This is a genomic window from Pseudomonas sp. HP_01, from assembly GCF_055284355.1.
On sequence record NZ_JBTOPV010000005.1, the window covers coordinates 56,693 to 114,363 of the forward strand.

The window sequence follows — 57,671 nt, forward strand, 5'->3', positions numbered from 1 at the left end:
CCCGCAACGGACCTTTATGGCGCCGTTGCGTCGGGCGCGTGCTGTCGCCGAAACGCCCATAGGCCAGCTCCAGCTCGGCATGCCAGCTGGGGGTGAACAGCGCGGTGTGGGCAGGAAGATTCATAAGTCGATTATCGTGTTATCGAAGGTCCGTACCTTAGCTGATCGGCGCATTAAATGGTGACCAGACCCCGAACGCCTTCGGCCTCCATGTTTTCGCCGCGGCCCTGCTGGACGATCTCGCCGCGGGACATGACGATGTACTGATCCGCCAGCTCGGCGGCGAAGTCGTAGAACTGCTCGACCAGCAGGATCGCCATGTCGCCGCGCGCGGCGAGCTTTTTGATCACGGCGCCAATCTCCTTGATCACCGACGGCTGAATGCCTTCGGTGGGTTCGTCGAGAATCAGCAGGCGAGGGCGACTGGCCAGGGCGCGACCAATCGCCAGTTGCTGTTGCTGCCCGCCGGACAGGTCACCGCCGCGACGGTGCTTCATCTGCAGCAGCACCGGGAACAGCTCGTAAATGAACGGCGGGACTTCCTTGGCTTCCGAGCCCGGGAATCGCGACAGGCCCATCAACAGGTTTTCCTCAACGGTCAGTCGGCCGAAAATCTCCCGGCCCTGAGGCACGTAGGCGATGCCGGAATGCACGCGCTGGTGCGGCTTGAAACCGGTGATCGGCTTGCCTTCCCACTGCACCACGCCCTCTTTGGCGGGCAGCAGCCCCATCAGCACTTTCAACAGCGTGGTCTTGCCCACCCCGTTACGACCGAGCAGGCACGTGACCTCGCCGATGTTCACGTCAAACGACAGGCCGCGGAGGATGTGGCTGCCGCCGTAGAATTGATGCAGCTGAGTGACGGTTAACAATTTGATTTCCTCGGATTCATCAGCTGCAAGCTGCAAGAAAAAGCGGGTCATGCTTTTGGCTTCAGCTTGCCGCTTGCAGCTAAAAGCTTGCCGCTGGGCGGTTCACCGCCCCAGATACACCTCAATCACCCGTTCATCCGCCTGCACGTCCTCCAGCGATCCTTCCGCCAGCACGCTGCCCTGGTGCAGCACGGTAACGTGGTCGGCGATGGTGCCGACGAAGCCCATGTCGTGCTCGACCACCATCAGCGAGTGCTTGCCGGCCAGGCTCTTGAACAGCTCGGCGGTGAATTCGGTTTCGGCGTCGGTCATACCAGCGACGGGCTCGTCGAGCAGCAGAAGCTGCGGGTCCTGGACCAGCAACATGCCGATCTCCAGAAACTGCTTCTGGCCGTGGGACAACAGCCCGGCGGGACGTGACATCGACGCCGTCAGGCGAATGGTTTCCAGCACCTCATCGATGCGGTCGCGCTGCTCTCCGTTGAGCTTCGCCCTCAAGCTGGCCCACACCGATTTGTCGGTCTTCTGCGCCAGCTCCAGGTTTTCGAACACGCTCAACGCTTCGAACACCGTGGGCTTCTGAAACTTGCGGCCGATCCCGGCCTGGGCGATCTGCACTTCACTCATCCTGGTCAGATCGAGGGTTTCGCCGAACCAGGCCTTGCCGTGGCTGGGGCGGGTCTTGCCGGTGATGACGTCCATCAGCGTGGTCTTGCCCGCGCCGTTGGGGCCGATGATGCAGCGCAGCTCGCCGACGCGGATGTACAGATTCAGATCATTGAGAGCCTTGAAGCCGTCGAAGCTGACGCTGATGTCCTCCAGGGTCAGGATCGTGCCGTGCAGGGTGTTCAGCCCCTTGCCTGCGGCCTGCCCGAGACCGATGGCGTCGCGGCTGGTGCCGGCGTCACTGTTCGGGTCGAGCACCGGATCGAATGCGGGCGTCGGAGTGCTTTTCATGGCTCGCTCCTTTTCTTGATCAGGCCGATCACGCCTTTGGGCAGGTACAGCGTCACCACGATGAACAGCGCGCCGAGGAAGAACAGCCAGTATTCAGGAAAGGCCACGGTGAACCAGCTCTTCATGCCGTTGACCAGACCGGCGCCGAGCAGTGGGCCGATCAGCGTGCCGCGACCGCCCAGGGCGACCCAGACTGCCGCTTCAATGGAGTTGGTCGGCGACATTTCGCTCGGGTTGATGATGCCGACTTGTGGCACATACAACGCCCCGGCCAGGCCGCACAACACGGCGCTCAACACCCAGACAAACAGCTTGAAGCCGCGCGGGTCGTAGCCGCAGAACATCAGGCGGTTTTCCGCATCGCGCACGGCGGTCAACACACGACCGAACTTGCTGCGCGCCAGACGCCACCCGACAAACAGACTGCCCGCGAGCAACGCTACCGTCAGCAGAAACAGTACCGCGCGGGTGCCTTGGGAGGTGATGCTGAACCCCAGAATGCTGCGGAAGTTGGTGAAGCCGTTGTTGCCGCCAAAACCGGTTTCGTTGCGGAAGAACAGCAGCATGCCGGCGAAGGTCAGGGCCTGGGTCATGATCGAGAAGTACACGCCCTTGATCCGCGAGCGGAAGGCGAAGAAGCCGAACACCAGCGCCAGCAACCCCGGCGCCAGCACCACCAGGCACATGGCCCAGAGGAAATGCTGCGTGCCGACCCAGTACCACGGCAGTTCGGTCCACGACAAAAAGGTCATGAACGCCGGCAGGTCGTCGCCCGACGCTTCGCGCATCAGGTACATGCCCATTGCATAACCACCCAGGGCGAAGAACAACCCGTGGCCCAAGGACAGCAGACCGGCGTAGCCCCAGACCAGGTCCAGTGCCAGGGCGACGATCGCGTAACAGAGGATTTTGCCCACCAGCGTCAGCGTGTAGGCCGACACCTGCAGGCCGTTGCTTTCAGGCAGCAGGGACAGCAATGGCAGGGCGATCAGCAGGGCAAGAATTACCACGCCGACCGAGACTGTGACTGTGGTGCCAGCGCGTTGCGCGGCAGTGACCATCAATGGCTGATTCATCAGTCGATCACCCGTCCTTTGAGTGCGAAGAGGCCTTGCGGACGTTTCTGAATGAACAGAATGATCAGCGCCAGGATCAGGATCTTGCCCAGTACGGCGCCGATCTGCGGTTCGAGGATCTTGTTGGCGATGCCCAGCCCGAAGGCCGCCGTGACGCTGCCGGCCAGTTGACCGACGCCGCCGAGCACGACCACGAGGAAGGAATCGATGATGTAGCTCTGGCCCAGGTCAGGACCGACGTTGCCGATCTGGCTCAGCGCCACGCCGCCCAGCCCGGCGATCCCCGAGCCTAGCCCGAAGGCCATCATGTCGATGCGCCCGGTGGGCACGCCGCAACAGGCGGCCATGTTGCGGTTCTGAGTGACGGCGCGCACGTTCAGGCCTAGGCGTGTCTTGTTCAGCAGCAGCCAGGTCAGCACAACGACAAACAGCGCGAAGGCGATGATGACGATGCGGTTCCAGGGCAGCACGAGATTGGGCAGCACTTGAATGCCGCCCGACAACCATTCCGGGTTCGCCACTTCGACGTTCTGCGCGCCGAACACCACGCGAATCAGCTGAATCAGCATCAGGCTGATGCCCCAGGTCGCCAGCAGCGTTTCCAGCGGGCGACCGTACAAATGGCGAATGACCGTGCGCTCCAGCGCCATGCCGATGCAGGCGGTGACGAAAAACGCGATCGGCAGCGCCACCAGCGGATAAAACTCAAGGGCGCCGGGGGCGTAGCGCTGGAACATCATTTGGACGACGTAGGTGGCGTAGGCGCCGAGCATCAGCATCTCGCCGTGTGCCATGTTGATCACGCCGAGCAGGCCGAAGGTGATCGCCAGTCCCAGCGCCGCCAGCAGCAGAATCGATCCCAGCGACAGGCCGGCGAAGGCTTGTCCGAGGATCTCGCCGATCATCAGTTTGCGTTTGACCTGAGCCAGGCTGGTTTCCGCCGCCAGGCGCACCGTGGGGTCAGTTTCGACGCTGGGTTCGAGCAGGGTTTCCAGCCGGGTGCGGGCCAGCGGATCACCGGTCTCACCGAGCAGGCGCACAGCGGCGAGCCGCACGGTGGGGCTGACGTCGACCAGTTGCAGGTTGGCCAACGCCAGGTTCAGGGCCGAATGGACGCTGTCGTCCTGTTCGCTCGCCACTTGTTGCACCAGCAATGGCAACTGCGCCGGACGGGCGTTCTTCTGCAGGATTTGCGCGGCCGCCAGGCGAACCTTGGGGTCGGCAGCGAGCAGTTGATGGCTGGCCAGCGCGGTGTTGATCAGGCCGCGAAGGCGGTTGTTCAGGCTGATGGCTTGGGGCGCATCGGGGTTGGGCGCATCGGCCAGCGCGGGAGCGTCAGGGTCGACGGCGATGAAGCTGTCGCCGTTCTGGATGAACGCCCGGTTGCTGCTGTCAGCGGCGACGCGACCGTCCTGCAGGGCAACCAGCAGTTCGACGCGCGCCGGGTCAGGCTTGGCGGCCCAGGTTTCCAGCAGTTGGGCGCGCTCGGCGGATTGGGCCGCGACAAAGTCGCCGGCATCGCTGGCATGGGCGGCGAAAGGCAGCCACAGGCACAGCGCGAGAAGAAGGTGGAAATATCTGGGCATATCGAGTCCTGGAAGCACCCGCACGACCTAACGTCAGACGGGGAACCTGTAGGAGTGAGCTTGCTCGCGATCGCGGTATACCAGCCGACATCATCGTCACAGGCAGATCGCAATCGCGAGCGAGCTCACTCCTACAGGGATAGGTTCAGCCGGAACATTTCAGCCGACCGTTTACCCTTTGTCGCTTAGTTACTCTTGACGGCGTAGTCAGGCTTTTTGTCGTTGCCCGGAATGAACGGACTCCACGGCTGGGCGCGAATCGGCTCTTTGGTCTGCCAGACCACGTTGAACTGACCGTCGGCCTTGATCTCGCCGATCATCACCGGCTTGTGCAGGTGGTGGTTGGTTTTGTCCATGGTCAGGGTGAAGCCCGACGGCGCGGCGAAGGTCTGGCCGGCCATGGCTTCGCGGACTTTATCCACATCGGTGGATTTGGCTTTTTCGACCGCTTGCGCCCACATGTGGATACCCACGTAAGTGGCTTCCATCGGGTCGTTGGTCACGGCCTTGTCGGCGTTCGGCAGGTTGTGCGCCTTGGCGTAGGCCTTCCAGTCGGCGACGAACTTGGTGTTGACCGGGTTCTTCACCGATTCGAAGTAGTTCCAGGCCGCCAGGTTGCCTACCAGCGGTTTGGTGTCGACGCCGCGCAGTTCTTCTTCGCCGACCGAGAACGCCACTACCGGTACGTCGGTGGCTTTCAGGCCCTGATTGCCCAGCTCTTTATAGAACGGCACGTTGGAGTCGCCGTTGACGGTGGAGATCACAGCGGTCTTGCCGCCTGCGGAGAACTTCTTGATGTTCGACACGATGGTCTGGTAATCGCTGTGCCCGAACGGGGTGTAGACCTCTTCGATATCCTTGTCCGCCACACCTTTGGAGTGCAGGAACGAGCGCAGAATCTTGTTGGTGGTGCGCGGGTAGACGTAGTCGGTCCCCAGCAGGAAGAAGCGCTTGGCTCCGCCGCCGTCTTCGCTCATCAGGTATTCAACCGCAGGAATGGCCTGCTGGTTAGGCGCCGCGCCGGTGTAGAAGACGTTCGGCGACATCTCTTCGCCTTCGTACTGCACCGGGTAGAACAGCAGGCCGTTCAGCTCTTCAAATACCGGCAACACCGACTTGCGCGACACCGAGGTCCAGCAGCCGAACACCACGGCGACCTTGTCCTGGGTCAGCAGCTGACGTCCCTTTTCCGCAAACAACGGCCAGTTCGACGCCGGGTCGACCACCACCGGCTCAAGCATCTTGCCGTTGACGCCGCCTTTGGCGTTGATTTCATCAATGGTCATCAGCGCCATGTCCTTGAGCGAGGTCTCGGAGATGGCCATGGTGCCGGACAAAGAATGCAGAATGCCGACCTTGATGGTCTCGGCCGCCTGAGCGGTCCAGGTCAAACCCATCGCTGCGATCGATGCAGACAAAGTGAACGCTTTCAGCAAACTACGACGCTTCATTGGCTAGCTCCATTCCTTGATTTTTTTAGATGACGGCGGTTGGCGGTGCAGAGTTGAGTCTGCTTAGGCTTTAGCAAAGGCTGGGCCAAGGCTGCGCACGTCGCAAAATGGAATGAAAACGTCGCCTGTGCAGGGCGCTGCGCACCAATGTGGATCGGTGCGGGACCGGTGGTGCGTCAAGCGCGCGCAACTGGTGCGATACCGTCGGGTGCCGCGCGGTTGAGTGGCCTGACACACCTGAAAGTGCGGCTACCTCACGAAAATCTCACGCTCCCCCGTAAACAGATCAAAGGTCTCGTACACCATCGAATCCGGCGCGGTGAAATAAGCGAATGCCTGTCCGTTCACTTCTTGAAACGCACTGAGTTGCAGGCGAGTGCCAGGCGGGATGGCAACGTGGTCGGCAAGAAAGCCGGAGAACAGATTCTTCTTCGGAACCGACGGTGCGAAGATCAAAAAAACCGGATGCGTATTGCTCGCAGCCTTGTCAGTGACGAATCTGTCCAGGCTCCAGCGCACGGCATTCCCTCGGCTGATTGATGCCGACTGCACCCCCGCGTCGACGAACACCGCGCCGAGCTCGCGTCGCAAGTGCTGCAGGCTTTCGTCGGTCACATGCGCAGCGCGGAAGGCATCGCCTTTCCATGAACGCAGGCGGTAAAACTGGTTGAGAAATGCCTGTGTGCGGGACGTTCGCGCTCCGCTTCTCAGGAGTTGGTTGATCTCCGCCGAACCGCCTTCGATGTAGTCGAGCAGCTCGGGATACTGCTCTGCTCTTCCCCGTTCAGCCACGGTCAGGAACCGGGCTTCATCAAGGGAAGGTTGAGGGATGGGGTTACCTTCGGAGGGGGTAGGCCACTTCTTGAGTATCACACTCAGTTCATTCCGGGCTTGTCGATCGGCCTGCGGGCTGAGGCGCACGACCGGTTGCGAGACCTTGCGCCAGCCCCCGGTTCTTGCCCGTATGACATATTCTTCCTCATGGATCAGCAGCGCCGGATCCCGGGGATGGGGTCGATACAGACGACACCGCCCGAACAGATTGAAGCGTCGGCCGACGTAGCCTTTTTCAGACCCTAAGCTGATCTCAGTGAATTTGCTCCGCTCCAGCCGCGTGATCATGCCTGACTCGGCAAAGTGGGGCGCTCCGGAGGGTGACAGCAGATAGCCGATCTGCACCTGCCCATCGCGTCCGGTACGACGGACCAGATGCGGGCGTTTAAGCATCGCCAGTTGAGGTCCCTTCAATGCCGCAGCGCTTGCGCGACCGATACCGGCAGTAAACAAGTAACCCACTGCGCCCATGAGCTCTTGTGCAGCACCCTCCCAATCGTTTTCATCCACCTTTTGAAAGCCGCTCCAGGCGTGGCCCAGGCCCATTCCGAGCGCGAGGGGGATCATGACGGGGGCGGGCAACAGCAACAACCCGATGCTCATGGCCATGTCAAAGGTTTGTGTTCGGGCATCGGCGCTTTCGGGCTGGATTAACAGGGATCTTGCCTCCTCTCTCAATTGGCGGATCCGCACCGCGAAATGCTCATCGAACGGGTCGCTGTGCTGCTCCACGAACAGCACCGGATTCAACAAGTTTGACGGGATGGGAACCGGAGTCGGCAGCGAGGTCACCGCGTCTGGAAAGCGCCAGTGCTTGAACCACTCCTCATAATCGAGCATCACCCGAGCCACTCGCCGATCGGCCAATGGCAGCAACCTTGCGACGTAGGATTTGTACACGTCACGCTCCAGAAACGCTCGTGTGAGGTGGAACATGCCGTCGAGGGAGCGGAACACAACGTTATCCGGCGCGTTGAGTGTGCAAAGAACCACAGGCCCCTTTTCAAATGTGCCGACCGGGGCAATCAGCATGATGTCCGGAATCTTGACCCCGCCGATGTGCAGGAATCGCACCTCTATCGTCGCCCCGTCCACCTCACGACGCTGCTGCGGATCGGGACCGTCCAGGACCGCCTTGATCCAGCGCAGGCGGTTGTCGGGAAACCCCTTCAGTTGACTCTCCCTGTACGCCATGGCGAGCCGCGCCACCAGCAATTCCCGATGCTTACCCTTCAACTGATCAGCATAATCCGAATGATCAAGATGTTCGGCAAGATAGTCGTCCAGTCGCTTCGGGATATCGATTCGCGCCAACAGCGCCTTCACCACGTCTCCCGAGAGTCCCGGTATCGCTCGGCCGCGCTCGTCTGTAACAACCAGCGCGCTGGCTTCGTGGATATTCGTGCGCAGTGCGTTTTCGTGGGCCAGTGCGTGCAGCGAACAGGTCTGCGGCGGAGTTTCGGGCTCTGGCTCGGCGGTGGGCGAAAAGCGGGTCGAGAGATGCCGGTGGAACATCGCCATGACTTGGATTTTCTGGGGGGACAGCCGAATGTTTTTCTCTGCCAGTGCGGCGGTGACCGTCGCGTCGACGTACCCGCTGATGACCTGGGCGCTGTCACCTTGCGGGGTGTTGAAGCGCTCCAGGCTGAGGCGTCGGATGGTGCGGATAGCCTGCGCGTAAGCCGTTGCATCGCGGGTCCATTCGACCTGCTGTTCCTCACTCATTTCTTTCCACCAGTCGGGCATCTGTTCGCGGACCACATCGCAATCCAGCTGGCGCTCGATACGGTGGTTGTCGAACAACTGATTCGAGGCCATTAGTTCGAGAATGAGGCCTTGAAAAGACGGCTGATTCAGGCTCAGGGACTGAGCGATGTTTACCGCGTGGTCGAAGTCAGCCTTCTGTTTGATGATTTGCGATGTCAGCAGCAGGCTCATGAAATTGTTGCCCAGTTTCTGCAAGCCCCAGCGTATTGGGGGCTGCACGCGCGCAACGCCGGGGAGTGCCAGTGCGACCAGCTCATCGAGCTTGAGGTGGCCCAGCAATCGGCGTCGCTGAGCCTCGTCGGCAAGACGATGGGTGAGGGTTTCGGTGAGCTGATTCAGTGAATCGAATCGTTCCAGGCTGTCGGCAGGGGTATAGAGGATGACCTCTCCGACGGACTCGTCGTCGGTGGCCGGAACCTGATCACTGCGCTGCTCGGTGACCACAAATGCCCCTGTCAGCGCAAACAGCGCAGTGGCCCCGGTGCCCAGCCACAGACTGAACACATCGTGTTTCTGCAAGGGATCGGCCGAGGTGTCCACGCCGTAATCCAGTGTGTCGTTAAGCATGCTGTACAGATGAGGCAGGAACTCGCGCTTCTCGACACGCATCTGGCACTCCAGCCTGAGTAACTTGACCCGGTCTGCGAGGAAGTCCTCGCGCCGGGCTTTGCCAGACGGCTGAATCTCTGCCCAATAATCCGAGAGTATTTGCTTGTAGCGGTCGGCCAGCCTTTGCGCGATGGATGCGTACAGGGCGACCAGCGCCTCGCGGTCGAGGGCACCAATGGAGGCCATGTCAGCCGAAGGCGTTTCTGTGGCGTAAAGCCCGGCAGACGCGACGTCCTGCCACTGAAAGGACCCTGTGAAGTGTGCGGTCAGGCTGGCAAGCAGCGGGTAACTGCTTGGGGTTTCTGCTGCACCGGGTTCAATACTCCGCTCTCGGCAGACGAGCCATGTACTGGCGTAGTCAAACGCGAGCCCGCGATGGCTCAGGCGCAGGCACTCGGTGAGCGTCCGCTCAAGGGCCTGGGTGAAATCGGGCAGTTCGTAGAGCGTAAGCGCGGAGCTGTCGACGGTGGGGTCGGATGAAGCGGTGACGGTTGTGGAGTTCATGGCGCCTGTTCGTATGCATGAGGGATGACTCGCAGAACCGACGGGTTCGGCGACTCGTTTCATGGAGTCAGGCCTTGGGGCGTGCGTCTGTAGGCGGGACCAGGTCTGGATGTGAAGGGAAATCAACCAGACAGGTAGGATTTTTCGCGGAGGAAGAGGGGCACTTGATGAGCAGAAAATCAGGTGCGGAGCCTGAAACCCGAAATGAGGAGGAATTCATCACTAAACCACCCAAAAGAGGTTCCAGGCCCCGCGAGACGCAATCTATGCTGTTGCCGGCATTTTGGCAAAGCGCGAACGCACTATTCGATCGAGCAGCCACACCGCCAACATCGAAACGCCCACCAGCGGGAACGCCACGCCCAGCACGATCATCACCGCGGTAGCGGTTTTCCAGCGCGGCAGGTCATGCCGCAAAGGCGGAACACCGAAGCCGTTTTGTGGCCGACGCTTCCACCAGATCACGATGCCGCTCACCGAACTCAGCAGCACCATCAGGCAAATGAACAGAATCAGGATCTGGTTTATCCAGCCGTACATTTTGCCCTCATGCAGCATCACGCCCAGCTCAGTGGCTTTGGACACGGTGCTGTAATCGCTGTACCGCACGTCCGCCAGCACCTTGCCGCTGTACTGATCGACATGCAGCGTGGCGTCATTGCGCGGGTCATCGGCGAACACGGAAACGGTGAACACGCCATCGGCGCTTTTTGGTGGGGTGATGCTGTAGCCCGGTTCGATGTTGCGCGCCTTCGCGATGTCGACCACTTGCTGCAGGGAGATGGCCGGCGCTGCGGGAGCGCTGGACATATGGGCGTGGTTCATGTGCTCGGCATGATCCCCGGATGACACCGGCATCGGCGTGTTTTCCATGGCCCACGGCACGGTCTGCACGCTGGCGCTATTCAGGGTGCCGGCCTGTTTGTCCGACTTGGGTACGTCATTCCACATGGCTGCCGGAAATGTGTTCCATACGTCGGCGTACATTTTTCCCCACATGCCGGTCCAGGTCATGCCGCTCAGCAGCATGAACAGCAGCGCCACCGAGCCCCAGAATCCGGTTACCGCGTGCAGGTCGCGCCAGAGAATGCGGCCCCGCGCGCTGATGCGCGGCCAGAGTACGCCGGCCGGTGACCGCCCTCGCGGCCACCACAGGTACACGCCGGAAACCACCAGCACGATGCCCCAGCCAGCGGCCAGTTCCACCAGCCGATCGCCGACGGTGCCGATCATCAGTTCGCCGTGCAGTTCGCGCGCAATGGCTTGCAGGTTTTGCTTCGCGTCTTGAGTGCCGAGCACCGTACCGCTGTACGGATCGATGAACACGTTCACGTCGCGTCCGTCGTTTTTGACCACGAACTGCGAGCTGCTCTCGGCATTCAGCGGCGGCAGGTATTTGCTTACCTGCGCCTGTGGATAAGCGGTCATTACGCGCTTTTGCAGGTCATCGGCGCTGAGTGAGTGGTGGGCGGGTTTGACCGTCAGCAGGTCGCTGTACATCAGCGCATCCAGCTGCGGCTTGAACAGGTAAATGATCCCGGTGACCGCCAGCAGGATCATGAACGGCGCGACGAACAGGCCGGCATAGAAATGCCATCGCCACGCCAGGTTGTAGAAAGACACATTCGGTTTGGGCATGGTGCAACGCTCCCGTCAGGGAAAACACGGCGCAGCCCGCTGGCGGCCAGAGAAGCCGTCAGCGAGTACGAGTCAATTTGAGGTGTTCAGGCGACTGACGAGAGAGGCGGGGCGCGACTGCGGGCGTTGGGGAAGACGTTGCGCTGAGCGTGGCCGAGTTGCGTGGCCTCGCTGTAGAAGTCGGCGGGTCTGGGCGGGACGGGGGCCAGGACGGCGACGGTTTTGGTCAGCGCCGGGCAACTGAACAGCAGTGTGCAATACCCGCACTTGGCCCAGATGACATGATCGACGCCCGCATCTTGCCCGGCCTTGGCATGGCCGCTGTGCTCGTCCGCGCCCATGCCCATGCCCATGCCCATGTCCATCGACGCCGACATGTCCATTTCGCCGTGCATCGACATCGACATGGATGTTGGCGCAGGCATTGCCATGCCGCTGTGATGCTCCATGGGCATCGACTGGGAAATCAGCGGGCCGATGAAAATCATCAGCATGGCGAACAGGCTCAGCCACGCACCCTGCGAGTGACGAGGGGCGTGGGCTGATCGGGCGCGGTTCGCGGGCGGACGTTTCAAGGGGGCGGTGTCGGAATTCGGCAGGTCAGTGGGCGTGGGCCGGGGCGGCAGCATCGGGTGGCTGTTTCAATACCATCACCTCAACGGTCAGGTCTCCCGCTTTCTCAAAGTGCAGTGTGAGGGGAAAGGTCTGGCCGTCGATGAGTCGGGCACGGTCTTTCAGATCCAGCAGCATCACGTGATAAGCCATGGGCGCGAAGGTCACGGTGCCGCCGGCAGGGATAGCCACCGTCTCGACGTGCTGCATTTTCATCAGGCCGTCCTTGCTGATGTGCTCATGCAACTGGGCGGCACCGGCGATGGGGCTGTCGACCGCGTTCAGCCTATCGCTCTCAGAACCTCTGTTGTGGATAACAAAATAGCCAGCGACGGTGGGCGCGTTGGGCGGCAGTGCCATGGACCATGGCTGCGCGACGGTCAGTTGGCCCTTGGTGTAATCCTGGGCTTCGACGAAACAGGCCGGCAGGGTGAGGGCGACCAGCAGGAGAAGTTTGTTCAGCATCAACGCAGGTCTCTGGTTCATTGAGGTAGGCGACGGCACGATCTGTAAATCAGACCCTGGGTGATACGTGCGGGTTACGCTCAGGCCATTGCTGACGGGGCGGCGCGCGCAGCACCAATACCGCGACAGGGAACCGCACCGGTTCGACAAGGGCGAACAAGCCAAAGCCGATGCTGGTCGGCACTGCAACCAGTGGCATGGCATTTGTGCAACAGGCGCAGTGCTGCATGAACGCGATGTCAGGGTGGTAGGGCGATTGTTTATCGATGACTTCAACGGGCGTCTTGGCCAGTCGTGACGCAGTGCCGGTGCAGCCGCTTCCCCACACCAGCCGCTCACCTTCGGGGCGCGGCATGGTCGGTGTCATCGGCATTGCCAAGACCCCGAACAACAGTGCGAAACACGCCACCCAGGCGAACGCCCGTCGCCGCTTCTGCGTGATGATTTGATCTTGTTGTTTTTTCATGTCGGCCATTTAGCCTGATCGGCCGCCAGATGTAAAAAGCCCGCCCGCGACGTTATGTCGCGGGGCGGGTTTGGTTCAGGAAGGGTTCAGCAGCGGGTCATGCGGTGGAAGCGTGGAGCTTCAGGCCCAGGGCCTTGATGACCTTCATGATGGTGGCAAATTCGGGGTTGCCGTTTGTGCTCAGCGCTTTGTACAGGCTCTCTCTACCCAGCCCAGTATCACGTGCGATCTGAGACATGCCATAAGCCCGCGCGATGTTGCCCAGAGCTTTGCGTATGAGCACACCATCGCCATTGTCTTCTTCAAGGCACGCGTCCAGATAGCCTGCCATGTCTTCGGGTGTTTCCAGATATTCCGCTGCGTCGAACGGTTTGAACTCTTCTTTCATCATTGTTCCCTCGCCGTGAGGCGTTCCGCAAAAAACACGGGAAGGTATACCGGAGAGCACATTTCCGATGTCAGTCAAGTCAGACGGTGAAGTCGGACCGATCCGCAAACCCGGACGATTTTTTGGCATTTCAGGCCTGCGTCAGCCACCGCTCTGCAACGCCTCCAGCACGTCGCCCACACTCCAGAATGCCCGATCCACTTCCGGCAGCACCGGCCGCTTCAACACCAGCACCGGTACCCCGCGCTCCCTCGCCACTTCCAGCTTCGGCTCGGTCGCGGTGCTGCCGCTGTTCTTGCTGATGAGGACGTCGATGTTGCGAGTCTCGAACAGCTCGCGCTCATCCTCCAGCAGGAAAGGGCCGCGCGCGCCGATCACTTCACAGTGTTCGTTGCCGGGGTAGACGTCCAGGGCACGCAGCGTCCAGAACTGATGGACGGGAATCTCGTGCAGATGCTGCAAAGGTTCGCGGCCCAAGGTGAACAGGGGGCGTCGAAAGGGGTCGAGGGCGGCGATTAATTCTGCCCAGTCCGCGACTTCGCGCCAGTCATCGTCCGGACCTGCTTGCCACGCGGGTCTACGCAATGCCCAGCAGGGAACACCGGTCAGCTTTGACGCCGTGACCGCGTTCTGGCTCATTTGCGCAGCGTACGGGTGCGTCGCATCCAGGATCAGATCGATGCCTGTTTGCTGCACGAAGTTTGCCAAACCGTCAGCGCCGCCGAACCCGCCCACACGGACTTCGCAGCGCAAGTCGGTGGGCACGCGGCCCACGCCGGCCAGGCTGTAAACATGCTGAGGCCCCAGCGTGCGGGCGATCGCCAGTGCGTCGGTCACGCCACCGAGCAACAGCACGCGTTTCATGATGTGTGGTTTCAAGCAAACCCTCCTGCGTGCCCGACGATCCCGCCTTGGCGGTCGATGGCAAAAACCTCCACCTCAACTTGCGCCGGCACCACGCTGCGGGCGAAATTCAGCGCGTGCTGACACACCGCATCACCTAGCGCGATGCCTAAGGCCGAGGCCATGGCCAGCGCTTGCTGACTGGTGTTGGCTTGGCGAATGTTTTGCTGCAGCTCGGCGTTAGCGCCCACGTCGGCAGCCCATCGCGCGAGCTGAACCAGATCGATACTGGAGTGGCGGCTGTGCAGGTCCATGTGGCCGGCCGCCAGCTTGCTGATCTTGCCGAAGCCGCCGCAGACACTGAGCCGCTCCACCGGGGTTTTGCGCAGGTGCTTGAGCACAGCGCCCACAAAATCCCCCATCTCGATCAGCGCAATATCGGGGATCTGATACACACGACGCATCGTGTCTTCACTGGCGTTGCCGGTGCAGGCGGCGATGTGCTGGTAACCGTTGGTGCGGGCGACGTCGATGCCTTGGTGGATCGACGCAATATACGCCGCGCAGGAAAAGGGCCTCACGACGCCGCTGGTGCCCAGAATCGACAGCCCGCCGAGAATCCCCAGCCTCGGATTCATGGTTTTCAGCGCCAGCGCGCTGCCGTTTTCGACGCAGACCGTCACTTCAAATCCGCCGTCGTAGCCGACGTCCTGCGCCAGTTGCGTGAGGTGTTCGGCCATCATCCTGCGCGGTACCGGATTGATCGCCGGCTCGCCAACCCCCAGCACCAGACCCGGGCGGGTGACGGTACCCACGCCTTCTCCCGCGACAAATCGTACGCCGGGCTCAGGGATCAGCCTGACCTGGGCAGACACCAGCGCGCCGTGGGTCACGTCCGGATCATCCCCGGCATCCTTGAGCGTGCCGGCCTCGGCGCCGTTTGCAATCAGACGGCAGAATTCCAGGCGCATCTGCACGCACTTGCCTTTGGGCAACGTGATGTCGATGGCATCGTTGGTTTCGCCGGCCAGCAGCAGGCGCGCGGCGGCGAGGGACGTCGCCGTGGCGCAGCTGCCGGTGGTCAAGCCGCTGCGTAACGGCGCGGGTTGCTCGGCGGTTTCGTCGCGCATCAGGGTTTGATCGCTTCGAGCAGGGTGATCGGCAGCGCCTGACGCCAGGTGTCGAACTCGCCCAGTGGTTTGGCGTGTGCCAGATGAATGCGGGTCAGTTCGCCGCCGTATTGCTCGCGCCAGCTCACCAGCATCGCTTCGCTCTGCAGCGTGACGGCGTTGGCGATCAGTCGGCCGCCCGAGCGCAGGTTTTGCCAGCAGGTGCGCAGCACACCTTCGCGGGTGACGCCGCCGCCGATGAAGATCGCGTCAGGTTGCTCAAGGCCCTCAAGCGCATCCGGAGCACGTCCGCGAATCAATTGCAGGCCGGGCACCCCCAGCGCATCGCGGTTGAATTCGATCAAGTGTTGCCGGCCCTCGTCAGCCTCGACCGCGATGGCGCGGCAGGTCGGGTGCGCGCGCATCCACTCGATGCCGATGGAGCCGCAGCCTGCGCCCACGTCCCACAGCAATTCACCGGGAACGGGCGCGAGACGGGCCAGCGTAATCGCGCGCACGTCGCGCTTGGTCAGCTGACCGTCATGCCGAAACGCCTCGTCCGGCAGACCGCCCAGTGGCGAGAGACGCAGTGCATCAGGCTGTGCGCGGCATTCGATGGCGACCAGGTTCAGCGCAGCGATGTCGGTGGCATTCCACTCGCCGGCGGTGCCTTCGATCTGTCGCTCGGCGCTGCCGCCCAAGTGTTCGAGGACGATCATGAGGCTCGGACCAAACCCGCGTTCGCGGAGCTGTGCCGCGATGGCCGCCGGGCTGGAACCGTCATTGCTCAGCACCAGCAGGCGCAGGCCGTGTTGCACGTGGGCATTTAATGCAGCAACCGGACGGGCGACGACCGACAGCGTGACCACGTCTTGCAACGCCCAACCCAGACGGGCCGCCGCCAACGAATAAGAAGACGGCGCGGGAATCACCCGCATCTCATCGATGGAGACCTGTTTCGACAGGCTCGCGCCGACGCCGAACAGCATGGGGTCGCCGCTGGCGAGTACGCAGACCGGGGCGCCGCGTTGCTCCAGCACCGGGCTCAGGGAAAACGGGCTCGGCCACTGGCGCTGCTCCGCCTGAATGCACGGCGGCAGCAAGGCCAGCTGCCGCGGGCCGCCGAACACCTGCCGCGCCTGCAGCAGCGCGTGCCGAGCGTTTCGGCCCAGACCTTTATAGCCGTCCTCACCGATTCCCACGACTGTCAGCCACGGTGACATGAATTGCCCTCAACCCGATTGCGTGCAACAGGCCCGCCCGCTCGGCCTGTGAAAGTGGCCGGCATGATACCGCGCCAGCGGGCCCGGTTCGTATGGGTTTGTGAATCCGACAGAGCGTCTTTTCATGGCAACGGCCAAAGCAGGCATAATACGGCCCCTGTAACTTTTCGTTTCTCTACGCGTCCGCCCGTTCGCACCAGGTGATCCATTGACCGAGCCGTTGTCCGCTCGCCCATCCGCTACGCCCATTCGCCCCTCGGCTTGTCCGGGGTTGTTGCGTATCGTCCCGGCGCTGGATGGCGGCATCTGCCGGATCAAACTGCCGGGCGGGGTGCTTTCCGCGGATCAGGCGCTTGCCGTGGCAGACGCCGCAGAGCGGTTCGCCGGTGGCGTGATCGAAGCGACCAATCGCGGCAATCTGCAGATTCGCGGGATTGGCGCTGACCATGACGGGCTGATTGCGAGCCTGCTTGATGCCGATCTGGGGCCGAGCAACCCGGCCAGCGACGACGTACGCAACCTGATGCTCAGCCCGACCGCAGGCCTGGATCCGCAGCAGTTGCTGGACGTGCGTCCGCTGGCCGGGCAGATCCTGCACTCTCTCGAGCACCACCCGCGTTTCCACGAGCTATCACCCAAATTCGCCCTGTCGCTGGACGGCGGCGAGGGACTGGCGATGCTTGAGCATCCCCATGATCTCTGGCTGTCTGCAGTGGAGGTCGATGGCCGGACGCTGCTGGGTTTCGGGCTGGCGGGCTGTCCGGCCAATGATTCGCCAGTGGCCGCCGTAGTAACGGAAACCGCGCACGCACTGGTCGTTGCGGTGCTGGAAACCTTCCTCGACCTCGCTCGCCCCGATCAGACGCGCATGCGTGATCTGCTGAAAGAAATGCCAGTCACCCGTTTCATCGAACACGTCGCCGCGCGTTTGCCGCAGCAACTTGTGGTTGATCAAAAAGTAACCGACTGGCGGCGCGCGCCGATCCGGCCCTTTGCGCACATCGGCACGTACTCGCAAAGAACAGCCGGCGTTGTGGCCGTGGGCGCAGGCGTGCCGTTGGGGCGGTTGCGGCCGTCCATGTTCCGTGAAGCCGCCCGATTGGCGACTGCGTTCGGCGACAGCCAGTTGTGCATGACGCCGTGGCAAAGCCTGATGCTGCGCAATGTCCCGGCGGAAAATTCAGCACCCATGCTGGATGGCTTGGGTCAGGCAGGTTTGCTCGTCGATGCGGCTCAGTCGCTGTCGAAAATCGTGGCCTGCACCGGCTCCGCGGCCTGCGCTAAAGGGCTGGCTGACACCAAGGCCGACGGGCTGCGTCTGGCCGCATTGCTGCAAGAAAACGGCATCAGCCGCGCGGTGCACCTGTCCGGCTGCGCGCGCTCATGCGCCGCTGCGCACGTGATGCCGGTGACCCTGCTGGCAGCGTCGCCCGGTCGTTACGACCTTTATTTTCGTCATGCAGACATGTCCGGATTCGGCGATCTGCATGCACGTGACCTCACTATTGAAGCAGTCGGCGCGTTGTTGACCGCCGACTCACGGAGCAACACCCATGATTGATTACATCCGCGACGGCCAGGAGATCTACCGTAACTCCTTCGCGATCATTCGTGCCGAAGCCCGGCTCGATTCCATCCCGGCCGACCTGGAAAAACTCGCCGTACGGGTGATTCATGCCTGCGGCATGGTTGATGCGGTCGAAGGCCTGCGCTTCTCGCCGGGCGCAGGCACGGCAGGTCGCCGCGCACTGGCCGCCGGCGCGCCGATCCTGTGTGACGCACACATGGTCGCCGAAGGGGTCACGCGCACGCGCCTGCCCGCCAATAATCAGGTGATCTGCACCCTGAAGAACGAGCGTGTGCCCGAGATGGCGCGGGAGCTGGGCAACACCCGCTCGGCTGCAGCGCTGGAGCTGTGGCGCCCGCATCTGGAAGGCGCGGTCGTGGTGATCGGCAACGCGCCGACCGCGCTGTTCTATCTGCTGGAAATGCTCGATGCCGGCGCGCCGAAACCTGCGCTGATCCTGGGTTTTCCGGTGGGCTTCGTCGGCGCCGCTGAATCCAAGGACATGCTGGCTGCCGACAGTCGCGGCGTGCCTTACGTGATCATGCAGGGCCGCCGTGGCGGCAGCGCCATGGCGGCGGCGGCGGTCAACTCACTCGCCACGGAGATCGAATGATGGCACCACGCGGTCGACTGATTGGCCTGGGCGTGGGGCCGGGTGATCCGGAACTCATTACCGTCAAGGCGCTGCGCCTGTTGCGCGAGTCGCCGGTGGTCGCGTACTTCGTCGCCAAGGGCAAGAAGGGCAACGCGTTCGGCATCATCGAAGGGCATTTGCAGCAGGCCCAGACCCTCATGCCACTGGTGTACCCGGTGACCACCGAGGCGCTGCCCTCTCACATGTCTTATGAGCAGGTGATCAGCGAGTTCTACGACCGCAGCAGCGCCGATCTGGCTGCGCACCTGGACGCCGGGCGCGACGTGGCGGTGATCTGCGAAGGCGACCCGATGTTCTATGGCTCTTACATGTACCTGCACGATCGTCTGGCTGATCGCTACGAAGCGGAAGTGATTCCCGGTGTCTGCTCGATGCTCGGCGGCGCGTCGGTGCTGGGTGCACCGCTGGTGTACCGCAATCAAAGCCTGTCGGTGCTCTCCGGCGTGTTGTCCGCCGAAGAACTCAAACGCAAGCTTCAGGATGCCGACGCTGCGGTGATCATGAAGCTGGGGCGCAACCTCCCGAAAGTGCGTCAGGTGCTGGTGGAAACCGGTCTGGCTGAGCGCGCGCTATACGTCGAGCGCGCGACCATGGCCAATCAGAAGATCGTGCCGCTGGCGGAGGTTGACCCGATGTCGTCGCCGTACTTCTCGCTGATCATTGTCCCCGGCGAACGGTGGCAAGGCTGATGGGCACGACCAACATCAAGGCCCCGGCGATTGTCATTCTCGGCAAAGGCGCGCTGGCGACGGCGCGACGTATTCAGCAACTGTATCCCCAAGCGCTGATTTACGGGCTGGCCGGACGTGTGGAAGACGGCGACCGTAGCTACTTGGAGTTTGGCGCGACACTGCGTCAGCTTTATCAGCAAGACACGCCGATCATCGCGCTGTGCGCAGCGGGCATCGTCATTCGCACGCTGGCGCCGGTTTTGCTGGAGAAGGGCGTTGAGCCGCCAGTGCTCGCCGTTGCCGAAGATGGCAGTGCAGTCGTGCCGCTGCTGGGGGGACTGGGTGGCGTCAACGTCATGGCCCGGGAAATGGCTGTCGCACTGAACACCGCAGCGGCCATCACCACCAGCGGCGAGCTGCGCTTCGGCACCTGCCTGCTCAATCCGCCCGCCGGCTACGCATTGGGCGATCTGGAGCTGGGCAAGCGCTTCGTCAGCGACTTGCTGTCGGGTGAAAGCGTGCGCGTCGAGGGCGCGGCGCCGTGGTTGGCTCAGGCGCAGCTGCCTGAGGATGATCAGGCGCAGTTGGCGATTCACGTCGGTTACGACGAGCGCGAACCCAGCGAGCACGAGTTGCTGATCTACCCGCGCAATGTACTGGTGGCGGTGAGCGGAGATCTGCCTGATCCCGCCGAGGCTGTTAAAAACGCGCTGCATGAGTCGCGCATTGCCGTGCAGGCGCTGGGCTGTTTACTGGCCAGCAAAGCCGAGATGGCCAATCCGGCGCTGCACGCTGCAGCCGACGCGCTCAGCGTACCGTTGCGTTTTACCGCCGCCGGTATGCCCGCCGAAATGACCCAGCAGGTATTGCCGCAACTGCTGCCACCGCTGACGCCAGCGGCGGGCGTTGCCATCGCTGTCGCGCCACAGCCTTTGGATGTTTCACAGATCGGCTGTGGACGTGGGCGGCTGGCAGTCATCGGCCTCGGCCCGGGCGCTACCGACTTCATGATCCCCGCCGTAAAAGCCGAGCTGGCGCGCGCCAACGATGTGCTGGGCTACGAAACTTACGTGCTCATGGCCGGGCCGTTCCGTGCCGACCAGGTGCTGCACTGCACCGACAACCGCGAAGAAATGCTGCGCGCCCGCCATGCATTCGAGCTGGCCGCTGAAGGGCGGTCGGTGGTGGTGGTTTCCTCGGGTGACCCCGGCGTGTTCGCCATGGCCGCTGCGGTGCTGGAAGCGCTGCACGAATCGGACAATCCCGACTGGCACCGGGTGGATTTGCACATACTGCCGGGCGTGTCGGCTTCGCTGGCAACCGCCGCGCTGGCGGGTGCGCCGTTGGGTCATGACTTCTGCGTGATGTCCCTGTCGGACAACCTCAAGCCCTGGGAGATCATCGAGAAGCGCCTGGATCTCGCCTGTCAGGCCGATCTGGCCCTGGCGTTCTACAACCCGATTTCGCGCTCCCGGCCCTGGCAGCTCGGGCGCGCCCTGGAAATCGTGCGCCAGCATCGTGGCCCGCAAACCCCGGTCACCCTGGGGCGGGATATTGGACGGCCGGCGCAGACGTTGCGGGTCATCACACTTGGTGAGCTGACGCCGGAGCAAGTCGACATGCGCACCATGGTCTTGATCGGCTCGTCGTTAACCTGCGTATTCCCGCGAGCCAATGGCCAGTCGTGGGTCTACACACCTCGCTGGTATGGCGCCAAGCCGGCGTGAGCGACGCTGCGGTTTGCGCTGTGGGATCGGTCTTATAAGTGACGCAGCCGTGTCTGCGAGTAGACGGCGAAACCGGGCCATTGCCCGGCGGAAAACGTCAGGTGGCGGCCGACACCACCTGTCGTCTGCTTCCATTGTCATGGGCGGCTGTTCTCGCAACCCTGTGCTTTCTCTCAAGTTTGCGTCTCCCCGGTTCAGGGGAGTGCGCTGCCGCTCTGTAGGACGGCTTGCTCGAACGTGTCTGTAAGGCGTCCAGCCCCTCGGGTGGCGCACTTTCAAATGTTCGTTAATCTCGGAGGTGTCCACGACGGACTCACCCCATCAGTTAAAGGATTAACGAATGAAGCATGAAACAAGCATGACCATCGCCGAGCGCAGTGCGTTCATCAACGACTGCCAGCTAGCCGACTGCACCCACTCGATGATCGAGCACGTTTCGGCAATGGATGACCCGGTTCCGGGCCTGCAGGACGAGCCGAGCCAGGGCGCTGTTGTCGCTGGTAACCTGTTGGCGTTCGCTGAAGGCGTTTCGCGGCAGAACAAGGAAGACGTCATGGACTCTCTCCTGTTCGCCACGCTGGCTGCCAACAAAGATTTCAATCCGGAGACCCAGAGTCAGGAGTGGTACGCCAGGTTCAACAAGGCGCTGGCGACGATGGGCTGGATTTCGACCAACTGGAGCTACTCCCGTTATCGCTCCAGCCATCAACGCTTCAGCATGGAGCAGGCCGGGCTGGAGATTCTCGGTTCCGCCATTGCGGCCGCCGCGCTGCCCGGGCCTGCCTCCCTCGCCATGCTGAAAGTCGCCGCTGACGCCGTTGAAGCGCTGAAGGCTCAGGACAAACCGCTGCGCATGTTCGAGCGTCAGACCAAGACCCATAAAGGCGCGAACTTCCGCATCGGCGCCTGCATGGAGTCCACCGACGGCACCGTCAATATGGCCATGGGCGCGGTCAACTTCTCCGCCGACTCGGCCGTCACCAACGTGCTGTTCTGGGAATGGAACAGCACCGAGGTCGAGACCTTCCGCGGCGAGGACCACTTGGTGCTGAACTCGCGGATCTACGCATCGGTGCGCAAACGGATCCAGCAGCGCCTGAGCAAAAGCGCTGAATCGGCGATCGATGAATTCGACATCTGAACGCTACAGAGGGGGCGCGAGTCGCCTCCTCTCCCATGGAGATGTGCCATGCATCAGGGAATGATCGAAGCACAAGTCAGCGCCGGCTGCGTGTTGTTCACGCACAGCGGCTGCTCGACACAGCGCAAAAGCGACGCTGCCGACTGCGTTCTGTACACGCAGCTGGCGGCAACAAAAAAACACCCTCGCTTCACGGCCACTTCGGCCTGGAACGACACCTGGCTGGCAGCGTTCAACCGCTTCGGCTGGGCGCTGAAAACCCACGAGGCATTGGCTTGCCCCTCCGCTGAGTTAGGGCCCGGCTCAGTCTGGGCATGGATTAAGAAGACCCTGCCGGCGTTCATCCCCGCTGACCTGTTGTTTGCGGCAGAGTCCACGGCCTGGCAATCGTTGCTGAGTTACCCGGATCAGCCTGCCATCGAGCGCTTGGCAAGTGAGGCGCTCGAGCCGGTTACCGTCGGGATTCCGCGCGAAGCGCAAGACGGCCAGAAAGTGGTGCTGCAACTGGGGTTTTTGGACGCCAACGGTGAACTGTCGATGGTCCTCATCACCTTCACCCACTGTTCGTTGCTGAAACACGACTTTCTGTTCGAACCCCTGCAACCGGCGAATATCATCAGCAATGTCGAGCTGAGGTTCTACTCGCTGCGGCTGATGGATCTCGTGTACTCGCCGTTGCGGTCCAAAATCAGCCAGGCGCTGGAGGACCGACGATCGGGGCTGGTCTGTGCGCTGAAGGAGGCGGGTGATGTCCACTGACGAGAGCGTGCTACAGGGCCGGAATTTTGTGTCGTTTGCGCCCGGAATTTCTGCGCAGCTGCGCGCCGACATCCTCGACTGTTTGCTCTACGCGCAATTATCCGCAGACCAGAAGCACGATCGGTACCGCAACTGGAAGCCCTGGATAGAACAGTACCAGCGCACTATTTACCAAAAAGGCGGCAGGCTGACCGGCAGTATCGATCCCGGGATGGTCACGATCAGGCGTTTGCGGGATTTGCGTTATCTCCCCGCCAGCGCTTTCGGCAGGGCAACGTCGCCGGAGCTGCACGCATTGATGGCGGGGTCCCTTCATACGTTACTGAGCAGCGAGCATGCCAACACGTTCTTCAGTTCCTGGTTTTCCTCGGGGCAGTCCGAGAGCTTCCAGGTGGTGCCGTGCAGGGCGAGCGGCACCGGGGCGGTAGATATTCTGGTGTGCGGGCTGCAGATGACCACGCGTGCGGTGCAACCGGGGCTGTTGTTCTGGGACACCCTGTCCGGGGACATGATCGTGCGTACCAACGGGGCGTCATTTTCACTGACCGAACAGAGCTATGCGCCGTACAGGGAGAAGATCAGTCGCGACCTGACCGACGCCGCGAAAAAGGCCATTGCCGAGCTGTAGCGTGCGTCGTCAGGTCAGCAGATAGCCCTTGATGCCAGTGAAGATGATCTGCGCTGCCAGGGCGCAAACGAACAACCCCATCAGCCGGCTGACGATCTGCAGGCCTTGATCGCCGAGAACCCGTTCGATGCTGTTCGAGAGGTAAAGCACCACGCCGACCGTCAGGCTGGCCAGCGCGATGCTGACGATGGCGGTGAGTTTGTCGTCCCAGTGTGGCTGGCTCACGCCCATGACCAGCAGCGCGCCGATGGTGCCGGGGCCGACGGTGATAGGGATGGTCAGCGGCACGATGGCGACATCCTGCTGAACGTTGTCGGTCTGCACGCCGGATTTGCCCTGGGCCATGGCCAGCGCGGAGATGAACAGCACACTGCCGGCGCCGATTCTGAAAGCGTCGGCGGTGATGCCGAAGACCCCGAAAATCACCCGCCCGAACAGGTACAGCAAGACACTGGAAACCAGAGTCGCGAAGGCGATCTTCCACGCTAGGCGTCGGCGTTCCTTGCGTGAGTAACCGCGGCTCAGGGAAATAAAACAGGACAGGACGAAGAACGGGCTATAGAGCACCAGCATCTTCAGGTAAACGCTGAACAGCACGTGAAGCATGGTTTGAGCTCATGGCAGCAGACTGGGACGGCGCCAAGTCTATCAGCCTGTCACGGATACCTGGCGGTCAGTTTTGCTCATAACGGTCTTCGCCGCGGGTGGCGCGGGTCGCGTCATCCCGCGCACGTTGCTCCACCCAGTATTCGACCAGATCGCGTAACTGCGACATCTCCACCGGCTTGGACATGTGGCCGTCCATGCCCGACTGGCGCGCGCGATCCTTGTGCTCCGCCAGAATGTGCGCGGTCAACGCCACCACAGGGGTGCGAATGCGCTGGTTGCCGGTTTCCCAGGCGCGGAACTGCTGAGTCGCCGAGAACCCGTCAAGGATCGGCATTTCGCAGTCCATCAGCACCAGGTCATAGCGCCGGGTCTTCATCGCCAGCAGTGCTTCTTCGCCATTGCTGGCAGTGTCCGGCTGCAGGTTGAGCTTGCCAAGCATGCCGCGAATGACTTTGGTGGAAATGCTGTTGTCCTCGGCGACCAAAATACGGAAGTCGCTGGGCACGTCGATATCGCTGATCACCCCGGGCACTGCAGAGAAGGGCGCATTGCCTTTGTTGCGCTGATTGAGCTCGTCCGCCAGCGTGGTCTTCAGCGTGTACCCGGCGACCGGCTTGGCGAGGATGCGTTTGACCCCGGCATTGCGCGCGATGATCTTGCTCGGCGCATTGCTGATGCCCGTGAGCATGATCAACAGAATGTCGTGGTTCAGGCTCGGGTCTTCCTTGATCTTGGCGGCCAGTTGCATGCCGGTCATGCCGGGCATGTTCTGGTCGAGCAAGACGATATCGAAGTAGTCGCGCAGGTGCGCCTTGGTGCGCAGCAGCGCCAGCGCCTCTTTGCCCGATGGCACGGCGCTGACGTTAAGCCCCCACGCGCTGCACTGCTGTACCAGCACCTTGCGGCAGGTGTCGTTGTCGTCGACCACCAGAACTCGCGCGCCTTTGAGCGGGCTGTCCAGGTCGGCGGGGGGCTGCTCCAGCCGTTCCGTATCAAGGGGCAGACTCAGCCACAGCGTGCTGCCCTGATTGGTGCCGCTCTGGATACCGAACTCGCCGCTCATCAACAGGATGAGCTGCCGGGCAATGACCAGCCCCAGGTGACCGCCTACCTTGCTGGCGGCCAGGAAATTTTTGCTATGCAGTTCGGCGTGCAGCAGTGCGTCGCGTTCATTGGGCGTCAGCGGCGTGCCACTGTCTTGGACGGCAATGCGCAAGCGTGGCTTGCCGCCGCGGGAGTCGAGGGCGACGACCAACAGGATCTCGCCCTCGTCGGTCTTCTTTAAGGCGTTCTCCAGCAAGCTGAGCAGCGTCTGCCGCAGTCGCGTCGGGTCACCACTGATGACACGCGGCACCTGGGGCTGAATGAAGCTGATCAGCTCGACATTTTGCTGCTCGGCCTTGGCGCGGAAGATGCTCAGGCAGTCCTCGATCATCGCGTTGAGATCGAATTGCACGTCGTCCAGCTCGATCTGCCCTGATTCCAGTTTGGTGATGTCGAGGATTTCGTTGATCAGGGTGAGCAGTTCGTTGCCGGCGCTGTGAATGGTTTGCACGTAATCGCGCTGCTTGACCGACAGCGGCGTGCCCAGCAGCAGCTCGGTCATCCCCAGAACGCCGTTCATGGGAGTGCGAATCTCGTGGCTGATCTTCGCCAGAAACTCGGCCTTGGCGTTGATCTCTGCGGTGCTGGCCGCCAGTTCGCGGCTGATGCTGAAGTTGTCTTCGGTGATGCTGCGATGACGCTCGCTCAGGGCGATGCTCATCAACAGGCCGCACAGGCAGAATACCGCCAACACGCCGATGATCAGCGTCTGCGCGGGAATGCTCGTCAACCAGAGCATGGCCGGCAGCACCACGAGGTTGCCGAGATTGAACGCGATCATGGCGATCACGAATGGCCGGGCAGGCGAGTAACCCTTCTGCAGGTGGTAGATCGACACCAGGGTGATGCTGACCGTGGTCAGTGCCACCAGCAGGAACGTCATGATGTTCAGCGGCAGCGTTTCAACGAACAGCACCAGCAGCGCGCCAAAGCCGACCACCAGCAGCACGCCCATCAGGAGCCGATTGAGCATCTCGACCCCGCGCTGAACGAAGAAGCAGTACGTGTACATCAGCCCTGTCGCGGCGGCGAGGAGCAGGGCGAGGTGGGCGCTCGGCGTCTGCTCCAGGTGCCAGCGCGGCAGCCAGGGCGCCTGAAGGTTGAGCAGCAACAACGCACTCAACCCCAGAAACGCCTCGCACGCTGCCAGCCACAAGCTGCTGATTGAGCGGGACTGGGCGAAGCGCGTGATGTTCTGCACGATCAGCATGGCCAGCGAGCCGAAGAACAGACCGAGCAGCAGTGGTCGGCGCTCGTCGGCGGCGCTGGTGACTGCGGACTGCAACGTAATGTTGGGGCGCAGTTCCTGTTCGGACTTGAGGCGCAGATACAGGTCGAGCGTCTTGTCGCTGTGGGGCACCGGCAGCAGAAAGTCCAGTGACGGCAGGGGTTGGGCTTCGCGCGGCACTCGGTTACCCGATCGCGAATGATCGATCAGGCTGTCGCCGTCGAGCACGTACATGTCGACCGTGGCCAGGTCGGGGGCGAAGATTCGCACCAGTTGTTCATGGGTGGTCGGGGGCAGGCGATAGTGCAGCCACAGTGCGGAGTCGCGGTTGGTCGCCCGCACTTTGTCGAGTTCGACAGGGCTGAACTGGGATTCGTAGTGGGGGGAGCGAACGTCGCTGAGGTTCAGATTAGCCTGATCATCGACAAGGGTTGACCAGCCTGCACTGACCTCGGCAGCGGCCGAGGTTATACAGAGCAGAGTCAGCAATGTGACGGTCAAACGAGTGGCAATCCTGAGCCAGCGCACGGCGAAATCCCTTCGTGAATGAAGCCTGTTTAACTCTGGGGCACCGGATGACCGATCAGCGACTCAACGAGGAATCGCTGATCGGACGGGGGGGCTCACGCCAGATCTTCGCCGCGTTCCCGGGCAATGGCGCGATAGCCGATGTCCGTGCGGTAGAAACAACCTTTCCAGTCAATCTTTGCAGCCAGTTCGTACGCCTGTTTCTGCGCGTCGCCAACGGTGTCGCCCAGCGCTGTCGCGCACAGCACACGACCACCGGAGGTCACGATACGGCCATCCTGCAACGCGGTGCCAGCGTGGAACACCTTGCCCGGCAACGCGGCCGCAGCGTCCAGCCCCTGAATCTCGTCGCCCTTGGCGTAGTCGGCCGGGTAACCGCCGGCTGCCAGAACAATTCCCAGACTCGGACGCGGGTCCCACTGAGCATCCACCGTATCCAGCGTTTGCGCCAGAGCGGCTTCGACCAGCGATACCAGGCTCGATTGCAGGCGCAGCATCACAGGCTGGGTTTCCGGATCGCCAAAGCGGCAGTTGAATTCGATGACTTTCGGGTTGCCAGCCTTGTCGATCATCAGACCAGCATAGAGGAAACCGGTGTAAATGTTCCCCTCGGCGGCCATGCCCCTGACGGTCGGCCATATGACCTGATCCATCACGCGCTGGTAAACCTCGGCGGTGACCACCGGGGCCGGGGAATACGCACCCATGCCGCCGGTGTTCGGGCCGCTGTCGCCATCGCCGACGCGTTTGTGGTCCTGACTGGTTGCCATGGGCAGCACGTTCTTGCCGTCGACCATGACGATGAAGCTGGCTTCTTCGCCGTCGAGGAATTCCTCGATCACCACGCGCGAACCGGCGTCGCCGAAAGCATTGCCGGCCAGCATGTCACGCACGGCGTCTTCCGCTTCCGCGAGGGTCATCGCGACGATCACGCCTTTGCCCGCCGCCAGGCCGTCGGCCTTGATGACAATCGGTGCGCCTTTTTCTTGCAGGTACGCCAGCGCCGGTTCGATTTCGGTGAAGTTCTGGTAGTCGGCAGAGGGAATGTTGTGGCGCGCCAGGAAGTCCTTGGTGAATGCCTTGGAGCCTTCCAGCTGTGCGGCGCCTTTGGTCGGGCCGAAGCACTTCAGGCCACGGGCGCGGAACAGGTCGACGACACCCGCCACCAGCGGCACTTCCGGACCGACGATGGTCAGCGTGACGTTCTTCTCGGCGAAGTCAGCCAGTTGCTCCAGCGCCAGCACGTCGATCGCGACGTTTTCACACTTGGCTTCAGTGGCAGTGCCGGCATTGCCGGGGGCGACGAAGACTTTCTCGACACGAGCGTCCTGCGCGACCTTCCAGGCCAGGGCGTGTTCACGGCCACCGCTGCCAATGATTAAAATATTCAAAGAAAGACTCCTTCGGAGAAGCTGCAAGCTACAAGCGGCAAGTAAAAGCGAATAGCACAACTCTTAATCACGGCTCATTGCTCTGAATTAATAAGACTGCAAGGGCGAGTAAAGCGACGCGACTCTGCTTTTACTTAACGCTTGCAGCTTGATGCTTGCCGCTGCACTCAGTGCCTGAAATGGCGCATGCCGGTGAATACCATCGCGATACCTGCTTCGTCGGCTGCCGCAATCACCTCGGCGTCACGCATCGAGCCGCCTGGCTGGATCACCGCGGTGATGCCGACCTTGGCAGCGTTGTCGATGCCGTCGCGGAAGGGGAAGAATGCATCGGAAGCCATGACCGCGCCCTGCACCTGCAAACCGGCGTGTTCGGCCTTGATCGCAGCAATGCGCGCGGAGTTCACGCGGCTCATCTGGCCTGCGCCGACGCCGATGGTCTGGCGGTTCTTGGCGTAGACGATGGCATTGGATTTCACGTACTTGGCGACCTTCCAGGCGAAGATCAGGTCGTGGATCTCCTGCTCGGTAGGCGCGCGCTGGGTGACCACTTTCAGGTCGTCGGCGCCGATCATGCCGATGTCACGGCTCTGTACCAGCAAGCCACCGTTGACCCGCTTGTAATCCCAGGCCGGCGCGCGTTCTGCGTCCCACTGGCCGCTGGTCAACAGGCGCACGTTGGCTTTACTGGCAATGACGGCCTGAGCGTCGGCGCTGACGCTCGGGGCGATGATCACTTCGACGAACTGACGCGCAACGATGGCCTTGGCCGTCTCGGCATCCAGTTCACGGTTGAAGGCGATGATGCCGCCGAACGCCGATTCGCTGTCGGTGGCATAGGCCAGCTCGTAGGCCTGACGAATGCCGCCCTCTGTATCCAGGCTTACTGCAACGCCGCACGGGTTGGCGTGTTTGACGATCACGCAGGCAGGCTTGACGAAACTCTTCACGCACTCAAGCGCCGCGTCAGTATCGGCGACGTTGTTGTAGGAAAGCTCTTTGCCTTGCAGTTGGGTCGCGGTGGCGATGCCGACTTCGGCAGGCCTGGCTTCAACGTAGAACGCCGCGCTCTGGTGCGGGTTCTCGCCGTAGCGCATTTCCTGCGCCTTGATGAACTGGCTGTTAAAGGTGCGCGGGAATTCGCTGCGGCCTTCGGTGCTCAGGGTTTCAGCGGACTGGTCAACGCTGCCCAGGTAGTTGGCGATCATGCCGTCGTAGGCGGCGGTGTGCTCGAATGCCTTGAGCATCAGGTCAAAGCGCTGCGCGTAGGTCAGGCCGCCGGCCTTAAGGCTTTCCAGCACGTTCGTGTAATCGCTGGCGTTGACGACGATGGCGACGTCTTTGTGGTTTTTAGCGGCAGAGCGAACCATGGTCGGGCCGCCGATATCGATGTTCTCGATGGCCGTCGGCAGGTCGCAGCCCGGCTTGGAAACGGTCGCTTCGAACGGGTAGAGATTCACCGCGACCAAGTCGATCGGCTTGATGCCGTGTTCGCTCATGATGGCGTCGTCGATGCCGCGACGGCCGAGGATGCCGCCGTGGATTTTCGGGTGCAGTGTCTTGACCCGGCCGTCCATCATTTCCGCAAAGCCGGTGTAGTCGGCGACTTCCACCGCTGCAACGCCGTTGTCCTTGAGCAGCTTGAACGTACCGCCGGTGGAGAGGATCTCGACACCGAGGGCTTGGAGTTCACGCGCGAATTCGAGGATGCCGGTCTTGTCGGATACGCTGATCAAGGCGCGGCGGATCGGCAGGCGGGTCGTCTGGTCGGTCATCTCAACTTCCATCAAAAGCAAAAGAATTTTGCAAAAAAAACGACCGCATTGAAGTGAGGTCGCTTGTTTTTCGGATGCTTACAGCAGGTCGTACTGCTTGAGTTTCTTGCGCAGGGTGCCGCGATTCAGCCCCAGCAGCTCGGAGGCCTTGGTCTGGTTGCCCTTGACGTAGTTCATCACGCACTCGAGCAACGGCGCCTCGACTTCCGAGAGCACCAGGTTGTAGACATCAGTGACGGCCGCACCTTCCAGATGAGCGAAGTAGTTGTGCAACGCCTTCTCGACGCTTCCGCGCAGGGTCTGACCCTCTTCGCTCGGCGTATTGAGGTGTTGTTTCAAATTGACGTTGTCGCTCACGGGTGTTGTTCCACTCACTAAAGTCTCAGTCATCATCGTCATGCGGCCACCTCTTCTTCGTTCCCTGCTGGGAGGGATTTATCGCGCTGGGAAAAGAACTCCCGAACGTTGGCGCACTGTGCTTCTGTATCATCCAAACGGTTGAAAAGGGCGCGAAACTCCCTGGCGCCCGGCAACGTTGCGAGGTACCAGCCGACGTGTTTGCGGGCGATTCGCACGCCCATCACGTCGCCATAGAACGTGTGAAGCGCAGCCAGATGCTCTAGCAGAATGCGTTCCACTTCACCGACGGGCAGGCCCGGAAGTTTTTCCCCGGTCTGCAGGTAGTGTTCTATCTCGCGAAAAATCCATGGGCGCCCCTGGGCGGCCCGGCCAATCAACAGCCCATCGGCGCCGGTTGCGTCGAGGACGTAGCGGGCCTTTTCCGGTGAATCGATATCGCCGTTGGCAAACACCGGGATGGACACCGCCTGCTTGATCGCGGCGATGGTGTCGTACTCGGCTTCACCGGTGTAGAGATCGGCACGGGTTCGCCCGTGCACCGCCAATGCCTGAATGCCGGCTTGTTCGGCAATTCTGGCGACGGTCAGACCATTCTTGTTCGCCCGGTCCCAGCCGGTGCGAATCTTCAGCGTGACCGGTACCTCGACTGCCGCGACCACCGCGTGCAGGATTTCGGTCACTAACTGCTCATCTTTCAACAGCGCCGAGCCGGCGGCCTTGTTGCAGACCTTTTTTGCCGGGCAACCCATGTTGATGTCGATGATCTGCGCGCCGAGTTCGACGTTGGCGCGTGCTGCGTCCGCAAGCATCTGCGGGTCCCCGCCAGCGATCTGTACCGAGCGTGGCTCGGGATCGCCTTCGTGAATCATGCGCAACCGCGACTTGCGGCTGTTCCACAGGCTCATGTCGCTGGTGACCATTTCCGAGACCACCAGGCCTGCGCCGAGCTGGCGACAGAGTTGGCGGAAGGGCTGGTCGGTGACACCCGCCATCGGGGCGAGAATCAAGCCGTTTTGCAATGTGTAAGGGCCGATGCGTACCGCCGACATAGGGTGACCTGTTGTGGGGCCGAATCACGAGGTCTGGTCCGAAAAGTGCTTCAGCGCCAATTCAGACGGGACCCAGAGTATGAAAAAGGGTGGGCATGATACCCGCTCTCGATGACTGGATAAAGGCTGAATTGGATAAAATCTGAACAGTTCCGTTCTTATCGCAAACGGTTAGGTTTAGGCCGGCATCGTCATAAAAGTGTCGTCGGATTTCGGGCATCCCGTCTCGCGCAGGGTGCTGCATTTCGGTGCGGGAAAACCGCTGCGTCCGTCGTTTTTACTCCGGCGAACGGAAGCTCAGGCTGTAGTTCGCCGCCTTGGGGCCCGGGTCGAGAATGTCCAGCGCGATGTGGATCGGCGTCTGTGGCGGCATTTCGTCTTTGCCCGCCAGCTCGCCGCTCAGGTACTCGCCCGGTTTGAATCGGCGGCTGGCGATCAACTGACCCGTCGCATCGGCAAAGCGTAGTTCGAGCAGCGGGAACGGCTGGGAAAAGGACGCACGGTTATAGATGATCGCGTCGACGACCAGTGCGCCTTGAAATTCGGGGTGGCTGCGCACGACAAGGTTGCTGCTCTTGAGCAGTTTGATATCGACCTTGGACGGGACCTTGCAGCCGAGGGACGGGCACAGCTCCATGAAAATGGGCCGGTACTGATCCTGTCGCGCCAGCTCCTCGAAGTGGTAGGCAATGTACTGGCCGGCCAGTGCGCCCAGCGCAATCAGGATCAACAGCATCCACAGCAGGCGCCGCCCCCAGCGCGGTTTGGGTTTCTGCCAGGACAACTGCAGCGGGTCATCCGTCAGGTCGACCAACGCCCTGTCCCGCAGGCCTGGTTCGTTGCGGCCGCCACGCTTGCCGTCGGCAGCTGCGTGCGGGGCCTCATCGTCTTCCTCATCATCATGACGGGCGCTGAGGCGATCCTGATCGTCATGGTTGTCGAGGGCGGTGAAGCGTTCCGACGTTGCGTCGTCGTCGGGTTCGGCTTGATGCTTGAACGAGTGGGGGCGAGCCGGCTCGTCATTCAGGTCGTCCAGATCGTCCGGCGTCAGCGAGAATGAAGGCTCGGTGCGATGGCGGTCCTGCTGATTGATCGGCTCGTCCAGCGGGCCTTCGTCTATCGTGTGGTCGGTATGCGCTTCGCGTTCCTCGACGACTTCTGCGCGAAGTTCGGGCAGATGGTCGACGTCGTCGTGACTCATCCCGTGGGCCCACGACTCCTGCGCGACGTCAGGCTCGTCGCGTCGGGCGCTGAAGGACTCGACTTCGTCGTGATCGCGCGCCTTGCTGACCCGCCCGAAGGACTCGGGGAGCTGAATCTCGCGCTGTTCGAGACGCGCCAGTTCAACGTCCAGATCGTCCAGATCGAGGCTATCCAGATCGACTTCACGCTCGTCACGCTTGACCGGCAGCGGCGCTGGCTGGGTCACGACGAGTGACTGCGGCGCGAGGATTTCCGGCTTCTTCTCCACGCCTTCGGCGTTTGGCGCGGAAGGCGACGGCGTTTCCGCGGTTGTTCCGTCGCGTTGCTCCAACAGCTGTTTCGCGGCGTTGAACACCTGCAGGCATGAGCCACAGCGCACCATGCCTCGGGCCACGCTCAACTGAGCGTGACTGACGCGGAAACTGGTCTGGCAATGCGGGCACTGAGTGACGAAGCTGTCGGTCATGCGGGTATCCGGGGTTAAAGAGCGCCTGATGGTTGGATCTTAGGGCAACTGGCTGTCAGCGGCGACGACCGGTGATCCGTACCCAGCCCTCGCGGTTGGCGATCGGGTCTAGCTCGAAGGTGTCAGCGTAAGCGGCGGCAACTTCATCGCCTTGCTCGGCAAGGATACCGGACAGCGCCAGTCGGCCACCGGGTTTGACCAGGCTCGCCAACTGTGGCGCCAGAGAAACCAGCGGGCCGGCGAGGATGTTGGCCACCAGCACGTCGGCCGGCACCTGGGGCAGGTCTTCAGGCAAATACAGCGGGAATTTCTCGGCCGGGACGTTGTTGCGACCGGCGTTGTCGCGGGACGCTTCAAGGGCCTGGACGTCGATGTCGGTGCCGACGGCCTGTTTAGCGCCCAACAGCAGCGCGGCGATGGCGAGGATGCCGGAGCCGCAGCCGAAATCCAGCACGTTGCAGTCGGCGAGGTCCTGGCCGTCGAGCCACTCAAGGCACAGCGCGGTGGTCGGATGGGTACCCGTGCCGAACGCCAGGCCCGGGTCGAGCAACAGATTGACCGCTTCCGGCTCCGGTGCGGCGTGCCAGCTCGGCACGATCCACAGCCGCTGGCCGAAGCGCATCGGGTTGAAGTTGTCCATCCAGCTGCGTTCCCAGTCCTGATCTTCGATCACTTCATGGGTGTGTTCCGGCAGCTCGGCGTCGGTCAGCAATCTCAGGTGAGCGAGGACGTGATCGGCATCGGTGTCGGCTTCGAACAGCGCCAGCAGGTGCGTGTGCGACCACAGCGGCGTGGTGTTCAGCTCTGGCTCGAAGATCGGCTGGTCTTCAGCGTCCATGAACGTCACCGATACGGCGCCCACTTCGAGCAGGGCGTCTTCGTAGGTTTCGGCTTGTTCTGGGCTAATGGCGAGACGGACTTGCAGCCAAGGCATGGCGGGTGACCTTCGAGTTGAAAAATTGAGAAGCGGCCAACGGCCACGAAAGACCGGGAAGTTTACGGGGTTCGCGGGGAAACAACAAAGAGGGTGTGGCAGTGAGGCTGGGAAAGTGGGACCGGCTTTAGCCGGGAATGCGTTAAGCGTCACACCGCGAAGGTGATGTCGGTCACCCAGGCCTCTTCCCGGCTAAAGCCGGTCCCACAGGATGGGCGCGTCCCAAAATCCAGAGGCCCGACCGAAAAACAACAAAGCCGCTCGAAAGCGGCTTTGTTGGTCTGTAGCACTTACTGGCGGATCAATGCTTGTCAGCGGCCAGCTTGTGTTCCAGGTAGTGGATGTTGACGCCGCCTTCGCAGAAGCCTTCATCGCGGGTCAGATCACGGTGCAGCGGGATGTTGGTCTTGATGCCGTCGACCACGATTTCATCCAGGGCGTTACGCATGCGCGCCATGGCTTCGTCGCGGGTCGCGCCCCAGGTGATCAGCTTGCCGATCAACGAGTCGTAGTTGGACGGAACCTTGTAGCCGCTGTACAGGTGCGAATCCACACGCACGCCGTTACCGCCTGGCGCGTGGAAATGCTTGACCAGGCCCGGGCTCGGGACGAAGGTCTTTGGATCTTCAGCGTTGATCCGGCACTCCAGCGAATGCCCGTGAATGACAACGTCATCCTGGGTAAACGACAGTTTGTTGCCGGCGGCGATGCTGAGCATCTCCTTCACGATGTCGATGCCGGTGACCATCTCCGAAACCGGGTGCTCCACCTGAACACGGGTGTTCATTTCGATGAAGTAGAAACGGCCGTTCTCGTACAGGAACTCGAACGTGCCGGCGCCACGGTAGCCGATGTCGATGCAGGCTTTGACACAGGCCGCGAACACGTCCTTGCGGGCTTGCTCGTCGATGAACGGTGCAGGCGCTTCTTCCAGAACCTTCTGGTGGCGGCGCTGCAGGGAGCAATCACGATCGCCCAGGTGGATCGCCTGGCCCTGACCGTCGGAAATCACCTGGACTTCCACGTGACGTGGGTTGGTCAGGTATTTTTCCAGGTAGACCATCGGGTTGCTGAACCAGGCAGCCGCTTCAGCGCGAGTCTGTTTGGCCGCTTCGATCAGGTCTTCTTCCTTGTGCACCACGCGCATGCCGCGACCACCGCCGCCGCCAGCGGCCTTGATGATCACCGGATAGCCGACTTCACGGCCGATGCGCAGCGCGGTTTCTTCGTCTTCCGGCAACGGGCCGTCGGAACCGGGAACGGTTGGCACGTTGGCGAGCTTCATGGCGTCTTTGGCGGAAACCTTGTCGCCCATCAGGCGAATGGTTTCGGCCTTGGGGCCGATGAAGGCGAAGCCGGATTTCTCGACCTGCTCGGCAAAGTCTGCGTTTTCCGCGAGGAAACCGTAGCCCGGGTGGATCGCCGTGGCGCCGGTCAGCTCTGCAGCCGAGATAATGGCCGGAATGTTCAGGTACGACAGGTTGGCTGGCGCCGGGCCGATGCAGACGGTTTCGTCTGCCAGGCCAAGGTGCATCAGCTCACGGTCTGCCGTGGAATGGACCGCGACGGTCTTGATGCCCAGTTCTTTACAGGCACGCAAGATGCGCAAGGCGATTTCGCCGCGGTTGGCGATCAGGACTTTTTCCAACATCGCAGGCTCTCCCCGGTTCAAACGATGGTGAACAGCGGCTGGTCATACTCAACCGGCTGACCGTTTTCTACCAGGATGGATTCGATCGTGCCGCTGACTTCGGCTTCGATGTGGTTCATCATTTTCATCGCTTCAACGATGCAGATGGTGTCGCCTTTCTTGACGGTCTTGCCGACTTCGACGAAGGCTGGCGAGCCAGGCGCCGGGGTGCGGTAGAAGGTACCGACCATTGGCGACTTGATGACATTGCCGGCGTGCTGTGGAGCAGCAGGTGCTTCAGCGGCGGCGGCCACTGGCGCTGCAACCGGGGCAGGTGCCGGAGCGGCAACCGGGGCAGGCGCGTAGTACTGCTGTGCTGGAGTCTTGCTGTGACGGCTGATCCGTACGGATTCTTCGCCTTCACGGATCTCCAGTTCGTCGATGCCGGACTCTTCCAGCAGTTCGATCAGTTTCTTGACTTTACGGATATCCATTAATCATCAACTCCCAAGGGACGGTCAGGGGGATTTGGTAGCCGGTTCCGGCGGTCTGGCTCAGTACGGGACTGGGCCGTTCACGCTTTCGAACTCTTGGCCAATTGTTCCAGGGCGGCCTCCAGGGCCAGTCGGTAACCGCTGGCGCCAAGGCCGCAGATCACGCCTACAGCAACATCTGAAAAGTAGGAGTGATGGCGGAAAGGTTCGCGCTTGTGCACGTTTGACAGGTGCACTTCGATGAATGGGATGCTCACTCCCAGCAACGCGTCACGTATCGCAACACTTGTGTGCGTAAAAGCAGCCGGATTGATCAGGATGAAGTCCACGCCTTCATCGCGTGCAGCGTGGATGCGATCGATCAGCTCGTACTCAGCGTTGCTCTGCAGGTACATCAGGTGGTGACCGGCTTCGCGCGCACGCTGTTCCAGATCCTGGTTGATATCGGCCAACGTGATCGAGCCATAGATCCCCGGTTCACGGGTCCCCAGCAGGTTCAGGTTCGGTCCGTGAAGAACCAGAAAAGTCGCCATCGAGTGTTCCTTGTTGTTCGCGTTTTCGACGCTCACGTACAGAGTGAGCCGCTGATGGGCAGCGACTATGCCGGAAAGTACGATGGACTGTCCAGTTACCCACAATATTCAGCACGATGCCCGATGTTCGCGCGAAGTTTGTGACCATGGCGCTAAATTTGGTCATTTGCTCTAGAAAGGCGCTCTGCGAACGCTTCGACGTCGATTTCGCCGACGACACGCACGTTTTCCAGCTCGTTGCCGTTTTTTCCGAAAAAAAGCAGCGCGGGAGGGCCAAACAGTTTGTAGCGATCCAGCAATGCACGTTGCTCCGTGTTGCTGTCAGTCATGTCGAAACGGATCAGTCTGAAAGCGCCCAGCTGACTGACGATTTTCGGATCCGGCAGCACCTCATGCTCGATGACCTTGCAGCTGATGCACCAGTCGGCGTACCAGTCGACCAAGACCGGCTGGCCTTCGCTTTCTGACTCGGCAAGGATCCGGTCCATTTCGCTGGCCTGGGTCACGGTCTGCCAGCGGCTTTCCGCAGCCGGTTGGGCAGGGCCCGAATCGATCCTGGATTGACCCAGCGGACGTAGCGGATCCGTCTGACCGCTTAACGCGCCATACCAGCAGGCAAGGGCGTAAAACAGCAAGAACACGCCAAGCAGTTGAGCGAGGCGGCCTCGCGTGGTTTTTTCGCCGAATTCCAGTGCGCCCAGGAACAACGCGACGCCGGCCCATAGCAGTCCGATCAACAGCAACGTGGCCTGCCCCGGAATCACACGGCTGAGCAAACCGATGGCGAGGGCCAGCAACAGTACGCCGATGGCATTCTTGACCGCGACCAGCCACGGCCCGCTTTTAGGCAGCCACGCCGCGCCGCCCGTTGCTACCAGCACCAGCGGCGCGCCCATGCCCAGGCCCAGAACGAACAGTTTCAAGGCGCCACCCAGCGCATCGCCGCTGGCGCTTATATAAAGCAGCGCGCCGGCCAATGGTGCCGAAACGCATGGCGAAACCAGCAGGCTAGAAACCACGCCCAGAACGGCTGCGCCCCACAAGGAGCCGCCCTGCGTATTGCCAGCGATCCGGTCCAGTCGGTCATTGAGCGCGCGGGGCAGGCGCAACTCGAACGCGCCGAACATGGCGACGGCAAACAGCGCAAAGAACCCGGCGAACGGCACGAGCACCCACGCGGACTGCAACCGCGCCTGCAGATTCAGGCTGGCGCCAAACATACCCATCACTGCGCCAAGAATGGCAAAGCAGATCGCCATCGGCAGCACGTAGGCCAGGGACAAAGAGAAACCGCGCAGCCCGCCGATCTGCCCGCGCAGGACCACGCCGGAGAGGATCGGCAGCATCGGCAGCACGCATGGCGTGAAGGTCAGCCCGACGCCGGCGAGGAAAAACAGCGCCAGTTGTTTCCAGCTGAACTCGACGTGGGTGGCATCGCCAGCGAGTGGGGTATCGGACACTGCGGGGCTCGCGCCGCCAATGCTCAGGCGCTCGGTTTCCGGTGGGTAGCAGAGCCCTTTGTCCGCGCAGCCCTGATAGGTGACGATAAGCGTGAAGGGCCGCGTGTCTCCGGCTTTGCGCGGCAGGGCGACGTCGAGAATGCCGTGGTAGACCTCGACGTCGCCGAAGTACTCATCATGTTTCTTTTCGCCGTCGGGCAGTTGCGCAACGCCGAGGCCGATGTCGGCAGGTTCGGTGCGAAATTGAAAGCGATGCCGATACAGGTAATAGCCTTCGGTGGCGACAAACTGCAGCTTGATGGATTCGGGTGTGGTGTCGCTCAGGTTCAGCTGAAACGCCTGACGAACCGGCAGGAAGTCCTTGCTGTTGTCCACTGCGGCGCCGCCCAGTGTGGGGCTCGATCTGTTCTCCAGAAAGCTCGCGCCAACGGCGGGCAAGGTACAGATCAGCAGTAACAGACAAAGCAGGCGGCGCATGGCGGTCTCGCATCACAAAAGTCCGCGCATGATAGCGGAGTGTCTGCGGGCGTGCAGGGAGGGCTAGAGTTCTTCGGTCTGAACTTCGGTCTGAAAATGATGCAGGACGCAGCAGTCAAACGATGTCCGACTGGGTGTGTTTGCTCAGAGACGTCATTGCCACTCGTACCTCCAGGCCATGCACCTGATTGCGACCTGCCTTTTTTGCCCGGTACAGCGCCTCGTCTGCTTGCGAGGCCATCATCAGTGCGTCGTCGTCCTCGGCGATTTCCACCACCCCGGCGCTGAACGTGCAGAACAGATCCACGGGCTGCGCGGGGTAGTGGATTTCAGCGAAGCGCTGGCGGATTTCGTCGAGCACGCCGTGGGCGGCAGCCAGGTCAGTGTCCGGCATGACCACGGCGAACTCCTCACCGCCATAGCGACCGATGTAGTCGGTCTTGCGCAGGCGTTGCTTGAGGAACAGCGCCAGGCTCTTGATTACACGGTCGCCCATGGGGTGGCCGTGGCCGTCGTTGACCCTCTTGAAGTGGTCGATGTCCAGCATGGCGAAGCTCAGCGGCTTGTTCTCCCGCCGGGAGCGGAAGCTGCAATCTTCCAGCAGTTGAAGGATGTGCGTGTGGTTGTACAGGCCGGTCAGGCTGTCGCGGACCATGCGCGCCTTGAGGTTGCGCGCCCGCGCTGCGCGGTTGCGCACGGTGGTGATCAGATGGCGAGGCTTGATGGGTTTGGTAAGGAAGTCGTCGCCGCCTTCGCTCATCGCATCCAGCTGTTTGTCCAGATCGTCTTCCGCCGAGAGATAAATGATCGGCACGCTGACGTAGCGGTCATTGTGGCGGATCACCTTGGCCAGCTCGGTGCCGGTGCAACCGGGCATGTACATGTCGAGGATGATCAGGTCAGGCTGAAAGTCGGCCAGCTCAGGCATGGTTTTGATCGGGTCGAGCAGGGTACGGGTGACGATTCCGGCGCCGTTGAGCAAGCGCTCGGTGTGTGTCGCCTGGGCGCGTGAATCGTCGATGATCAGCACCTTGTACGGTTCGTACTGAGCGACCCGGGTCAGGATTTCAATTTTCTCCAGCAGGCTTGAGGCCTCCAGCGTGCCGGTCAGAAACTCTTCGCCTCCAGCGCGCACGGCGGCGAGGCGCGTGGGCGTGTCTGTCTCGTGATGGCTGAAAAACAGCAACGGCAGTTTTTGCTCGAGACCTTCCTGCATCTGGGTGGCGAGCTTCAGGCCTTCGCCAGCACCACCAAAGTCGACGTCCATGACGACGGCGGCGGGCAAGCGCTCTGCCATGGTCATGTGGAACGTGTCGACGCAGCCGAGTGACTGCGCGCTCAGGCCGAAGAATTCCAGTTGCCTGGCCAGACGCTCGCCGCGTTCATAGTCCTCCAGCACGATGTAAATCGGCTTGCGCAGGGGCGGCAGGGCGGTTTGCTCAAGACGGTCACCGTGCCTGAGGCCGGTTCGGGACAGGCGTTGCATCAGGCGATTAAGGTCGGTAATCAGGGCGCTGCTCAAACGGCCGCGATTGGCGTCGACGTCCAGCAATGCCAGGTTAATGGCGGTGGCCAGTTGCACGTGTTCGGCCTGCTCGAAACGTTCGGCGAAACGCAGCAGCCGCTGGTTGGCTTCGGTGAGCTCAGCCATGTCCGCTGGCGACCATTCACCGTGCTGCAGGCGCTGCCATACCTCAAGAATCTGACGAGCCTGATGGATAACGCGCTGGGCAAAGTGGTGTCTGAGCCGGTCGCGGCTCGGGTCTGCTGCTTCGGTCATGTCCTGGCTTCTTTATAGGGCAAGCCCCGATTTAAATACTGGCGCTATGCTAGCACTAGTTTTCCCTGGTCAGGATGCCGCAAGTCATTTTCTTGTCATTGTTAAGCTTTTTATCCACCAACTTTGCACCTTTTAACGCGCTCGAGTGTTCGTACCAGTTGGTTCAACTCATAAGGGGTGATCAGCAGTGGTTTTGAGAGGCAGGAAAATGGATGAGATGCACTCAAGCCCCATATCCCTATCAGCACCGGCTTTAGGCGGGGGAAGCGTCGGAAAGACCGCGCGGCGTTTACAATCCGCTCGGCTCAGTTGCTAAACAATTGCACCTGCCACCACATTCCCTGGCAAACGCACCTTGCTGTAAGGTTGCGGTCAGAAGCACTGAATTCCGTGATTGAAAGGACAAGGCCATGCTGGATTGGAAGAAGCGCTCGGGCAGCGCGGGAACTGAACGCGTTGACGAAAAGCCGATGGGCAAGGCGCCTCGCGGTTCTCGCGGTTATTGGGGCGGCCTGTTGTTCAGTCGCGCCGTCGGGGCCGTGGTGGGTATTTATCTGGTTGTCACCGTGGTGCTCGGCATCTGGTGGAGCAGCGAACCGCCCCTGTTTCCGGTTCAGCAGCAAGCCCAGGCTGCCGCGCAAAGCGAAGGCAAGCAGATGGTGCTGGGCTACACCACCGTCGAAACCCTCAAGACCGTCGCGTCCACCCTGCTGGACAAGCCAGGCGGTTACATCTCCAACGATCGCTCGCCGCCCGGCCTGTGGATGGACAATATGCCGAGCTGGGAATACGGCGTATTGGTCCAGGTGCGCGACCTGAGCCGCGCACTGCGTAAAGACTTCGCCCGCTCGCAATCCCAGTCCGCTGAAGATGGCGATCTGGCGCGTGCCGAGCCGCTGTTCAACTTCGACAACAAAAGCTGGGTGCTGCCTTCGAGCGAGTCTCAATACCGCGACGGCATCGCTGCGCTGAGCCGCTATCAGGCGCGCCTGTCTGACCCGAACCAGAAGGGCGCTCTGTTCTACACCCGCGCCGATAACCTGAATAACTGGCTGGGCGACGTCGGTACGCGACTGGGTTCTCTGTCCCAGCGGCTGTCCGCCAGCGTGGGCCGGGTCAAGCTGAACAGCACCCTGAAAACCGAAGCGCAGTCCACGGTCACGGTCAAGCCGGGCGAAGTCCCGCAGGTTGACGAAGAAATTGTTGAAACCCCATGGATGCAGATCGACAACGTCTTCTACGAAGCACGCGGTCAGGCCTGGGCGCTGTCGCACCTGCTGCGCGCGATCGAAGTCGATTTCGCCGATGTTCTGGCGAAGAAGAATGCAACCGTCAGCGTGCGTCAGATCATTCGTGAACTGGAAGCCTCGCAAGAGCCGATCTGGAGCCCGATGATCCTCAACGGCAGCCCGTTCGGCATCTTCGCCAACCACTCGCTGGTCATGGCCAACTATCTGTCGCGTGCCAACGCGGCGGTGATTGACCTGCGTCAGCTGCTGTCCCAAGGCTGATCGATGAGTGTTTCCGATCAAGAGGCCGCCCACCGTGCGGCTTCCGACGCCGAGCTGATTGCCTGGGTTGATCGTCACGATCAACCCCTGGGTTCCTTGCCCCGGGCAGAGCTGCGTGAGCGCGGCCTGATCGGGCGCGGCACCTACATCTTGCTGTTCAATTCGGCTGGCGAACTGTGTGTGCATCAACGCACGCTGAGCAAGGCGATTTATCCCGGTTATTGGGATGTGGCGGCGGGCGGCATGGTGCAGGCCGATGAAGGCTACGAGCTCTCGGCGGCGCGTGAACTGGCGGAAGAGCTGGGCGTCTCCGGCGTGCCGCTTGCGGCGCACGAGCGTTTTTTCTTCGATCAACCGGATAACCGGCTGTGGTGCGCGGTGTTTTCGGCAGTCTGGGACGGGCCGCTGAAGCTCCAGCCGGAAGAAGTGCTGCAAGCGCGCTTTCTGAGCATCGATCAAGTGCTCCGCGAAACCACTGAAAAGCCTTACTGCCCGGACTCGCTGGCCGCCCTTAAGCGCTATTTGGAAGGCGTCGCAAATGTCCCGTAAATTGGCGCATATTTGCACTTAGCATCGGCGCCTTTTGCCGTTACACTGCGCGACTTTTCACGCCGGACCGCCCTTGCGATCCGGTAGCGCTGCCCCTGCCTGAGTGGGGCTTCGCGGTCGGCTCCCGTCGGCCAGACTTCGCTCCTCAACAAGAGGATTGCCGGTGGCCAAAAAAGCCGCATCCTTCGCCGCCCTCGGTGGCCTGGTATTTTCAACCGATGCCGGTCGGCATTGTCCCGACTGCCGTCAGCCCGTCGACGCCTGCACCTGCAAAAGCACGCTCATCCCGGAAGGTGATGGCATCGCCCGCGTGCGCCGTGAAAGCAAAGGCCGCGGCGGCAAGACCGTTACGACCGTCACCGGCGTTCCGCTGGCCGAGGACGCGCTCAAGGACTTGGCAAAGACCCTCAAGCAACGCTGCGGAACCGGCGGCGCGCTGAAGGATGGCGTGATCGAGATCCAGGGTGACCACGTCGAAACGCTGCTGGCCGAGCTGGTCAAGCAGGGTTTCAAGGCGAAGAAGTCGGGCGGTTGAGCCGTCTGTTTCGAGCCCGTTGATATTCGTCGTCGGTCTGGCTGCAGTCACCCATGCAAACTCTGCTGCGCAATGCGGGTCTATTGCCCCACAGCGAGCAGGCGCCAAACCGTCATTTCCACGCTCTACACTGCGCCCAGCCGGTCAGGCCGGGGCTTTATGACTTTTCTATAGGGGACTTTGATGTCCGTACGACGCACACGCAAAGACGATGGCAGCCAATGGACCGTGGCAGACAGCCGCAGTGTCTACGGGATCCGTCATTGGGGGGCCGGTTATTTCGCAATCAATGAAGCCGGCCGCGTTGAAGTTCGCCCCAACGGGCCGACCAGCTCGCCCATCGATCTTTACGAGCAGGTCGATCAGCTGCGCAAGAGCGGCTTGTCCCTGCCACTGCTGGTGCGCTTCCCTGACATCCTGCAGGACCGCGTGCGTCAGCTGACCGGTGCGTTCGACGAGAACATCGCTCGTCTGGAATACCAGAGCAAATACACCGCGCTGTACCCGATCAAGGTCAACCAGCAAGAGGCGGTGGTGGAAAACATCATCGCCACGCAAAACGTTTCCATTGGTCTCGAAGCCGGTTCCAAACCTGAGCTGATGGCCGTGCTGGCTCTGGCGCCGAAGGGCGGCACCATCGTCTGCAACGGCTACAAGGACCGCGAATTCATTCGTCTGGCCTTGATGGGTCAGAAGCTGGGCCACAACGTTTTCATCGTTATCGAGAAAGAGTCCGAAGTCGAACTGGTGATCGAAGAAGCCGCCGAGCTGAAGGTCGCGCCGCAAGTGGGTCTGCGTGTGCGCCTGTCGTCCCTGGCTTCCAGCAAGTGGGCCGACACCGGCGGCGAGAAGTCCAAGTTCGGGCTGTCCGCTGCGCAATTGCTGTCGGTCGTAGAACGCTTCACCAAGGCCGGGCTCGATCAGGGCATCCGCCTGCTGCACTTCCACATGGGTTCGCAGATCGCCAACCTGGCCGACTATCAGCATGGTTTCAAGGAAGCGATTCGTTACTACGGCGAGCTGCGCAACCTCGGCCTGCCGGTCGATCACATCGACGTAGGCGGTGGCCTGGGTGTCGACTACGACGGCACGCATTCGCGCAACGCCAGTTCGATCAACTATGACATGGACGATTACGCCGGCGTCGTGGTCGGGATGCTCAAGGAGTTCTGCGACGCGCAGGGCCTGCCGCATCCGCACATTTTCTCGGAAAGCGGCCGTTCGCTGACCGCGCACCACGCCATGCTCGTGATTCAGGTCACCGACGTCGAGCGTCACAACGACGAAGTGCCGGAAATCACCGACAAGGAAAGCCTGCCGGAAACCCTGCAATGGCTGATCGACCTGCTCGGCCCGACCGACATCGAAATGGTCACCGAGACCTACTGGCGCGCCACTCACTACATGAGCGACATCGCGTCCCAGTATTCCGACGGCAAGATCACCCTGGCGCAAAAGGCCTTGGGCGAGCAGTGCTACTTCGCGGTGTGCCGCCGTTTGCATAACTCGCTGAAAGCCCGTCAGCGCTCTCATCGTCAGGTGCTCGACGAGCTCAACGACAAGCTGGCCGACAAGTACATCTGCAACTTCTCGGTGTTCCAGAGCCTGCCGGATACCTGGGCGATCGATCAGGTGCTGCCGATCATTCCGCTGCATCGTCTGGACGAGGAGCCGCTGCGTCGCGCCGTGCTGCAAGACCTGACCTGTGACTCCGACGGCAAGATCAATCAGTACGTCGACGAGCAGAGCATCGAGACCAGCCTGCCGGTTCACTCGTTGAACGAGGGTGAGGATTACTTGCTGGGCGTGTTCCTGGTCGGTGCGTATCAGGAGATTCTGGGCGACATGCACAACCTGTTCGGTGACACTGATTCGGTGAACATCTACCAGAATCAGGATGGCAGTGCGTATTCGGCCGGGATCGAAACCCACGACACCATCGAAGACATGCTGCGTTACGTGCACTTGTCGCCGGAAGAGCTGATGACCCATTATCGGGACAAAGTCGCCAGCGCCAAGATCACCCCGCGTGAACGCACCCAGTTTCTGGATGCCTTGCGTCTGGGCCTGACGCGGTCGTCCTACCTGTCGTCGTGATGATGCAGGCAATTTGAAAAAAACGGGCCCCGGTGGCCCGTTTTCTTCGTTTGCAATGCCAGTCGGCGAAGATCAAACGTCACCCTGCATGCAAGACCTCCTCCAGCGTTTTATGAGAATGAACCATGATCAAACTGGCGCTCAAAGCGGCGTTCACCGCCTGGCTGATGACCTTGCTGATGGCATGCTCGCCGTTGAAGGTGCTCAACGCGTTTACCCCGAGCGACACCTTCAGCAGAACGTCTGACCTGACGTACGGTCCGGACCCGCGCAATAAACTCGATATCTACACGCCCAGAGATGCAGTGCCGGACGCGCCGGTCGTCGTGTTCTTTTATGGCGGCAGCTGGACCAGCGGATCGCGGGGCGACTACGCGTTCGTCGGGGAGGCGCTCGCGTCCCGTGGCATCGTTGCCGTGCTCGCCGATTACCGGTTGTACCCGCAAGTGCATTATCAGGAGCTGCTGCGGGACAGCGCCCAGGCAGTGGCCTGGACCCACGCGCACATTCGTCAGTTCGGCGGCGATCCGGCAAAGTTGTATGTAATGGGCCACAGTGCCGGGGCTTACAACGCGGCGATGCTGGCGCTGGACCCACAATGGCTGGCCGGAGCGGGCACGACGCCTTCCATCATCAAGGGCTGGATCGGTCTGGCCGGGCCCTATGATTTCCTGCCCATCGAAGACGCGGAGGTGAAGCCGGTGTTTTACTTCCCCAATTCGCCACCCGACTCCCAGCCGATCAACCATGTCAGCGCAGCATCACCGCCGGCGCTGCTGCTCGCTTCCGCCGATGACACGGAGGTAAACCCGCAACGCAACACGGGGGGCATGGCCAGTCGTTTGCGCACTCAGGGCGTGTCAGTGCGTGAGTTGTATTTCTCTCGCACCAGCCACCGCACGCTGGTGGGTGCATTGGCCAGGCCGTTACGCAGCCTGGCGCCTGTGCTGGAGGAAGTTGTGGCGTTCATCCACGCCCAGGATCAGGCACAGGTGTCGAGGGTTTCGGTCAGCCGTTGAACCAGGCGCCGCTGCGGTTGAGCTTCAACGCCAGATACCCCAGCGTCAGCGCTCGCACCGCCATGAACAGCAAAAACACCAGCCACAGCCCGTGGTTGCCGAACCCGCTTGCCAGCCAGGCAAACGGTGCGGTGATCAAGGCCGTGACGACCATCGCGTTGCGCATCTCGCGAGCGCGGGTGGCACCGATGAACAGACCATCGAGCAAATAACTCCAGACCGCGACAAAGGGCAGCACGGCGAGATAGGGCAGATAAACGAAAGCGATCTCGCGCACTGCGGTGATGTCGGTCTGCAGCTCGATGAACAGGTGCCCGCCCAGCAGAAACAGCACCACGAACGCGACGCTGCAAATCAGCGACCAGCCCCCGGAGACATTCAGCGAGCGCCGCAAGGCGTCGCGGTCCCGTGCGCCGATGGCGTGTCCGCAGAGCGCTTCGACAGCGTGAGCCAGGCCGTCCAGCGCGTGGGCCATCAGCAACAGCCCATTAAGCAGCAGCGCATTGGCGGCGACGGTGGCATCGCCCAGTCGAGCGCCTTGCACGGTGATCAAAAAGAACACCGATTGCAGGATCAGGCTGCGAATGAAGATATCGCGATTGACCGTGAGCAGCGGTCGCCAGCTCTGCCAGCGCTTTAGCGCGGACACGGCCAGCTGTCCCGGATAGGCGCGCAGGCCTTTGTGGGTGAGGGCGAGCCCGAGGAGGGCGCCGGTCCATTCGGCGATGACGGACGCACGCGCGCTGCCAACCACGCCCCAGTCCAGGCCCATGACGAACCACAGGTTCAGCGCGATGTTGACCAGGTTGGTGGTCAGCAGAATCGCCAGCGGCGCGCGAGCGTTTTGCAGCCCGAGGAACCAGCCCACCAGCGCGTAGCTCGCCAGCGCTGCCGGTAAGCCGAACAAGCGGGTATGGAAGAAGTCGCGGGTCAGGTCGTTGAGGTCGTCCGAGGGCTGCATCATTTCCAGCGCCAGGTGCTGGAACGGCAGGCCGATCAGTCCCAGCAGCACCGAAAACCCCATCGCCAGCAGCAGGCCCTGCAACAGCACCTGGCGCAGCGCAGCGCCGTCATTGCGCCCGGCGGCCTGGGCGGCAAAACCGGTCGTGCCCATGCGCAGAAAACCCATCGCCCAGGCAAGAAAGCTGTACAGCGTGCCGCCGACCGCCACAGCGCCGAGCTGGTGAGCGTGGGGCAGGTGACCGATGACCGTGCTGTCCACCAGTGAAACCAGCGGCACGGAGATATTCGACAGGATCATCGGTGCGGCCAGCGCCCACACCTGCCGATGGGTCGCGCGCTGGCGCCAGTCGTTGAAGAAGTTGGACATGAAGGCTCCCGGGCAAGCGCGCGAGTGTAGCGATGACGACGCCTGAATGCTGGACTTCTGTATGTCGTTGTCCTGTTACTGCGCGATCTCTGGACGAAGAATCGCCTATAGATTTCGCGCCCAACCGGGATCCATCGCCCACCGCAAAACCACTGTAGGAGCGCGCTTGCCCGCGAAAGCGTCAGTACATCCGCTGCATCTCTATCGGTAGTGAAAATGCCTTCGCGAGCAAGCTCACTCCTACCGGTACAGCGACGTGGCCTGGATTCTGAGTCGACCGCGACCTTGTAGGAGTGAGCTTGCTCGCGAAAGCGTCGGTACATCCGCCGCATCTCTATCTGTTGTGAAAATGCCTTCGCGAGCAAGGTGGAGCGCCACCCCGGTCACTCCTACAGTTGATCGTGGCAGACAGACAAAGCGCGTTTGCTGCAGCCACCGTTGCGTTTCCCCTTGAGAACAAACGCACAAACCCACGGTCTATGTGCGCGCCGCGCTTCACGATTGCTCAAGCGGTGCTATAACTTCTGCTCCCTCATCGCTGCCGTCCAAATGAGTGCCTCATGCTAAACAAAGGATTGTTCCTGGCCTGCGCGCTGGTACTGCTTAGTGCCTGCGATTCCTCTTCGTCCGACAAGCCCGCGGCTGTCCCCGCTCCACCTGCTGCGGCAGTTGTGCAACCGGGCCCCGCCGATGCCAAGCCCAAGCCTGCGGTGGATATTCCCGCGCTGAGCAAGCGGTACGCCGGGCGCGAGTTGACGGTGGTGGACGTCTCCGAAGTTCAGCTCGATGGCGCCAGCACGCTGTCGTTGAGCTTCTCGGTGCCCTTGAACCCTGATCAGAAGTTCGCTGAAAAAGTGCACCTGGTCGACAGCAAGGACGGCAAGGTCGATGGCGCCTGGGAGCTGTCGGACAACCTCATGGAGCTGCGCCTTCGTCACCTCGAGCCCAAGCGCAAGCTGGTGCTGACCATCGATCCGGGCCTGGTGGCGGTGAACAACAACACCCTGGCGGCAGAGTATTCCGCGCGGCTGGAAACGGCTGATCTGCAAGCGACGGTGGGCTTCGCCAGTCGCGGCAGTCTGCTGCCAACCCGGCTCGCTGAGGGGCTGCCGGTCATTGCCCTCAACGTCGATAAAGTTGACGTCGAATTCTTCCGCATCAAGCCTGAGTCGCTGCCTGCGTTTCTCGGCTCGTGGGAAGGCTCGTCCAGTCTTGAAAGTTACCAATCCAAAGAACTGCTGCCCCTGGCTGATCTGGTCTACAGCGGCCGTTTCGACCTGAACCCTGCGCGCAACACTCGAGAAACCGTGCTGCTGCCGATCTCCGGCCTCAAACCGTTGCAACAGCCGGGCGTTTACCTGGCCGTGATGCGCGCCTCCGGGACCTACAACTACACGCAACCGGCCACGCTGTTCACCCTCAGCGACATTGGTCTGTCGGCGCACCGTTACGCCAATCGCCTGGACGTGTTCACCCAGGCACTGGAAGGCGGCAAAGCCCTGAGTGGCGTTGACGTCGAGCTGTATGACGAGAAAGGCCGTGTGATCGGCCAGGGCAAGACCGACAACGCCGGCCACGCCGAGCTGCCGTTGCCGGCCAAGGCTCAGGTGCTGCTGGCCCATCAAGGCGAGCAGACCAGCATGCTGCGCCTGAACAGCGCCGCTTTGGATCTGGCGGAATTCGACATCACTGGCCCCAAGGCCCATCCGCTGCAATTCTTTATCTTTGGCCCGCGCGACCTCTATCGTCCGGGAGAAGTGGTGCTGCTCAATGGCTTGCTGCGTGACAGCGACGGCAAGAGCGTGAAACCTCAGCCGATCACCGTGGAAGTGCGTCGTCCGGATGAGCAGGTCAGTCGCAAGTTCGTGTGGGACGCTGACGCCACCGGGCTCTATCAATATCAGTTGCAGCTGTCGGAAGAAGCGCCGACAGGTCGCTGGCAACTGGTGTTTGATCTGGGTGACGGCAAGCCGCAGCTGTATGAATTCCAGGTCGAAGATTTCCTGCCAGAGCGCATGGCGCTGGAACTCAAGGGCAGCGACACCCCGCTGGCGCCCGATGCGCCGTTCGACGTAGCCATCACCGGTCGATACCTGTACGGCGCGCCAGCGTCGGGCAATCGCCTGAACGGTCAGTTGTATGTGCGTCCTCTGCGTGAAGCGGTGCCCGGCCTGCCGGGTTATCAGTTTGGCTCGGTGACCGAGGAAGACCTCAAGCAAGACCTGGAAATCGAAGACAGCACGCTGGACGCCAACGGCAAGCTCGACCTGAGCATTGACAGCCAATGGGCCAAGGCCCGTTCACCGCTGGAGCTGGTGCTGCAAGCCAGTTTGCAGGAGTCGGGTGGACGGCCGATCACACGGCGACTGACCCAGCCGGTCTGGCCCGCTGACGCAATGCCCGGCCTGCGTGGTTTGTACGAAGGCGAAGCCACTGACGGTGACGGCCCGGTTGAGTTCGAAGTGCTGATGGCCGACGCCCAGGGCCACAAACTGGCCGCCGATAACCTCAAAGTGCGGCTGGTCCGCGAGCGCCGCGATTACTACTGGAACTACTCCGACAGCGATGGCTGGAGCTATCACTTCAACGAGAAGTTTCTCAACCTGTCCGAAGAAACCCTCAGCGTGAAGAAAGACTCGACGGCGAAAATCAGCTTCCCGGTGGAGTGGGGCCCGTATCGCGTCGAGGTCGAGGATCCGGCCACCGGCCTTATCAGCAGCGTACGTTTCTGGGCCGGTTACCGCTGGCAGGACAACGCCGAAGGCGGCGCCGTGCGTCCCGATCAGGTCAAGCTGGCGCTGGACAAACCGGCCTATGCCGATGGCGACACCGCAAAAGTGACGGTCACGCCACCGTCGGCGGGCAAGGGCTATCTGTTGGTGGAGTCCAGCGAAGGGCCGCTGTGGTGGCAAGAGATCGACGTGCCCGCTGAAGGCAAAACCTACGACATCCCGATGGACAAGAAATGGGCGCGGCATGACCTCTATGTCAGCGCGCTGGTGATTCGTCCGGGTGAGCGCAAAGCCAACGTCACGCCGAAACGCGCCGTGGGCGTGCTGCACCTGCCGCTGGACCGTTCGCAGCGCAAGCTGGCGCTGACCGTCACGGCGCCCGAGAAGATGCGGCCCAAGCAGCCGCTCAAACTGAAGGTCAATGCGAAGAACGCCGACGGCACGATACCGAAGAGCGTGCATGTGCTGGTGGCTGCGGTGGACGTGGGCATTCTCAATATCACCGAATACGCCACGCCAGATCCGTTTGCGGCGATGTTCGGGCGCAAGGAATACGGCGCCGACCAACTGGACATCTACGGGCAGTTGATCGAGGCCGGCCGTAATCGTCTCGCCAGCCTGGCCTTCGGCGGTGACGCGGCACTGGCCAAGGGTGGCAAGCGCCCGGAAACCAGCGTCACCATCGTCGCCCTGCAAAGCGCGCCGGTGACCCTGAACGAGCAGGGCGACGCGGAAGTCAGCGTCGACATCCCGGATTTCAACGGTGAGCTGCGGATCATGGCCCAGGCCTGGACCGACGAGCGCTACGGCATGGCCGAAGCCAAAACCGTTGTCGCGGCGCCGTTGATCGCTGAGCTGTCGGCACCCCGATTCCTGGCGGGTGGCGACCAGACCAAGGTGGCGCTGGACCTGTCGAACCTTTCCGGTAAAGCGCAGAAGCTCAATGTGCAAGTGGTTGCTGAAGGGCAGTTGAGTCTGGCCGAAGGCGACAGCGCCAAAGCTGTCAGCCTGAATCAGGGGCAACGCACCACGCTGCAAATTCCGGTCAAGGCGCTGGGCGGCTTCGGTCAGGGCGTGATTCGGGTCACGGTCAACGGCCTGGACCTGCCGGGCGAAAACCTGCCGGCCTTCAGTCGCGAGTGGACCATCGGCGTGCGCCCTGCGTACCCGGCGATGCTCAAGCAATATCGCGCAGTGCTCAAGGATCAGGCGTGGAGCCTGCCGGAGGGCGCCCTTGAGGCGTTCGAGCCCGCTGGTCGTGAGGCGTTGCTGTCGGTGTCGAGCCGTCCGCCGCTGAACCTCGGTGAGCAGATTCGCGCGCTCAAAGCCTATCCCTACGGTTGCTTGGAGCAGACCACCAGCGGCTTGTACCCGTCGCTGTACGCCGACGCCGCCACGCTCAAGCGTCTGGGCCTCCAAGGTGAATCCGATGCCGACCGCAAGCGCAAGATCGAGCTGGGCATTGAGCGACTGATCGGTATGCAGCGCTACAACGGCAGCTTCGGCCTGTGGGCGGCGGACGGCGAAGAGGAATACTGGTTGACCGCCTACGTCACCGACTTCCTGCTGCGCGCTCGCGATCAAGGGTTTGCCGTGCCACCGGACGCGCTGAAGAAAGCCAATGAGCGGCTATTGCGTTACTTGCAGGAGCGCAATCAGATCGAGGTCAATTACAGCGAAAACGCCGACCACACCCGCTTTGCCGTACAGGCCTACGCGGGTCTGGTGTTGTCGCGCAGTCAGCAGGCGCCGCTGGGTGCACTGCGCAGCTTGTTTGACCGCCGCAGTGATGCGCGCTCGGGCCTGCCGCTGGTGCAGTTGTCCATCGCGCTGGAAAAAATGGGCGACAAACCCCGCGCGGATCAAGCGTTGCTTGCAGGACTGGCGGCCGGTCGCAAGGCCAACGACTGGCTCGCCGATTACGGCAGCCCGTTGCGTGATCAGGCGCTGATTCTGTCGTTGCTGGAAGAAAACAAACTCGCACCGGAGAAGGTCGAGGAGCGGCTGTTTGCGCTGGCTGATCAGGTCGCGGCGAACCGCTATCTGTCGACCCAGGAGCGCAATTCGCTGTTCCTTGCCGGTCGCGATCTGCTCGGCAAGCCCGAGGCCAAATGGGCGGCGACGCTGACCAGCGGCAGCAATAACCGCGAGCTGAGCAACGACCAGCCGGGTGTCAAACTCGACAGCTCAGTGCTGGCCGCGCCGTTGACGGTGCAGAACACCGGTGGCGACACGCTGTATCAGCAAATGACGATCTCCGGGTATCCCTCCCAGCCGCCTGCGGCCGGGGGCGAGAACCTGTCGATCAGTCGCGACTACCTGGGCATGGACGGCGCAGCGCTGAACCTCAATGGGCTGAAGAGCGGCGAACTGGTCCTGGTGCACCTTGAGATCAAGGCCAAGGAGCGCGTGCCGGATGCGCTGGTGGTGGACCTGCTCCCGGCCGGTCTGGAGATCGAAAACCAGAATCTGGCGCAGAGTTCGGCCAGTCTCGAAGACGCCAGCGAGTCGGTGAAGCAATGGCGCGAATCGATGGAAAACGCCGGCGTGAAGCATCAGGAATTCCGCGGCGATCGCTATGTGGCTGCGGTGGATCTGGAGGGTTTTAACACCGTGCACCTGCTGTATCTGGCGCGGGCTGTGACGCCGGGCGTGTACCGCGTGCCGCCGCCGCAAGTGGAGTCGATGTATCGGCCGAACTGGCAGGCACTGGGCGAAGCGCCGGCGCAGTTGGTGGTGAAGGGCAAGAAGTAGGGATTACGCTGATGATCGCTCCCACGCTCTGCGTGGTAGCAGCCTTTACTGACGCTTTGCGTCAGGTGACGCTAGGGGACGACGCTAGGGGACTGATTTATTTACAACGCTCCACCGTAAATTAATCTGTCCCCGGTTCCTGACGTATCAATGAATAATCCAGCTCAACAGCCACAGCCCCAGAAACAACCAGATGATCCCCATGATGATCGAGGCGCGCATGAAGGCGCGGATCGCTGAATACAGCAGCATCAAACCGACAACCAGGGCCACGATGCTGACGATTGAAGTGTCCATGCCCAACGTGCGCGACAGGCCGTCAACGAAATTGCCGCCCGCGTGAGTGAACATGTTGAACAACCAGCTTAAGCCGTCGACGACGAAGCGGATCACGGCGCCAATCACTTGGCCGAGCCATTCGAAAACGCTTTCTACCTGCATATCTGCTTCCTGATGAGGGGCGTGGACCAAAAACGGCATTGCTCGCTTTGGCCGTCGATTGTCCGGGCGAGTTCCCTGTCGGGTAAAGGCTTTCTGTGAAGATCACCCGATTATCGCTACGGCCGACCTGCTCGGGATTGTGGGAGCGAGCTTGCTCGCGAATGGGCCGACGCTGTGCTCGCGCTGTCGCCTGGCTCATCGGCAGCCTGCTAATCATGTGTCTGCTGCTCTGGCTCGCCGATCGGATCTGGCCGCTGCCCTTGCCCAAGGACGATCTGGCGCGCGTGGTGCTCGCCGAAGACGGCACGCCGCTGTGGCGGTTCGCCGATGCCAATGGCGTCTGGCGCTACCCGGTGACGGTCGATCAGGTGTCGCCTTATTACCTCGAAGCGCTGCTGACCTACGAGGACCGCTGGTTCTATCAACATCCCGGGGTGAACCCCATGGCGTTGGCGCGCGCGGCCTGGCAAAACCTCAGCGGTGGCCATGTGGTGTCCGGCGGCAGCACCCTGTCGATGCAGGTGGCCCGCTTGCTCGATCCACACTCGCGCACACTGGCTGGCAAGCTTCGACAGCTGTGGCGAACCGCGCAGCTGGAATGGCACCTGTCCAAACAGGACATCCTGGTGCTGTACCTCAATCGCGCGCCGTTTGGCGGCACGTTGCAGGGCGTCGCCGCTGCCAGTTGGGCGTACCTGGGCAAGTCCCCGCAGCAACTGACCCGTGCCGACGCGGCGCTGCTGGCCGTGCTGCCCCAGGCGCCGAGTCGTCTGCGTCCGGATCGCCACGCACAACGTGCTCAGGCGGCGCGGGACAAAGTGTTGCGGCGTCTGGCCGAGTTCGGCACTTGGCCGCAGGGTGCGGTTGACGAAGCGCTGGAAGAACCGCTGCTGCTCGCGCCTCGTCAGGAGCCCAGCCTGGCGCCCTTGCTCGCCCGGCGTCTGAATCGCCCCAACAGCCCGCCGTTGATCCACACCACCCTGGACGCCGGCCTGCAGCGTCGTCTCGAAGACCTGCTGCTGGGCTGGCGTGCGCGTCTGCCCGAGCGCACGTCCGCCGCGATTCTGGTGGTGGAAGCGCAGAACATGGCCGTCCGCGCCTACGTCGGCTCGGTGGACATCGGCGACGCCAAACGCTTTGGCCATGTCGACATGGTCAGCGCGTTGCGCTCGCCGGGCTCGACGCTCAAACCCTTTCTCTACGGCAAGGCCATCGACGCCGGGCTGATCCATTCGGAGTCGTTGCTGCAGGACGTGCCCCGGCGCTATGGCGATTACCGGCCGGGTAATTTCTCGTCGGGTTTTAACGGTGCGGTGGCGGCCAGCTCGGCGCTGTCGATGTCGCTGAATCTGCCAGCGGTGCAACTGCTGGAAGTCTATGGCCCGAAACGCTTCGCAGCGGAGCTGCGCAACGGCGGCGTGCCGCTGACCTTGCCGCCCCTGGCTGAACCCAATCTGGCGTTGATCCTGGGCGGTGCAGGCAGTCGGCTGGAGGATCTGGTCGGTGGCTACAGCGCGTTCGCGCGGGGCGGGCGCAGTGCGGACATTCGCTTGCAGCCCGATGACCGTCTGCGTGACCGACCGATGATGTCGCCCGGCGCGGCGTGGATCATTCGGCGGATTCTCAGCGGCCAATCCCGGCCTGACCTCGATCCCCACGCCGAGCTTGTGCAGCGCCCGCAACTGGCCTGGAAAACCGGCACCAGTTACGGCTTTCGAGATGCGTGGTCGATTGGCGTAGGGCCGAGGTTTCTGATCGGCGTGTGGATCGGCCGGCCGGACGGGACCCCGGTGCCGGGGCAGTTTGGGCTGGCGTCGGCAGCGCCGCTGATGCTGCAGGTTCACGACCTGCTGGTGAACCGCGACGCCCAGCGCAACATCCTGCCGCCCGTGTTGCCGGTGCCGCTCAACGTAGGCGTTGCTGCCATCTGCTGGCCTCTGGGGCAGCCGATGAGCAAGAGCGACCCGAACTGCCGTCGCCAACGTTTCGCCTGGACCCTCGACGGCACGACGCCGCCGACCTTGCAGGCGACCGATCAGCCGCTGGGGTTGGGGCTCACGGAGAAAGTCTGGCTGAACGACAAAGGCCTGCGCGTCGCGGCAAGTTGTCCACAGGCTCAGCCAAAAGAGATCGCCCTCTGGCCGGCGCCCCTTGAACCCTGGCTGCCGAAGGGCGAGCGGCGCGAGGCGCGTCTCCCTGACGTTGACCCATCATGCCCGCCTCAAGGGCTGAGCCTAGCCCCACCATTGTCAGTGGTGGGCGTCCGGGAGGGCGATCAATTGCGCTTGCCGGCCGGCAGTCAGCAGCTGTTGCGGCTCACGCTGTCGGCGCTGGGCGGCAGTGGCCGGCGCTGGTGGTTCATCGACGGCACGCCGGTCGGCGACACCGCCAGTCAGGACAGCTACACCCACACCTTCACGCGTTTGGGGCGCTACCAACTGAGCGTGCTGGATGAAAGCGGGCAGACTGCCCGGGTGGAATTCAGTGTGGTGGATTGAAACGTAGAGGCCCGTGCGTGAGACCCATGGTCAGAGGTGCCGCCGATCCACCGTAGGAGCCGGCTTGCTGGCGAACGCTGTTGTTTAGACGCCGCGAGGGTGAATGACAGATCGGGTTCGCCAGCAAGCTGACTCCTACGGATTCGCGTCGATCACCCATTGTGTGGACGAGATCAGGCCGCAGTGGGAGCGAGCTTGCTCGCGACTTGGTCGCTACGTCCACTCAATTTTCGGCGGTTGAAATGCCGTCTTCGCGAGCAAGCTCACTCCTATATGGACCTCACAGGCTGACGACCGGATCAACCCTCAATGCGGCGGATACTGCTGCAGGATGTTCTGCACCGTCTGGCGCAGGGCCTGCTCGCGCGCAGCAGGGTTGGCGTTGCCGTCGCTGACCATCTGCTCGGTGCTGCCACGCCAGACCAGCTTGCCGTCCTTGCCGTCGAGCATGTCGATCTGCAGGGTCGAGACTTTGTAATCGACGTTGCGCGTCTCGGTGCCGATCGGGCCGCCCCAGTAGCCGCCCCACGGATTGCCCCAATAACCGCCACCGCCGCCGTAGTTGGTGGTGACCGTCTGCTGGCGGTTTTCTACGATGAGCCATGCCTGCAGTTGCACGTCCGCTTTCATGCCGGGCGCTGCCATGCGCAGGCCGCGCTGCTCCAGTTGCTCGCCGACCGCCTGGCGAATGCGCTGTTCGGTCAGGTCACTTTTGATGCGCGGATCGTCCGGCTGATATTGCAAACCAGGCTCCTTCCACGCCCACGACCGGTAGGCGCCGAAATCGCGCTGGGCGTCGAAGTCGCGGTTGACCCGATCGGTCTGGCAGGCGCCGAGCAGCAGGGCGACACAAAGGACAGCAATGCGGCGGTACATGGGATTTCTCCAGCGTGTAAACAAAACGCCAAGGGGCGCGAAATCAGGACGGCGGGTAAGCCGTCAGGGCTTGTTGTACGGCCTGACGCAGGGCTTTGGCGCGGGTTGACTGGTCGCCGCCGCTGGCGGTTTCGGCGCTCGCGCTCCACACCGGCTGGCCGCTGCGGGCATCGAACAGACTGATGCGAACCACAACCACCTGTTCCTGGTAGGTACGCACGATCGGCACGCTGGCATAACCGCCGTAACCGTTGCGGTAGCCGTTACCACCGTAATAGCCCCCACCTGAACCGCCATAGTACGGATCGTAATAGTCATCGCGCACCTGACGAATCCGGGTCTCCGCATGGGTATCGGCGGCGACGCGCAAGTCCGCCGCCTGCGGGTTCTGCGACGGCCGCAGACCGCGTTGATCCAGCCCGTTGCTCACGGCTTCGGCCAGTTGAGCCGAGTCTGCCCAGAGGGTGCCCGGCGGCAACTGACCGTTGAGCCAGGCCCAGTTGCGATAGCGGCCATAATCGCGCGGCGCCGCAGGGTAAGCGCTCATGTCGATGGCATTGGCAGCGTGAGGCGGCGCCGGTGGAATGGCCGCAGACACAGCGCGATAAGGATTGGGGCTCTGGCAGGCGGCGAGGCCCAGGCAGAGGGAAAGCAAAGCGAGACGGCGTTTCATGAGGGTCTCCGCAGCGTGCGTTAAGCAGCGAGTAAACCAGCGTCTGTTATAAGGGGCGGCACATCCAGTGCAGGTAGCGTCCCAGTC

Annotated in this window: 47 protein-coding genes (2 of these 47 running past the window's edge); 14 read left to right on the top strand and 33 right to left on the bottom strand. The window is 62.0% G+C overall.

Annotated features, from left to right (window positions below):
* From ACYAR8_RS05070 to cbiE, 15 genes are all read right to left on the bottom strand, one after another.
* Positions 1-124: the 5' portion of an urease accessory protein UreD gene (locus ACYAR8_RS05070; protein WP_463579242.1), read on the bottom strand. 722 nt of this gene lie to the left of the window's left edge; 124 of the gene's 846 nt are visible here — the first part of the coding sequence; the start codon lies at positions 122-124; the stop codon falls past the left edge of the window.
* A 49-nt stretch (positions 125-173) separates the two neighbouring features.
* Complete coding sequence (gene urtE / locus ACYAR8_RS05075) at positions 174-872, bottom strand: urea ABC transporter ATP-binding subunit UrtE (RefSeq protein ID WP_074890550.1); 699 nt, start codon at positions 870-872, stop codon at positions 174-176.
* Between the two features lie 102 nt (positions 873-974).
* Positions 975-1,829, bottom strand: a complete 855-nt coding sequence (gene urtD, locus ACYAR8_RS05080) for an urea ABC transporter ATP-binding protein UrtD (RefSeq protein ID WP_074890409.1) — start codon at positions 1,827-1,829, stop codon at positions 975-977.
* The gene (urtC, locus tag ACYAR8_RS05085; RefSeq protein ID WP_463579243.1) at positions 1,826-2,905 is read right to left on the bottom strand and encodes an urea ABC transporter permease subunit UrtC; all 1,080 of its coding nucleotides are present in this window, start codon (positions 2,903-2,905) and stop codon (positions 1,826-1,828) included. Before urtC ends, urtD begins: the two co-directional genes overlap by 4 nt.
* Complete coding sequence (urtB, locus tag ACYAR8_RS05090; RefSeq protein ID WP_463579244.1) at positions 2,905-4,491, bottom strand: urea ABC transporter permease subunit UrtB; 1,587 nt, start codon at positions 4,489-4,491, stop codon at positions 2,905-2,907. Before urtB ends, urtC begins: the two co-directional genes overlap by 1 nt.
* 185 nt (positions 4,492-4,676) lie before the next feature.
* Positions 4,677-5,942 carry an urea ABC transporter substrate-binding protein gene (urtA, locus tag ACYAR8_RS05095; RefSeq protein WP_463579245.1) on the bottom strand — a complete coding sequence of 422 codons (1,266 nt, stop codon included), beginning with the start codon at positions 5,940-5,942 and terminating at the stop codon, positions 4,677-4,679.
* A gap of 249 nt (positions 5,943-6,191) precedes the next feature.
* On the bottom strand, positions 6,192-9,782 hold the full coding sequence (locus ACYAR8_RS05100; protein ID WP_463579246.1) for a dermonecrotic toxin domain-containing protein: 3,591 nt from the start codon (positions 9,780-9,782) through the stop codon (positions 6,192-6,194).
* A gap of 138 nt (positions 9,783-9,920) precedes the next feature.
* Positions 9,921-11,294: a PepSY-associated TM helix domain-containing protein gene (locus tag ACYAR8_RS05105; protein ID WP_463579247.1), complete on the bottom strand. Its 1,374-nt coding sequence runs from the start codon at positions 11,292-11,294 to the stop codon at positions 9,921-9,923.
* 86 nt (positions 11,295-11,380) lie between these two features.
* On the bottom strand, positions 11,381-11,923 hold the full coding sequence (locus ACYAR8_RS05110) for a DUF2946 domain-containing protein (protein ID WP_463579248.1): 543 nt from the start codon (positions 11,921-11,923) through the stop codon (positions 11,381-11,383).
* On the bottom strand, positions 11,895-12,371 hold the full coding sequence (locus ACYAR8_RS05115; protein WP_463579249.1) for a copper chaperone PCu(A)C: 477 nt from the start codon (positions 12,369-12,371) through the stop codon (positions 11,895-11,897). Before ACYAR8_RS05115 ends, ACYAR8_RS05110 begins: the two co-directional genes overlap by 29 nt.
* A gap of 49 nt (positions 12,372-12,420) precedes the next feature.
* The gene (locus tag ACYAR8_RS05120; protein WP_108119021.1) at positions 12,421-12,846 is read right to left on the bottom strand and encodes a DUF2946 domain-containing protein; all 426 of its coding nucleotides are present in this window, start codon (positions 12,844-12,846) and stop codon (positions 12,421-12,423) included.
* Positions 12,847-12,934: 88 nt separating this feature from the next.
* Positions 12,935-13,225 carry an addiction module antidote protein gene (locus ACYAR8_RS05125; RefSeq protein WP_463579250.1) on the bottom strand — a complete coding sequence of 97 codons (291 nt, stop codon included), beginning with the start codon at positions 13,223-13,225 and terminating at the stop codon, positions 12,935-12,937.
* 141 nt (positions 13,226-13,366) lie between these two features.
* Positions 13,367-14,089, bottom strand: a complete 723-nt coding sequence (locus ACYAR8_RS05130) for a cobalt-precorrin-6A reductase (protein WP_463579282.1) — start codon at positions 14,087-14,089, stop codon at positions 13,367-13,369.
* An 11-nt stretch (positions 14,090-14,100) separates the two neighbouring features.
* Entirely contained in the window at positions 14,101-15,198 is a 1,098-nt protein-coding gene (locus tag ACYAR8_RS05135; RefSeq protein WP_463579251.1) for a cobalt-precorrin-5B (C(1))-methyltransferase, read from the bottom strand.
* Positions 15,198-16,400, bottom strand: coding sequence for a precorrin-6y C5,15-methyltransferase (decarboxylating) subunit CbiE (gene cbiE, locus ACYAR8_RS05140; protein WP_463579252.1), 1,203 nt, complete (start codon positions 16,398-16,400; stop codon positions 15,198-15,200). Before cbiE ends, ACYAR8_RS05135 begins: the two co-directional genes overlap by 1 nt.
* Before the next feature lie 208 nt (positions 16,401-16,608).
* On the opposite strand from cbiE, the gene cobG reads away from it, so the two are divergent.
* The 7 genes from cobG to ACYAR8_RS05175 all read left to right on the top strand — a co-directional run bounded on the left by cobG (position 16,609) and on the right by ACYAR8_RS05175 (position 23,548).
* Complete coding sequence (gene cobG, locus ACYAR8_RS05145; RefSeq protein ID WP_463579253.1) at positions 16,609-17,961, top strand: precorrin-3B synthase; 1,353 nt, start codon at positions 16,609-16,611, stop codon at positions 17,959-17,961.
* Entirely contained in the window at positions 17,954-18,580 is a 627-nt protein-coding gene (locus tag ACYAR8_RS05150; protein WP_108119017.1) for a precorrin-8X methylmutase, read from the top strand. Before cobG ends, ACYAR8_RS05150 begins: the two co-directional genes overlap by 8 nt.
* Complete coding sequence (locus ACYAR8_RS05155) at positions 18,577-19,311, top strand: precorrin-2 C(20)-methyltransferase (RefSeq protein ID WP_245760069.1); 735 nt, start codon at positions 18,577-18,579, stop codon at positions 19,309-19,311. The genes ACYAR8_RS05150 and ACYAR8_RS05155 overlap by 4 nt, the downstream gene beginning before the upstream one ends.
* Positions 19,311-21,020, top strand: coding sequence for a precorrin-3B C(17)-methyltransferase (cobJ, locus tag ACYAR8_RS05160; protein ID WP_463579254.1), 1,710 nt, complete (start codon positions 19,311-19,313; stop codon positions 21,018-21,020). Before ACYAR8_RS05155 ends, cobJ begins: the two co-directional genes overlap by 1 nt.
* 340 nt (positions 21,021-21,360) lie before the next feature.
* Positions 21,361-22,161 carry a hypothetical protein gene (locus ACYAR8_RS05165; protein WP_463579255.1) on the top strand — a complete coding sequence of 267 codons (801 nt, stop codon included), beginning with the start codon at positions 21,361-21,363 and terminating at the stop codon, positions 22,159-22,161.
* 48 nt (positions 22,162-22,209) lie between these two features.
* Complete coding sequence (locus ACYAR8_RS05170; RefSeq protein WP_463579256.1) at positions 22,210-22,920, top strand: hypothetical protein; 711 nt, start codon at positions 22,210-22,212, stop codon at positions 22,918-22,920.
* Entirely contained in the window at positions 22,910-23,548 is a 639-nt protein-coding gene (locus ACYAR8_RS05175) for a hypothetical protein (RefSeq protein WP_463579257.1), read from the top strand. The genes ACYAR8_RS05170 and ACYAR8_RS05175 overlap by 11 nt, the downstream gene beginning before the upstream one ends.
* A 9-nt stretch (positions 23,549-23,557) precedes the next feature.
* On the opposite strand, the gene ACYAR8_RS05180 is transcribed toward ACYAR8_RS05175, so the two are convergent.
* The 13 genes from ACYAR8_RS05180 to ACYAR8_RS05240 form a co-directional block, all read right to left on the bottom strand.
* Complete coding sequence (locus tag ACYAR8_RS05180) at positions 23,558-24,154, bottom strand: MarC family protein (protein WP_074890435.1); 597 nt, start codon at positions 24,152-24,154, stop codon at positions 23,558-23,560.
* A gap of 67 nt (positions 24,155-24,221) precedes the next feature.
* A complete protein-coding gene (locus ACYAR8_RS05185) occupies positions 24,222-27,017 on the bottom strand; it encodes a hybrid sensor histidine kinase/response regulator (RefSeq protein ID WP_074890436.1) in 2,796 nt (931 codons plus the stop codon).
* Between the two features lie 95 nt (positions 27,018-27,112).
* Complete coding sequence (gene purD / locus ACYAR8_RS05190; protein ID WP_463579258.1) at positions 27,113-28,408, bottom strand: phosphoribosylamine--glycine ligase; 1,296 nt, start codon at positions 28,406-28,408, stop codon at positions 27,113-27,115.
* A gap of 167 nt (positions 28,409-28,575) precedes the next feature.
* Entirely contained in the window at positions 28,576-30,183 is a 1,608-nt protein-coding gene (purH, locus tag ACYAR8_RS05195) for a bifunctional phosphoribosylaminoimidazolecarboxamide formyltransferase/IMP cyclohydrolase (RefSeq protein ID WP_463579259.1), read from the bottom strand.
* A gap of 78 nt (positions 30,184-30,261) precedes the next feature.
* Positions 30,262-30,582, bottom strand: a complete 321-nt coding sequence (gene fis, locus ACYAR8_RS05200; protein WP_007907419.1) for a DNA-binding transcriptional regulator Fis — start codon at positions 30,580-30,582, stop codon at positions 30,262-30,264.
* Complete coding sequence (dusB, locus tag ACYAR8_RS05205) at positions 30,579-31,592, bottom strand: tRNA dihydrouridine synthase DusB (protein ID WP_074890442.1); 1,014 nt, start codon at positions 31,590-31,592, stop codon at positions 30,579-30,581. Before dusB ends, fis begins: the two co-directional genes overlap by 4 nt.
* Before the next feature lie 277 nt (positions 31,593-31,869).
* Positions 31,870-33,261, bottom strand: coding sequence for a DUF3426 domain-containing protein (locus ACYAR8_RS05210; protein WP_463579260.1), 1,392 nt, complete (start codon positions 33,259-33,261; stop codon positions 31,870-31,872).
* Positions 33,262-33,316: 55 nt separating this feature from the next.
* Positions 33,317-34,195 carry a 50S ribosomal protein L11 methyltransferase gene (gene prmA / locus ACYAR8_RS05215; protein ID WP_463579261.1) on the bottom strand — a complete coding sequence of 293 codons (879 nt, stop codon included), beginning with the start codon at positions 34,193-34,195 and terminating at the stop codon, positions 33,317-33,319.
* Positions 34,196-34,496: 301 nt separating this feature from the next.
* Entirely contained in the window at positions 34,497-35,846 is a 1,350-nt protein-coding gene (gene accC / locus ACYAR8_RS05220; RefSeq protein ID WP_074890448.1) for an acetyl-CoA carboxylase biotin carboxylase subunit, read from the bottom strand.
* A gap of 17 nt (positions 35,847-35,863) precedes the next feature.
* Positions 35,864-36,319 (bottom strand): acetyl-CoA carboxylase biotin carboxyl carrier protein, encoded by a 456-nt coding sequence (accB, locus tag ACYAR8_RS05225; RefSeq protein ID WP_074890450.1) that lies wholly within the window; start codon positions 36,317-36,319, stop codon positions 35,864-35,866.
* An 80-nt stretch (positions 36,320-36,399) separates the two neighbouring features.
* Positions 36,400-36,852 (bottom strand): type II 3-dehydroquinate dehydratase, encoded by a 453-nt coding sequence (gene aroQ / locus ACYAR8_RS05230; RefSeq protein ID WP_074890452.1) that lies wholly within the window; start codon positions 36,850-36,852, stop codon positions 36,400-36,402.
* Between the two features lie 152 nt (positions 36,853-37,004).
* Positions 37,005-38,789 (bottom strand): protein-disulfide reductase DsbD, encoded by a 1,785-nt coding sequence (locus tag ACYAR8_RS05235; protein ID WP_108119008.1) that lies wholly within the window; start codon positions 38,787-38,789, stop codon positions 37,005-37,007.
* A 115-nt stretch (positions 38,790-38,904) separates the two neighbouring features.
* A complete protein-coding gene (locus ACYAR8_RS05240; RefSeq protein ID WP_463579262.1) occupies positions 38,905-40,569 on the bottom strand; it encodes a diguanylate cyclase in 1,665 nt (554 codons plus the stop codon).
* 410 nt (positions 40,570-40,979) lie between these two features.
* On the opposite strand from ACYAR8_RS05240, the gene ACYAR8_RS05245 reads away from it, so the two are divergent.
* The 5 genes from ACYAR8_RS05245 (at position 40,980) to ACYAR8_RS05265 (ending at position 46,280) form a co-directional block, all read left to right on the top strand.
* Positions 40,980-42,080 carry a DUF2333 family protein gene (locus ACYAR8_RS05245; protein ID WP_192173430.1) on the top strand — a complete coding sequence of 367 codons (1,101 nt, stop codon included), beginning with the start codon at positions 40,980-40,982 and terminating at the stop codon, positions 42,078-42,080.
* A gap of 3 nt (positions 42,081-42,083) precedes the next feature.
* Positions 42,084-42,629: an NUDIX hydrolase gene (locus ACYAR8_RS05250; protein ID WP_074890459.1), complete on the top strand. Its 546-nt coding sequence runs from the start codon at positions 42,084-42,086 to the stop codon at positions 42,627-42,629.
* Positions 42,630-42,792: 163 nt separating this feature from the next.
* On the top strand, positions 42,793-43,164 hold the full coding sequence (locus ACYAR8_RS05255) for a translation initiation factor Sui1 (protein ID WP_265387285.1): 372 nt from the start codon (positions 42,793-42,795) through the stop codon (positions 43,162-43,164).
* A 183-nt stretch (positions 43,165-43,347) separates the two neighbouring features.
* Positions 43,348-45,261, top strand: a complete 1,914-nt coding sequence (gene speA, locus ACYAR8_RS05260) for an arginine decarboxylase (protein ID WP_065987722.1) — start codon at positions 43,348-43,350, stop codon at positions 45,259-45,261.
* Between the two features lie 125 nt (positions 45,262-45,386).
* Positions 45,387-46,280 carry an alpha/beta hydrolase gene (locus ACYAR8_RS05265; RefSeq protein WP_463579263.1) on the top strand — a complete coding sequence of 298 codons (894 nt, stop codon included), beginning with the start codon at positions 45,387-45,389 and terminating at the stop codon, positions 46,278-46,280.
* Here ACYAR8_RS05265 and ACYAR8_RS05270 read toward each other — a convergent pair.
* On the bottom strand, positions 46,270-47,610 hold the full coding sequence (locus ACYAR8_RS05270; protein ID WP_463579264.1) for an MATE family efflux transporter: 1,341 nt from the start codon (positions 47,608-47,610) through the stop codon (positions 46,270-46,272). The two genes, ACYAR8_RS05265 and ACYAR8_RS05270, sit on opposite strands and share 11 nt — an antisense overlap.
* A gap of 560 nt (positions 47,611-48,170) precedes the next feature.
* On the opposite strand from ACYAR8_RS05270, the gene ACYAR8_RS05275 reads away from it, so the two are divergent.
* Positions 48,171-53,096: an alpha-2-macroglobulin family protein gene (locus ACYAR8_RS05275; protein ID WP_463579265.1), complete on the top strand. Its 4,926-nt coding sequence runs from the start codon at positions 48,171-48,173 to the stop codon at positions 53,094-53,096.
* Between the two features lie 147 nt (positions 53,097-53,243).
* Here ACYAR8_RS05275 and ACYAR8_RS05280 read toward each other — a convergent pair whose 3' ends face one another.
* On the bottom strand, positions 53,244-53,537 hold the full coding sequence (locus tag ACYAR8_RS05280) for a hypothetical protein (protein ID WP_122535324.1): 294 nt from the start codon (positions 53,535-53,537) through the stop codon (positions 53,244-53,246).
* 161 nt (positions 53,538-53,698) lie between these two features.
* On the opposite strand from ACYAR8_RS05280, the gene pbpC reads away from it, so the two are divergent.
* Positions 53,699-56,035, top strand: coding sequence for a peptidoglycan glycosyltransferase PbpC (gene pbpC, locus ACYAR8_RS05285; RefSeq protein WP_463579266.1), 2,337 nt, complete (start codon positions 53,699-53,701; stop codon positions 56,033-56,035).
* A 306-nt stretch (positions 56,036-56,341) separates the two neighbouring features.
* Here the strand turns inward: pbpC and ACYAR8_RS05290 are convergent, their stop codons facing one another.
* The 3 genes in view from ACYAR8_RS05290 to ACYAR8_RS05300 are tightly spaced (at most 46 nt apart) and all read right to left on the bottom strand, a layout consistent with a single transcriptional unit that may run on beyond the window.
* A complete protein-coding gene (locus ACYAR8_RS05290) occupies positions 56,342-56,911 on the bottom strand; it encodes a DUF4136 domain-containing protein (protein WP_463579267.1) in 570 nt (189 codons plus the stop codon).
* A gap of 43 nt (positions 56,912-56,954) precedes the next feature.
* A complete protein-coding gene (locus ACYAR8_RS05295) occupies positions 56,955-57,584 on the bottom strand; it encodes a DUF4136 domain-containing protein (protein ID WP_463579268.1) in 630 nt (209 codons plus the stop codon).
* Between the two features lie 46 nt (positions 57,585-57,630).
* A protein-coding gene (locus ACYAR8_RS05300) for a methyltransferase domain-containing protein (protein WP_463579269.1) crosses the window boundary here: on the bottom strand, positions 57,631-57,671 show its 3' end. Its footprint extends 709 nt past the window's final position; the window shows 41 of its 750 coding nt (coding positions 710-750); the start codon falls outside the window, past its right edge; the stop codon is at positions 57,631-57,633.

Coding starts and splice junctions, on each gene's coding strand:
- urtD (WP_074890409.1), bottom strand. CDS start 1,829: ATGAAAAGCACTCCGACGCCCGCATTCGATCCGGTGCTCGACCCGAAC.
- urtC (WP_463579243.1), bottom strand. CDS start 2,905: ATGAATCAGCCATTGATGGTCACTGCCGCGCAACGCGCTGGCACCACA.
- urtB (WP_463579244.1), bottom strand. CDS start 4,491: ATGCCCAGATATTTCCACCTTCTTCTCGCGCTGTGCCTGTGGCTGCCT.
- urtA (WP_463579245.1), bottom strand. CDS start 5,942: ATGAAGCGTCGTAGTTTGCTGAAAGCGTTCACTTTGTCTGCATCGATC.
- ACYAR8_RS05105 (WP_463579247.1), bottom strand. CDS start 11,294: ATGCCCAAACCGAATGTGTCTTTCTACAACCTGGCGTGGCGATGGCAT.
- ACYAR8_RS05110 (WP_463579248.1), bottom strand. CDS start 11,923: ATGCTGCCGCCCCGGCCCACGCCCACTGACCTGCCGAATTCCGACACC.
- ACYAR8_RS05115 (WP_463579249.1), bottom strand. CDS start 12,371: ATGCTGAACAAACTTCTCCTGCTGGTCGCCCTCACCCTGCCGGCCTGT.
- ACYAR8_RS05120 (WP_108119021.1), bottom strand. CDS start 12,846: ATGGCCGACATGAAAAAACAACAAGATCAAATCATCACGCAGAAGCGG.
- ACYAR8_RS05125 (WP_463579250.1), bottom strand. CDS start 13,225: ATGAAAGAAGAGTTCAAACCGTTCGACGCAGCGGAATATCTGGAAACA.
- ACYAR8_RS05130 (WP_463579282.1), bottom strand. CDS start 14,089: ATGAAACGCGTGCTGTTGCTCGGTGGCGTGACCGACGCACTGGCGATC.
- ACYAR8_RS05135 (WP_463579251.1), bottom strand. CDS start 15,198: ATGCGCGACGAAACCGCCGAGCAACCCGCGCCGTTACGCAGCGGCTTG.
- cbiE (WP_463579252.1), bottom strand. CDS start 16,400: ATGTCACCGTGGCTGACAGTCGTGGGAATCGGTGAGGACGGCTATAAA.
- ACYAR8_RS05150 (WP_108119017.1), top strand. CDS start 17,954: ATGATTGATTACATCCGCGACGGCCAGGAGATCTACCGTAACTCCTTC.
- ACYAR8_RS05155 (WP_245760069.1), top strand. CDS start 18,577: ATGATGGCACCACGCGGTCGACTGATTGGCCTGGGCGTGGGGCCGGGT.
- cobJ (WP_463579254.1), top strand. CDS start 19,311: ATGGGCACGACCAACATCAAGGCCCCGGCGATTGTCATTCTCGGCAAA.
- ACYAR8_RS05165 (WP_463579255.1), top strand. CDS start 21,361: ATGAAGCATGAAACAAGCATGACCATCGCCGAGCGCAGTGCGTTCATC.
- ACYAR8_RS05170 (WP_463579256.1), top strand. CDS start 22,210: ATGCATCAGGGAATGATCGAAGCACAAGTCAGCGCCGGCTGCGTGTTG.
- ACYAR8_RS05175 (WP_463579257.1), top strand. CDS start 22,910: ATGTCCACTGACGAGAGCGTGCTACAGGGCCGGAATTTTGTGTCGTTT.
- ACYAR8_RS05180 (WP_074890435.1), bottom strand. CDS start 24,154: ATGCTTCACGTGCTGTTCAGCGTTTACCTGAAGATGCTGGTGCTCTAT.
- purH (WP_463579259.1), bottom strand. CDS start 30,183: ATGACCGACCAGACGACCCGCCTGCCGATCCGCCGCGCCTTGATCAGC.
- fis (WP_007907419.1), bottom strand. CDS start 30,582: ATGACGATGATGACTGAGACTTTAGTGAGTGGAACAACACCCGTGAGC.
- dusB (WP_074890442.1), bottom strand. CDS start 31,592: ATGTCGGCGGTACGCATCGGCCCTTACACATTGCAAAACGGCTTGATT.
- ACYAR8_RS05210 (WP_463579260.1), bottom strand. CDS start 33,261: ATGACCGACAGCTTCGTCACTCAGTGCCCGCATTGCCAGACCAGTTTC.
- prmA (WP_463579261.1), bottom strand. CDS start 34,195: ATGCCTTGGCTGCAAGTCCGTCTCGCCATTAGCCCAGAACAAGCCGAA.
- accC (WP_074890448.1), bottom strand. CDS start 35,846: ATGTTGGAAAAAGTCCTGATCGCCAACCGCGGCGAAATCGCCTTGCGC.
- accB (WP_074890450.1), bottom strand. CDS start 36,319: ATGGATATCCGTAAAGTCAAGAAACTGATCGAACTGCTGGAAGAGTCC.
- aroQ (WP_074890452.1), bottom strand. CDS start 36,852: ATGGCGACTTTTCTGGTTCTTCACGGACCGAACCTGAACCTGCTGGGG.
- ACYAR8_RS05235 (WP_108119008.1), bottom strand. CDS start 38,789: ATGCGCCGCCTGCTTTGTCTGTTACTGCTGATCTGTACCTTGCCCGCC.
- ACYAR8_RS05240 (WP_463579262.1), bottom strand. CDS start 40,569: ATGACCGAAGCAGCAGACCCGAGCCGCGACCGGCTCAGACACCACTTT.
- ACYAR8_RS05245 (WP_192173430.1), top strand. CDS start 40,980: ATGCTGGATTGGAAGAAGCGCTCGGGCAGCGCGGGAACTGAACGCGTT.
- ACYAR8_RS05250 (WP_074890459.1), top strand. CDS start 42,084: ATGAGTGTTTCCGATCAAGAGGCCGCCCACCGTGCGGCTTCCGACGCC.
- speA (WP_065987722.1), top strand. CDS start 43,348: ATGTCCGTACGACGCACACGCAAAGACGATGGCAGCCAATGGACCGTG.
- ACYAR8_RS05265 (WP_463579263.1), top strand. CDS start 45,387: ATGATCAAACTGGCGCTCAAAGCGGCGTTCACCGCCTGGCTGATGACC.
- ACYAR8_RS05270 (WP_463579264.1), bottom strand. CDS start 47,610: ATGTCCAACTTCTTCAACGACTGGCGCCAGCGCGCGACCCATCGGCAG.
- ACYAR8_RS05275 (WP_463579265.1), top strand. CDS start 48,171: ATGCTAAACAAAGGATTGTTCCTGGCCTGCGCGCTGGTACTGCTTAGT.
- ACYAR8_RS05280 (WP_122535324.1), bottom strand. CDS start 53,537: ATGCAGGTAGAAAGCGTTTTCGAATGGCTCGGCCAAGTGATTGGCGCC.
- pbpC (WP_463579266.1), top strand. CDS start 53,699: ATGGGCCGACGCTGTGCTCGCGCTGTCGCCTGGCTCATCGGCAGCCTG.
- ACYAR8_RS05290 (WP_463579267.1), bottom strand. CDS start 56,911: ATGTACCGCCGCATTGCTGTCCTTTGTGTCGCCCTGCTGCTCGGCGCC.
- ACYAR8_RS05295 (WP_463579268.1), bottom strand. CDS start 57,584: ATGAAACGCCGTCTCGCTTTGCTTTCCCTCTGCCTGGGCCTCGCCGCC.